54 protein-coding genes (2 of these 54 running past the window's edge) are annotated in these 56,988 nt (G+C 44.9%); 24 read left to right on the forward strand and 30 right to left on the reverse strand.

The window, feature by feature from the left end:
- Positions 1 to 865, forward strand: the 3' portion of a protein-coding gene (locus tag AC9UH7_RS06435) for an NAD-dependent epimerase/dehydratase family protein (RefSeq protein ID WP_509596357.1). 101 nt of this gene lie to the left of the window's left edge; 865 of the gene's 966 nt are visible here — the last part of the coding sequence; its start codon lies off the left edge, out of view; its stop codon occupies positions 863 to 865.
- Here AC9UH7_RS06435 and AC9UH7_RS06440 read toward each other — a convergent pair.
- Positions 862 to 2,103 carry a nucleotide sugar dehydrogenase gene (locus AC9UH7_RS06440; RefSeq protein ID WP_509596359.1) on the reverse strand — a complete coding sequence of 414 codons (1,242 nt, stop codon included), beginning with the start codon at positions 2,101 to 2,103 and terminating at the stop codon, positions 862 to 864. The two genes, AC9UH7_RS06435 and AC9UH7_RS06440, sit on opposite strands and share 4 nt — an antisense overlap.
- Before the next feature lie 85 nt (positions 2,104 to 2,188).
- Between AC9UH7_RS06440 and AC9UH7_RS06445 the strand changes: the two genes are divergently transcribed.
- Positions 2,189 to 3,352 carry a glycosyltransferase gene (locus AC9UH7_RS06445; protein ID WP_509596361.1) on the forward strand — a complete coding sequence of 388 codons (1,164 nt, stop codon included), beginning with the start codon at positions 2,189 to 2,191 and terminating at the stop codon, positions 3,350 to 3,352.
- On the opposite strand, the gene asnB is transcribed toward AC9UH7_RS06445, so the two are convergent.
- The 3 genes from asnB to AC9UH7_RS06460 are packed head-to-tail and all read right to left on the reverse strand — an operon-like array spanning position 3,333 to position 6,841.
- A complete protein-coding gene (gene asnB / locus AC9UH7_RS06450; RefSeq protein WP_509596363.1) occupies positions 3,333 to 5,174 on the reverse strand; it encodes an asparagine synthase (glutamine-hydrolyzing) in 1,842 nt (613 codons plus the stop codon). The two genes, AC9UH7_RS06445 and asnB, sit on opposite strands and share 20 nt — an antisense overlap.
- 11 nt (positions 5,175 to 5,185) lie before the next feature.
- On the reverse strand, positions 5,186 to 6,142 hold the full coding sequence (locus tag AC9UH7_RS06455; protein WP_509596365.1) for an NAD-dependent epimerase/dehydratase family protein: 957 nt from the start codon (positions 6,140 to 6,142) through the stop codon (positions 5,186 to 5,188).
- A 54-nt stretch (positions 6,143 to 6,196) separates the two neighbouring features.
- A complete protein-coding gene (locus AC9UH7_RS06460; protein ID WP_509596367.1) occupies positions 6,197 to 6,841 on the reverse strand; it encodes a VOC family protein in 645 nt (214 codons plus the stop codon).
- Between the two features lie 191 nt (positions 6,842 to 7,032).
- On the opposite strand from AC9UH7_RS06460, the gene AC9UH7_RS06465 reads away from it, so the two are divergent.
- Positions 7,033 to 7,287 (forward strand): hypothetical protein, encoded by a 255-nt coding sequence (locus AC9UH7_RS06465; RefSeq protein WP_509596369.1) that lies wholly within the window; start codon positions 7,033 to 7,035, stop codon positions 7,285 to 7,287.
- A complete protein-coding gene (locus AC9UH7_RS06470; RefSeq protein WP_509596371.1) occupies positions 7,277 to 7,612 on the forward strand; it encodes a ribbon-helix-helix protein, CopG family in 336 nt (111 codons plus the stop codon). Before AC9UH7_RS06465 ends, AC9UH7_RS06470 begins: the two co-directional genes overlap by 11 nt.
- A 9-nt stretch (positions 7,613 to 7,621) precedes the next feature.
- Here AC9UH7_RS06470 and AC9UH7_RS06475 read toward each other — a convergent pair whose 3' ends face one another.
- A complete protein-coding gene (locus AC9UH7_RS06475; RefSeq protein ID WP_509596373.1) occupies positions 7,622 to 8,773 on the reverse strand; it encodes a DNA polymerase III subunit delta' in 1,152 nt (383 codons plus the stop codon).
- Positions 8,770 to 10,881: a dTMP kinase gene (tmk, locus tag AC9UH7_RS06480; RefSeq protein ID WP_509596375.1), complete on the reverse strand. Its 2,112-nt coding sequence runs from the start codon at positions 10,879 to 10,881 to the stop codon at positions 8,770 to 8,772. Before tmk ends, AC9UH7_RS06475 begins: the two co-directional genes overlap by 4 nt.
- 96 nt (positions 10,882 to 10,977) lie before the next feature.
- Here tmk and AC9UH7_RS06485 point away from each other — a divergent pair, with 96 nt between their 5' ends.
- The 3 genes from AC9UH7_RS06485 to AC9UH7_RS06495 are packed head-to-tail and all read left to right on the forward strand — an operon-like array spanning position 10,978 to position 11,790.
- Complete coding sequence (locus tag AC9UH7_RS06485) at positions 10,978 to 11,325, forward strand: hypothetical protein (RefSeq protein ID WP_509596377.1); 348 nt, start codon at positions 10,978 to 10,980, stop codon at positions 11,323 to 11,325.
- The gene (locus AC9UH7_RS06490) at positions 11,255 to 11,560 is read left to right on the forward strand and encodes a type II toxin-antitoxin system RelE family toxin (protein ID WP_509596379.1); all 306 of its coding nucleotides are present in this window, start codon (positions 11,255 to 11,257) and stop codon (positions 11,558 to 11,560) included. Before AC9UH7_RS06485 ends, AC9UH7_RS06490 begins: the two co-directional genes overlap by 71 nt.
- A 41-nt stretch (positions 11,561 to 11,601) precedes the next feature.
- On the forward strand, positions 11,602 to 11,790 hold the full coding sequence (locus AC9UH7_RS06495; protein ID WP_509596381.1) for a hypothetical protein: 189 nt from the start codon (positions 11,602 to 11,604) through the stop codon (positions 11,788 to 11,790).
- Between the two features lie 9 nt (positions 11,791 to 11,799).
- Here AC9UH7_RS06495 and topA read toward each other — a convergent pair whose 3' ends face one another.
- The 3 genes from topA to AC9UH7_RS06510 form a co-directional block, all read right to left on the reverse strand.
- A complete protein-coding gene (topA, locus tag AC9UH7_RS06500) occupies positions 11,800 to 14,574 on the reverse strand; it encodes a type I DNA topoisomerase (RefSeq protein WP_509596383.1) in 2,775 nt (924 codons plus the stop codon).
- A 23-nt stretch (positions 14,575 to 14,597) separates the two neighbouring features.
- Entirely contained in the window at positions 14,598 to 16,880 is a 2,283-nt protein-coding gene (locus AC9UH7_RS06505) for a sodium-translocating pyrophosphatase (protein ID WP_509596385.1), read from the reverse strand.
- A 296-nt stretch (positions 16,881 to 17,176) separates the two neighbouring features.
- Entirely contained in the window at positions 17,177 to 18,382 is a 1,206-nt protein-coding gene (locus AC9UH7_RS06510) for a glycoside hydrolase family 32 protein (protein ID WP_509596387.1), read from the reverse strand.
- A gap of 28 nt (positions 18,383 to 18,410) precedes the next feature.
- Here AC9UH7_RS06510 and AC9UH7_RS06515 point away from each other — a divergent pair, with 28 nt between their 5' ends.
- Entirely contained in the window at positions 18,411 to 19,061 is a 651-nt protein-coding gene (locus AC9UH7_RS06515; protein ID WP_509596389.1) for a DedA family protein, read from the forward strand.
- Here the strand turns inward: AC9UH7_RS06515 and pyrE are convergent.
- Positions 19,037 to 19,570 carry an orotate phosphoribosyltransferase gene (pyrE, locus tag AC9UH7_RS06520; RefSeq protein ID WP_509596391.1) on the reverse strand — a complete coding sequence of 178 codons (534 nt, stop codon included), beginning with the start codon at positions 19,568 to 19,570 and terminating at the stop codon, positions 19,037 to 19,039. The genes AC9UH7_RS06515 and pyrE overlap by 25 nt on opposite strands.
- Positions 19,571 to 19,614: 44 nt before the next feature.
- Here pyrE and AC9UH7_RS06525 point away from each other — a divergent pair, with 44 nt between their 5' ends.
- Together AC9UH7_RS06525 and AC9UH7_RS06530 are read left to right on the forward strand one after the other, a co-directional pair.
- Entirely contained in the window at positions 19,615 to 20,913 is a 1,299-nt protein-coding gene (locus tag AC9UH7_RS06525) for a DUF1800 domain-containing protein (RefSeq protein ID WP_509596393.1), read from the forward strand.
- 9 nt (positions 20,914 to 20,922) lie between these two features.
- Positions 20,923 to 22,155 carry a DUF1501 domain-containing protein gene (locus tag AC9UH7_RS06530; protein ID WP_509596394.1) on the forward strand — a complete coding sequence of 411 codons (1,233 nt, stop codon included), beginning with the start codon at positions 20,923 to 20,925 and terminating at the stop codon, positions 22,153 to 22,155.
- Here AC9UH7_RS06530 and AC9UH7_RS06535 read toward each other — a convergent pair.
- Genes AC9UH7_RS06535 through dnaK form a run of 4 tightly spaced genes read right to left on the reverse strand, consistent with a single transcriptional unit; the run spans position 22,152 to position 25,761 of the window.
- Positions 22,152 to 22,538 carry a heat shock protein transcriptional repressor HspR gene (locus tag AC9UH7_RS06535; protein ID WP_509596396.1) on the reverse strand — a complete coding sequence of 129 codons (387 nt, stop codon included), beginning with the start codon at positions 22,536 to 22,538 and terminating at the stop codon, positions 22,152 to 22,154. The two genes, AC9UH7_RS06530 and AC9UH7_RS06535, sit on opposite strands and share 4 nt — an antisense overlap.
- Positions 22,535 to 23,452, reverse strand: a complete 918-nt coding sequence (locus tag AC9UH7_RS06540; protein ID WP_509596398.1) for a DnaJ C-terminal domain-containing protein — start codon at positions 23,450 to 23,452, stop codon at positions 22,535 to 22,537. The genes AC9UH7_RS06535 and AC9UH7_RS06540 overlap by 4 nt, the downstream gene beginning before the upstream one ends.
- A gap of 6 nt (positions 23,453 to 23,458) precedes the next feature.
- Positions 23,459 to 23,935: a nucleotide exchange factor GrpE gene (gene grpE, locus AC9UH7_RS06545; RefSeq protein WP_509596400.1), complete on the reverse strand. Its 477-nt coding sequence runs from the start codon at positions 23,933 to 23,935 to the stop codon at positions 23,459 to 23,461.
- Complete coding sequence (dnaK, locus tag AC9UH7_RS06550; RefSeq protein WP_509596402.1) at positions 23,935 to 25,761, reverse strand: molecular chaperone DnaK; 1,827 nt, start codon at positions 25,759 to 25,761, stop codon at positions 23,935 to 23,937. Before dnaK ends, grpE begins: the two co-directional genes overlap by 1 nt.
- Positions 25,762 to 25,926: 165 nt before the next feature.
- Between dnaK and AC9UH7_RS06555 the strand changes: the two genes are divergently transcribed.
- From AC9UH7_RS06555 to AC9UH7_RS06565, 3 genes are read left to right on the forward strand one after another with little or no spacing between them, the layout of a single operon-like run.
- On the forward strand, positions 25,927 to 27,972 hold the full coding sequence (locus tag AC9UH7_RS06555; protein WP_509596404.1) for a (Fe-S)-binding protein: 2,046 nt from the start codon (positions 25,927 to 25,929) through the stop codon (positions 27,970 to 27,972).
- A gap of 56 nt (positions 27,973 to 28,028) precedes the next feature.
- Positions 28,029 to 28,742, forward strand: a complete 714-nt coding sequence (locus AC9UH7_RS06560) for a response regulator transcription factor (RefSeq protein WP_509596406.1) — start codon at positions 28,029 to 28,031, stop codon at positions 28,740 to 28,742.
- Positions 28,743 to 28,745: 3 nt separating this feature from the next.
- Complete coding sequence (locus AC9UH7_RS06565) at positions 28,746 to 30,185, forward strand: sensor histidine kinase (protein ID WP_509596408.1); 1,440 nt, start codon at positions 28,746 to 28,748, stop codon at positions 30,183 to 30,185.
- On the opposite strand, the gene AC9UH7_RS06570 is transcribed toward AC9UH7_RS06565, so the two are convergent.
- The 4 genes from AC9UH7_RS06570 to dcd are packed head-to-tail and all read right to left on the reverse strand — an operon-like array spanning position 30,186 to position 33,516.
- On the reverse strand, positions 30,186 to 31,085 hold the full coding sequence (locus AC9UH7_RS06570; protein WP_509596410.1) for a M48 family metalloprotease: 900 nt from the start codon (positions 31,083 to 31,085) through the stop codon (positions 30,186 to 30,188).
- A complete protein-coding gene (locus tag AC9UH7_RS06575) occupies positions 31,085 to 31,636 on the reverse strand; it encodes a LemA family protein (protein ID WP_509596412.1) in 552 nt (183 codons plus the stop codon). Before AC9UH7_RS06575 ends, AC9UH7_RS06570 begins: the two co-directional genes overlap by 1 nt.
- A gap of 6 nt (positions 31,637 to 31,642) precedes the next feature.
- Positions 31,643 to 32,914: a hypothetical protein gene (locus tag AC9UH7_RS06580; protein WP_509596414.1), complete on the reverse strand. Its 1,272-nt coding sequence runs from the start codon at positions 32,912 to 32,914 to the stop codon at positions 31,643 to 31,645.
- Positions 32,915 to 32,937: 23 nt separating this feature from the next.
- Complete coding sequence (gene dcd / locus AC9UH7_RS06585) at positions 32,938 to 33,516, reverse strand: dCTP deaminase (protein ID WP_509596467.1); 579 nt, start codon at positions 33,514 to 33,516, stop codon at positions 32,938 to 32,940.
- Between the two features lie 94 nt (positions 33,517 to 33,610).
- Between dcd and AC9UH7_RS06590 the strand changes: the two genes are divergently transcribed.
- Together AC9UH7_RS06590 and AC9UH7_RS06595 are read left to right on the forward strand one after the other, a co-directional pair.
- Complete coding sequence (locus AC9UH7_RS06590; protein WP_509596416.1) at positions 33,611 to 35,434, forward strand: acyl-CoA dehydrogenase; 1,824 nt, start codon at positions 33,611 to 33,613, stop codon at positions 35,432 to 35,434.
- A 17-nt stretch (positions 35,435 to 35,451) separates the two neighbouring features.
- Positions 35,452 to 36,372 carry a DMT family transporter gene (locus AC9UH7_RS06595; protein ID WP_509596418.1) on the forward strand — a complete coding sequence of 307 codons (921 nt, stop codon included), beginning with the start codon at positions 35,452 to 35,454 and terminating at the stop codon, positions 36,370 to 36,372.
- On the opposite strand, the gene dnaB is transcribed toward AC9UH7_RS06595, so the two are convergent.
- The gene (gene dnaB / locus AC9UH7_RS06600; protein WP_509596420.1) at positions 36,369 to 37,820 is read right to left on the reverse strand and encodes a replicative DNA helicase; all 1,452 of its coding nucleotides are present in this window, start codon (positions 37,818 to 37,820) and stop codon (positions 36,369 to 36,371) included. The genes AC9UH7_RS06595 and dnaB overlap by 4 nt on opposite strands.
- Positions 37,821 to 38,365: 545 nt before the next feature.
- Between dnaB and AC9UH7_RS06605 the strand changes: the two genes are divergently transcribed.
- Entirely contained in the window at positions 38,366 to 39,106 is a 741-nt protein-coding gene (locus AC9UH7_RS06605) for a magnesium and cobalt transport protein CorA (protein WP_509596422.1), read from the forward strand.
- A gap of 3 nt (positions 39,107 to 39,109) precedes the next feature.
- Here the strand turns inward: AC9UH7_RS06605 and AC9UH7_RS06610 are convergent, their stop codons facing one another.
- The 8 genes from AC9UH7_RS06610 to AC9UH7_RS06645 form a co-directional block, all read right to left on the reverse strand.
- The gene (locus AC9UH7_RS06610) at positions 39,110 to 40,801 is read right to left on the reverse strand and encodes a metallopeptidase domain-containing protein (protein WP_509596424.1); all 1,692 of its coding nucleotides are present in this window, start codon (positions 40,799 to 40,801) and stop codon (positions 39,110 to 39,112) included.
- Positions 40,802 to 40,913: 112 nt separating this feature from the next.
- Positions 40,914 to 41,363 (reverse strand): 50S ribosomal protein L9, encoded by a 450-nt coding sequence (gene rplI / locus AC9UH7_RS06615; protein WP_509596425.1) that lies wholly within the window; start codon positions 41,361 to 41,363, stop codon positions 40,914 to 40,916.
- 13 nt (positions 41,364 to 41,376) lie between these two features.
- Positions 41,377 to 41,664 (reverse strand): 30S ribosomal protein S18, encoded by a 288-nt coding sequence (rpsR, locus tag AC9UH7_RS06620; RefSeq protein ID WP_445822043.1) that lies wholly within the window; start codon positions 41,662 to 41,664, stop codon positions 41,377 to 41,379.
- A gap of 81 nt (positions 41,665 to 41,745) precedes the next feature.
- Complete coding sequence (locus tag AC9UH7_RS06625) at positions 41,746 to 42,252, reverse strand: single-stranded DNA-binding protein (RefSeq protein WP_509596427.1); 507 nt, start codon at positions 42,250 to 42,252, stop codon at positions 41,746 to 41,748.
- A gap of 51 nt (positions 42,253 to 42,303) precedes the next feature.
- On the reverse strand, positions 42,304 to 42,591 hold the full coding sequence (gene rpsF / locus AC9UH7_RS06630; protein WP_445822045.1) for a 30S ribosomal protein S6: 288 nt from the start codon (positions 42,589 to 42,591) through the stop codon (positions 42,304 to 42,306).
- Positions 42,592 to 42,683: 92 nt separating this feature from the next.
- On the reverse strand, positions 42,684 to 43,871 hold the full coding sequence (locus tag AC9UH7_RS06635) for a glycosyltransferase family 87 protein (protein WP_509596428.1): 1,188 nt from the start codon (positions 43,869 to 43,871) through the stop codon (positions 42,684 to 42,686).
- Positions 43,871 to 45,772 carry a transglycosylase domain-containing protein gene (locus AC9UH7_RS06640; RefSeq protein ID WP_509596429.1) on the reverse strand — a complete coding sequence of 634 codons (1,902 nt, stop codon included), beginning with the start codon at positions 45,770 to 45,772 and terminating at the stop codon, positions 43,871 to 43,873. Before AC9UH7_RS06640 ends, AC9UH7_RS06635 begins: the two co-directional genes overlap by 1 nt.
- 9 nt (positions 45,773 to 45,781) lie before the next feature.
- The gene (locus AC9UH7_RS06645) at positions 45,782 to 46,195 is read right to left on the reverse strand and encodes a DUF5318 family protein (RefSeq protein ID WP_509596430.1); all 414 of its coding nucleotides are present in this window, start codon (positions 46,193 to 46,195) and stop codon (positions 45,782 to 45,784) included.
- A gap of 43 nt (positions 46,196 to 46,238) precedes the next feature.
- On the opposite strand from AC9UH7_RS06645, the gene AC9UH7_RS06650 reads away from it, so the two are divergent.
- Complete coding sequence (locus tag AC9UH7_RS06650) at positions 46,239 to 47,510, forward strand: MFS transporter (protein WP_509596431.1); 1,272 nt, start codon at positions 46,239 to 46,241, stop codon at positions 47,508 to 47,510.
- On the opposite strand, the gene AC9UH7_RS06655 is transcribed toward AC9UH7_RS06650, so the two are convergent.
- Entirely contained in the window at positions 47,500 to 48,930 is a 1,431-nt protein-coding gene (locus AC9UH7_RS06655) for a CCA tRNA nucleotidyltransferase (protein ID WP_509596433.1), read from the reverse strand. The genes AC9UH7_RS06650 and AC9UH7_RS06655 overlap by 11 nt on opposite strands.
- 32 nt (positions 48,931 to 48,962) lie before the next feature.
- Here AC9UH7_RS06655 and AC9UH7_RS06660 point away from each other — a divergent pair, with 32 nt between their 5' ends.
- From AC9UH7_RS06660 to AC9UH7_RS06690, 7 genes are read left to right on the forward strand one after another with little or no spacing between them, the layout of a single operon-like run.
- The gene (locus tag AC9UH7_RS06660) at positions 48,963 to 49,541 is read left to right on the forward strand and encodes an NUDIX hydrolase (RefSeq protein WP_509596435.1); all 579 of its coding nucleotides are present in this window, start codon (positions 48,963 to 48,965) and stop codon (positions 49,539 to 49,541) included.
- Positions 49,538 to 50,641: a DUF6049 family protein gene (locus AC9UH7_RS06665; protein ID WP_509596437.1), complete on the forward strand. Its 1,104-nt coding sequence runs from the start codon at positions 49,538 to 49,540 to the stop codon at positions 50,639 to 50,641. The genes AC9UH7_RS06660 and AC9UH7_RS06665 overlap by 4 nt, the downstream gene beginning before the upstream one ends.
- Complete coding sequence (murJ, locus tag AC9UH7_RS06670; RefSeq protein WP_509596439.1) at positions 50,638 to 52,284, forward strand: murein biosynthesis integral membrane protein MurJ; 1,647 nt, start codon at positions 50,638 to 50,640, stop codon at positions 52,282 to 52,284. Before AC9UH7_RS06665 ends, murJ begins: the two co-directional genes overlap by 4 nt.
- Before the next feature lie 22 nt (positions 52,285 to 52,306).
- Complete coding sequence (gene trxB / locus AC9UH7_RS06675) at positions 52,307 to 53,233, forward strand: thioredoxin-disulfide reductase (protein WP_509596441.1); 927 nt, start codon at positions 52,307 to 52,309, stop codon at positions 53,231 to 53,233.
- Between the two features lie 36 nt (positions 53,234 to 53,269).
- Positions 53,270 to 53,593 (forward strand): thioredoxin, encoded by a 324-nt coding sequence (trxA, locus tag AC9UH7_RS06680; RefSeq protein ID WP_509596443.1) that lies wholly within the window; start codon positions 53,270 to 53,272, stop codon positions 53,591 to 53,593.
- Between the two features lie 4 nt (positions 53,594 to 53,597).
- Positions 53,598 to 54,590 (forward strand): N-acetylmuramoyl-L-alanine amidase, encoded by a 993-nt coding sequence (locus AC9UH7_RS06685; protein WP_509596445.1) that lies wholly within the window; start codon positions 53,598 to 53,600, stop codon positions 54,588 to 54,590.
- A 41-nt stretch (positions 54,591 to 54,631) separates the two neighbouring features.
- Complete coding sequence (locus AC9UH7_RS06690) at positions 54,632 to 55,897, forward strand: aminotransferase-like domain-containing protein (RefSeq protein WP_509596447.1); 1,266 nt, start codon at positions 54,632 to 54,634, stop codon at positions 55,895 to 55,897.
- Here AC9UH7_RS06690 and AC9UH7_RS06695 read toward each other — a convergent pair.
- Positions 55,894 to 56,757, reverse strand: a complete 864-nt coding sequence (locus AC9UH7_RS06695; RefSeq protein ID WP_509596449.1) for a ParB/RepB/Spo0J family partition protein — start codon at positions 56,755 to 56,757, stop codon at positions 55,894 to 55,896. The two genes, AC9UH7_RS06690 and AC9UH7_RS06695, sit on opposite strands and share 4 nt — an antisense overlap.
- Positions 56,757 to 56,988, reverse strand: partial view of a ParA family protein gene (locus tag AC9UH7_RS06700; protein WP_509596451.1) — the end only. 677 nt of this gene lie beyond the right edge of the window; the window shows 232 of its 909 coding nt (coding positions 678–909); the start codon falls outside the window, past its right edge; the stop codon is at positions 56,757 to 56,759. The genes AC9UH7_RS06695 and AC9UH7_RS06700 overlap by 1 nt, the downstream gene beginning before the upstream one ends.

Below are 56,988 nucleotides of genomic sequence, written 5' to 3' on the forward strand. Positions count from 1 at the left end.
GACTGGTGTTTCTTCTAATCTCTCCGCACTATCGTCTTCACAGCATTTTAACTTTATAGAAGGTTCGATTCTCGATGTTGAACTATTGAACGAATTGATAGATCAAAGTGACTACATCTTCCATCTTGCTGCTGCTGTTGGTGTTTTTAATATTGTAAATAATCCCTTGACTAGTTTGCTCACAAACATTCGAGGAACTGAAAATGTTCTAGAAGCTGCAGCGCAGAGAAACATCCCAGTTTTTGTTACTAGTAGTAGTGAAGTTTACGGAAAGAATATCTCCGATTCATTGAGAGAAAGTGACGACAGAATTCTTGGTAGTCCAGTTACCCTGCGATGGTCTTACAGCGAAGCAAAGGCCATCGATGAGTCACTTGCTTATGCCTACTTTGTTGAGAAAAAGTTAGAAACTAGGATTGTTCGCTTCTTTAATACGGTTGGTCCTCGCCAGCTAGGTGCTTATGGAATGGTTGTTCCTAGATTTGTAAGGGGGGCACTAAATAATGAGCCGATTACAATTTATGGAACTGGCGAACAGACTCGTTGCTTCGGCCATGTTTATGACGCTGTTGAAGCAGTTATCAAGATTGCTTTTTCTCCGAATACGATCGGAAAAGTTGTCAATATTGGTAATGATTTTGAAATATCAATTAACGATCTTGCAAAAAAGGTAATTGCTGAAACAGGTTCAAGTAGTTCAGTTGTGCACATCCCATATGAAGAAGCGTATGGGGATGGTTTTGAAGATATGGAACGTCGTGTTCCAAATATTGACTTAATCAATCAATTAGTCGGATGGAAACCGCAGCGGGATCTTTCCACCATGATCAGCGATATTGCACGGGAAATGAACGCACAAAATTAAAGAGTAGTAACTCCTTCTAGATTTCCTAAGGTATTGGTGCAATCCAAAATCTTTACTCCTCGATCAGTCAGTTGAGTTAAATTCATCCCTGGCTGCATTGTTGCCAAAATTGCCACATCGCAGTCCCAATCCAGGCTAGTCGATGTTGATTCCTCCCATGTTGAAACCAATGGGTCGTGCCAAGCAACTGTAGCGCCTCTGCTTATAAGATAATTTCGCAACTCTGTCGCAGGAGTCTCACGAACATCTGCTACGCCAGGCTTGTAAGCAACTCCTAGGATAAGAACTCTTGGTGAATCAGTTTTTTTCTCCACCATGTTCAGTGCTCGTTCAGCTACAAATTTTGGCATCTGGCGGTTAATTAAATCTGCTGACTCGACAAAGTTTGCTTGAACGCCACTCTGTCTGGCCCACCATGTTAGGTATAGAGGATCGACAGGAATGCAGTGTCCGCCAACTCCAACACCGGGTCTGAATGGCATGAACCCGTAAGGTTTAGAAGAAGCCGCGTCAATTACTTCGTGGACATTTATGTTGTTCGTAGAACATAGTTGTGTGAACTCATTAATTAAAGCGATATTTACAAGCCTAAATGTGTTCTCCAATAATTTTGCTGCTTCTGCAATTTCAGGTGTTGAAACAGATACTGCTGCATCACAGATTGATTCATAAAATTCCAAAGCCTTTGTTTTTGAAGCTGCATCAATAGCGCCAACTAGACGTGGTGTGTTTTTCTGGTTCCAAACAGGGTCGCCTGGGTTGACTCGTTCAGGCGCGCTAGCAAAATATAGATTTTGTGATTCCTGTGGCTTTAACTCATTTACGATGGGAATAATTACATCTCGAAGCGTCCCTGGATATGAAGTTGATTCGCTCACAACTAGGGTTTCATTTGAAACGAAGGGCGCAATCCCTTGTGCTGCACTCCGTAGTAATGCAAGATCTGGTTCGCGATTTTCATCTAGCGGCGTTGGCACGCAAATTGTTATTACAGATGCTCCAGCTACAGCGCTAAAGTCAGTAGTTGCCTTATATACACCTTTTGCAATCGCGGCCTGTAATTGTTGATCTGAGATGTCCTCGACAGGGCTAGAGCCTGCGTTTATCTGCGAAACCTTGGCCTCAAAATTATCGATGCCAATAACGGTCCAGCCGGCATCAGCGGCAGCCATAGCTAGAGGCAAACCGACATAGCCTTGACCAATAATTGCTAGAACTTGGGAGTTGTGAGCGGACATATGCGTAATCCTAACTGTCCTAAGGTCTTTTCCTAGCATCCCCACTGTTTGAGTATTTTCATAGAAATTAAGAGAAGATTGGGTAATGACTCCAAAACCTGCAACCCCAATCCGGGTTATGCGCATTATTGCCCGCATGAATGTGGGTGGGCCAGCAGTTCAGGTCTCTGGGTTGATGCGAGGATTTAATGCAACTGAATTCGACCATCGCTTGTATACAGGTTATTGCGCTGCCGATGAAGCAGATTACTTAGACACAGTCGCAAAAGATGTTACATCTGTTCGTATTCAAGGTTTTGGGCGGCGAGTTAGTTTGGGTGGGGACATTAAGGCCTTTATTGCATTGGTCAGAGAAATTCGTACCTTTAAACCACATGTCATACATACCCACACTGCTAAAGCGGGTTTCTTGGGGCGCATTGCGTCCATCGTTTCACTGCAGCCTGCAATACGAGTGCACACTTTTCATGGACATTTACTGAATGGATATTTTGGGTCCTTTAAGCGATCACTAGTTGTAATTGCAGAAAAATTTTTAGCGCTCTTTACTCATCAACTGCTAGCCGTTGGCGACAAGGTCAGACAAGACCTTCTGAACGCAGGGATTGGCACTAAAGATAAATTTGGATTAATGCCACCTGGGTTAGCAATTGGAGTGCTGCCTGATCGCAAAGAATCACGCAACACTCTTAGCGTTCCTGCTAACAGCCTGCAGTGCGCTTTTATTGGACGAGTAACTCAAATCAAACGCCCTGATAGATTCCTGGATGTTGTTAATGAAATTAAGAAACGCGGCGTTAAATTGGATTTCTCTATCGCTGGCGATGGTGAACTTTTGGAAATGTGCCGAGAAAGAATCAAACAAGAAAATTTGCCCGTCACGATTCTTGGCTGGCAGAGTGATATCGAAAGAGTCTTGTCCTCTGCTGACATGGTTGTCCTAACTAGTGACAATGAAGGTACTCCCTTAAGTTTGATTCAAGCAGGTATGGCAGGGCTTCCTGTGGTGACAACTAACGTTGGATCTGTTCCCGAAGTCGTCCTAGATGGCGTGACTGGGCTTGTTACTGGGTTGGATGTGCAGGAAATTGCCGATGCCCTAGAAAAACTAGTAAATGACAAGGTTTTGCGCACCAAATTAGGCGTTGCAGCTCAAGAGTTCACACTGTCTAACTTTGGAGTAAAGCGCTTAGTGCACGACCATGAAGAGCTCTACAAGAAACTTTTATCTAGTCGAGCCAAGTCCTAGCCCACAGTTCTAGCATCAACATGGGCCAGATTAAGTTGTCCTTATCTTCACCAGCCATATGACTATCAATAACCTTTGAAACCTCTTTTGGATTAAACCAACTACGTTGCGTTGCTGTTGTGTCTGTAAGTGTGTCAATTACTAACTCTTTCATCCCGGTTCGTAGCCACTCTGCTCTAGGGATTCCAAAGCCCATCTTTGGTCGATCAATAAGCTCGGCAGGCACAAGAGAGCGAGCAACATCTTTAAGAATATGTTTTGTTTCAAATCCCTTTATCTTGTATTTACGAGGAAGAGACAGGCCCCACTCAACAACGTTGACATCTAACATCGGTGATCTGAGTTCGAGGCTGTTAGCCATTGTTGCAATATCAACTTTTACTAGTAAGTCCCCTGGCAAGTAGGCATCTAGATCTGAGCGAATCATCCGATCAAAAGAAGAATATTTCCCAGAATTAAACTGATCTTTTCGAGAATCCTCCGCCGCTCTACTTTGAAAACTTGAATTTAACAATGTTGTTAATTCATGAGGTTGAGTCAGAGATAAAATTGAGCTATATCTAGCTGCTAAGGAATCTTTAGGAGATAGTTGCGAGCCAACGCGATTAATTTTGCGGGAGTTGCCAAAGGATTGTTGTCCAGCAAACTTCAATCCAGAACGGGCTAGTCCCAACAACGGGTTGAGTCGTTGCATGACAGGCGCTGCTAAGTAGCGGTCATAGCCGCCAAATACCTCATCGCCACCATCCCCGCCAAGTGCAACAATCAAGTTTTCACGCGCAAATTTAGCCAATAAATATGTTGGCACAATTGAAGAATCAGCAAATGGTTGGTCTAGTACATGAGAGATCTTTTCAACGACTAAAGCTGGATCTGGGCTGAGAATCTCTTCACGGTGGTTAGTGCCAAGGTAGTTAGCCACCTGTTTTGCATGATGGGCTTCATTAAATTGAGCGCTATGAAAACCAATTGAATAGGTTTGTACTTTCTCTTTCATTAGCTTTGCCATATAGGCGGTAACGATGGTCGAGTCATACCCACCGCTCAAGAAGGATCCAAGGGGGCGCTCAGAGATCAATCGGCGTTCAACTGATTCTTCAATTAGTTTCTTTGTTACTTCTAGAGCTTCTTTATATGGGATTTGTACCTTTGTATCAAAATCTGGCGCCCAATACTTTTTTGTGCTTGTCTTTCCTTCGCACCAGGTCAGTACTGATGCTGGAGGAACTTGAAAAATTTCATTGAAGGCAGAATTAGGCGAATTGATGTAGCCATACTGCATGACTTCGGCGACCATATCGGTGCGCAGTGTGCGATCTGGACGCGCCAACATTAACGCTCGAACCTCTGAAGCAAAGAACATAGTTCCATCGCTTAGATGTGAGATCCATAGAGGTTTTTTCCCCATGCGATCCCGAATTAAATGAAGTGAATTATCACGAGCATCATGAATTGCAATTGCAAACATGCCGTTGAGTTTGTTGATGAAATCAAGACCAAACTCCAGATAAAGGTTAATTACAACTTCGGATTCGCTGGAATCTCGGCAGTGGACACCTCGTTGTTCAAGTTCTGAGCGCAGTTCACGGTAGTTATAGATTTCACCGTTCCAGACAATGTTTATCTTCTCAGCAGCATCAGATGCTGGTTGTTTTCCTGAGGCAATCTCAACAATTGCCAGGCGGCACATCCCCAAGCTAATGCCTTGGTTTAAGTAGCTTCCTATGTCATCTGGCCCGCGGTGCTCAATTGATTTGAGTTGAGCATCAAGAAGTAATTTGCTGGGGGCACTAACCCCTACGCCACCAGTTATTCCACACATATAAGCAGGTGCTAATCAGTGGTCGCAGGACCGTTGGCGACGCTCTGACCAAACTCTTTGAGCCACTCAATTGTCTCTGACAAAGCTGTTGCAAACTCTTTAGGTTGGACATTAGGAAAGAGTTTCTTTAGTAACTCTGGGTCATTTTGTGATTCTTTTACATCACCTAAACGCTCTGATTTGTAATTGACTTGTAAATCTGGAAAGTGTTTCTTTAACATTTCAATTGTCTCGTTAAGGAAAATTCGATTACCGTAGGCCAGATTCATTGCACCTTCCGTAACAACCTTTTCATTCATAGCAGTCATGGCAATATCTAAGACTGTGTCAACGTAGGTGAAATCTCTAGAGGCAGTGCCGTCACCATAAACATCGATTGGTTGACCTTGCATCGCAAGCCAGATCCATTTTGGTAAAACTGCTGCGTATTCATGGTCAGGGCGTTGACGGGGGCCAAAGACATTGAAAAATCTGAGCAAAGTTGTTGGCACTTTATAGGCTGCTGCATATGCCTGCACATATCCTTCTGCTGCTAGCTTGCTAGCTGCATAAGGAGTCATTGGACCAAGCCACATTGATTCATCTTTAGGCAATTGCATATTGCGGCCATAAACAGAAGATGATGAACTGAAGATCACATGCGCCCCTGAATTACGCGCGACCTCAAGAACATTGAGCGTGCCAGTTGCGTTGACATCATGTGTAGCAACTGGGTTCTTTATGGAGCGTGGCACAGAGCCACGAGCTGCTAAGTGAAAGATTGTTTGGCAATCCTTTAACGCCACATGAAGTGCCTTGGCGTCCGTGATTGATACTTGATGAAAAGTGGTCTCAGCTTGGTCCACATTGGAAATAAGCCCTGTGGAGAGGTCATCAACAACCACAACCTCGTGACCCTCAGAAATTAGTCGGCGAGTTAAGTTTGAACCTATAAATCCAGCACCGCCGGTGACTGCAACCTTGCTCATATGTATAATTCTATGGGCTTAATCGATTTAATAAAGTGAATGAAGCCAGATTAATTAATCAAGTCTCACAACACCACTTGGTGTCGTCAGATGCACCGCAACAATCCCATATTCACCATCATTTGTTGATGGGTCAATAAACTCGATATCTGCCCCGTTTAATCCATCAAGGATTTCTGTCTTAAACCATGAATCTGATAGGTGATCGGTGTCAGCAATCGTAATCTTCTCAATTGCAGCAACTGCTTTGCCATCTTGTGAGGGGTGATCAGCGGTTAGCCATTGGATGAAGAAAGGAAGTTCGCGAGAGTCGGTAATTTCATTAACTCCAATTTGCTTCCACTTCAGATCAGTTCCATCTGGGCGTGTGCGGTGACCTTCAGTTGCTGTGCGTCCAAACTTCTCTTCAATTGTTGAAATATCTTCAGTTGCAAAAACCCAGGTAAGCCAACCGCCACCTTCTTGTGCTTTTTTGCTCACAGCTTTACCCCATGGTGTTTGCTCTGTTGCTGGGTGATCTAGTGGGCAGACAACTTCGATGTATTGACCGTTTTGTAGAGCAAGAGTGAAGTTGCGTGTGCCAAAGCGTGGGTGGACTCCGCCATCAACAAAGGTGCTACCAAGGCGTGAGCCCAGGCGTTGAACGGTGTCGGCTAGTTGATCATGGGAAGTTACATATGAGACATGGTCTAAGCGCATGGGGAAATCTTGCCCTATGAAAGGGGGTGCTAATTACCAACTGCCCCGCCTGCGGCGGGGGTTTGCAGGCGTGGAAATGGGAGTTGGGGATAAGGAGGTGGGGGTGTCAGTTGGCAGTGGGATTGTGCCAATTAGCTAACTATCGGAGGAGAAATGCGATCATTGACAAATAATTGTGTGGCGCATAATCTATGACTAGAAAAATACGTTTCACAAGAGATGCACGAAAACACAAAATAGGTCACGCTCGCGCAAGGTTCGTTATTGAAAACAATGAACCGATGCAAAAGCCAGGTTTATTCACAAATGAAAAGAAATTAACTTGGATTGGTATCGATGATCGCGGGCTGGAGCTTGAAGTCATTGGTATTGATGATCAATATGAAATTTTTGTCATCCATGTAATGCCTACGGTTTTCATCAGGAGAGGACGAGATGAGTACTAAAACAAAGAGTGCCGTAAAAAAGAAGGTAGCAAAGCCAAAAACAAAGTATGTCTTTGGTCCTGATATAGATCTTGATGTAGAAGTTGTTCTAGATAAGCGTGGGCGAAGAATTACTGAAGCACGTGCTCAGCAGATTGCTCGTCAAATTCTTCGCGAAAATGCCGCCGGTCGACCATCGCTAACTGGTGCAAAGATTGTTTCACCAGAAATCAAAGCTCGCGTGCCACAAGGCATGAAGGACAAGTTAGATCGTGAGGCCAAAAAGCTTGGTGTAACACCTTCTGTATTAATTCGACAGGCGCTTGAGGAATATCTTTACGACTAAAAATTTCTACTAACGCGCCAACACACACATCAACGCTTCAACTGTCAGCAAAGGAGCTGCGTTGTGGCCCAGGTTGGTTCTGGCATCCATGATGGCGTTGATCTTTTTAATTGTTGCTTGTGGCTTTGCTTTCGCAGCCACGGCTCTAATCTCTGCTTCTAGCTCTGTGTTAATTAGGGCATCATTTGCACCTGCTTGCACCATCATGACATCTCTGTAGAAGGTTGCAATATCAAGCAGGGCTGCATCTAAACCATCACGGATCATTCGCGTTTGGCGGGTCTTTTGTTCTTTCTCTAAATCCTTGATTGCTTTGCTGCCACCAGTCGCCATGCCGCGTCCTGTGGCACCTTTGCCATAAGCCAACGAAAGATCATCTACTTCCTTTTCATTTCTTAACTCTGCAGCTGTTGTTGCTTGCTCTGTTGCAAGATCAACCAAGGTTTGTGCTGCTGCAAAGGCAGAAGAGATACCTTGCAGTGTTAAGGGGAGTTTCATGATTGTGTTTCTGGTGTTACGCACTGATTCATTGTTGGCAAGATAGCGAGCGCGACCGATGTGGCCTTGGCTCACCCTTGCTGCAAAATCTGCCATGACAGGTGAGATGCCATCTCGGGATTGCAGGACTTGTGCCACAGCTTGAGTTGATGGTGTGACAAGTTGCAGGTGGCGACAACGGCTACGAATAGTTGGCAACACATCATGCAGCGTTGGAGCACAGAGCAACCAGACTGTTCTGTTGCCTGGCTCTTCAATTGCTTTGAGTAGCGCGTTCGCTGCCGACTCTGTGAGTCTGTCTGCATCCTCCATGACAACAACGCGCCAGCCGCCCATAGATGGTGCCCAAGCAACACGTGTGAGTAGCTCTCTTACTTCATCAATCTTTATTGAAAGACCTTCAGTGACAATTACTTCCACATCTGGGTGGGCACCGTTTGCTGCAGATTTACATTCATTACAAACCCCACAGCCATCCTGTGAGCACACAAGTGCTTGGGCAAAAGCGATTGCAGCAGATGATCGTCCTGATCCTGGTGGGCCCGTAAAGACCCAGGCATGGGTCATCTCCTGTGATTCTTGGCCACTTCTAGTGGCAGCAACTGCCTTTTGCAGGATCTCAACGACATGTTCTTGGCCAACAAGATCTGAATACACGCTCACTTTTTAGTTGCAGGCTTCTTCTTTGGGGCTGCGTTTTTAACAGCTTTGCCGGCAGCACGTATTGGACGCAGCAATAAATTGCCTTTGTCCTCAACTGCGTTGCGCTTTAGCGCAGGGATTTCACTGACCCTTGAAATGATTGCAGTGTGGGTATCTTCAATAGATTGATTGCCATCGATAATCACATAACGCTCAGGATCAAGGGCAGCTAACTGCAAGAACTCTTGGCGCACACGCTCATGGAAATCTATTGGTTGTGATTCCAGGCGGTCCTTGCTCTTTAAGCGAGCAAGACCAAGCTGTGGTGGTAGATCAATAATGATTGTCAGTGTTGGGAAAAGAGATTCTGTTGCCCAGCGAGAAATACGTGCCACTTCTCCGGGCTCTAGCACCCGTCCTGCGCCTTGATAGGCAATGGATGAGTCAAAGTAGCGATCACTGATTACAACATCACCTTGGGCAAGTGCGGGGCGAATAACAGAGTAAACATGGTGAGCACGATCTGCTGCATAGAGAAGTGCTTCAGCGCGTGGACTGATCTCTCCTGTGGAGTGGGAAAGAAGAATTTTTCTAATTTCAATTCCTAAATCACTACCGCCAGGCTCACGAGAGAGAACAACAGTTTCTCCTTCTTGCTCTAGCCACTCTTTAAGAAGTTTTGATTGGGTTGATTTGCCAATACCTTCGCCGCCTTCAAATGCGATGAAGACTCCCTTTGCAGGTGCACCTGTAATGCTGCCTAGCTCTCCCTTTAAAGCGTTTGAAATATCTGACCACAAAGAAACATTGGGACGATCTTTCATTTGCCTATAGGAAGCAAATCCGATTAAAGATGCAATCACACCTGCAATTAAGATTGTTACCGCAGCCCCGTTGTAGCTAATTTCAGTGTTTTGAAACTTAAAAGTGTGTTGGCCGATAGAGGCAGCAATTAATGGTGCGATTGCAAGAACGCCAACCAAAACCACGCGGATCAGGCTTTGCACGAAGGCAAAGGTGCGGCCGCGAACATCATCGGCAACCTCCATGCCCAGCATGGTGAAGCCTGTTACCCAGGTAATACCGCTAAAAGCACCCAGAATAATGACGATAAAGACCGCTAGAACAAGGTTAGGGATTGCAGCCAGTCCGACTAAGAAGAATCCACTAATAACAAGGGAGGCGCCAAACAGGCGGCGCCTTGAAAACTGTGCAAATACTCTTGGACCAAAGGCAATTCCTGCTGCAAGACCTGTGAAGACTGCGCCGAAGAGAACACCGTATGCTGCTTCGCCACCACCAAGATCACCAACAAAAGTTCTAGCCAAACCAATAACCGCACCTGCTGCTGCAAATGCTCCAACCATTCCAACAACTAAGCCACGGATTAGTTTGGTGCCAGATACTGCTTTCCAGCCATCATGCAGGCTTTTTAAGATCCCGGTGTCAGCTGAATGTTTTTCTGCCGCGCCTTTAGGGATTTCTCGTAATCCCCAGACTGTGTATGCACCAAAAGCAAATGACAGTGCGTTTACATACAGTGCAAGATCAACTGCTGTTGAGTTAATCCCAAAAGTTACATTGATTGCTGACGTAAATAGAGAAAGGAAGGTAAAGATAAGAGCTGCAATAGGTGCTGTGCCATAGCCAGCTAAGAGAGAAACTTGATTTGCTGATTCTAATTTTTCACGTGGTACTAAGTTAGGAACAGATGCTTCCTTAGCTGGTGACCAAAACAAGGTAATACATTCAACCAAGATAGTTGCGGTATAGAGCCAGAAGTAGTTGTGAAAAATTGGAATAGAGATATAAAGCCCTGTGCGCAAGATGTCACAGTTGACCATTAACTTGCGGCGATCGAGTTTGTCTGCGATCACGCCTGCAAGTGGGCCAAGAAAGACTGCTGGTAGTAAGCGAGCGATGAAGACACCTGCGATTGCAAAGTTTGCAGTTGCATAGTCTCCACCAGAGAGCTGCTGCGCCATTGCAGTTGTTGCAAGTAGGCCTAGCCAGTCACCCAAGGATGAAAAGACCATGGAGTTCCAGAGTTTGCGAAATGGTCGGATTGCTAGAACGCCACGGGTTACATCCTGCGCAGGTGCGGCAGGGGTAGGCAGCGACTTAGACATGGTTGGAGTCTATCGGGGCGACTTTGAGCGTACACAGGTGTATACTTAGACCTAAATTTAGGGCTATATTACTTTCTGACTCGCAAGGAGGATGAAATGGACGAGATTCTTACAAGCACAGCAATGGGTATTTCTGAGTTTAAACAAAATCCCAATGCTGCTGTTAAGGCTGCAGATGATCTGCCTTTTGCAGTACTCACAAACAACCGACCATCTTTCTATGTCATGTCTCCAAGGATGTTTGATTACCTCACCGAGAAGCTCTGGGATGCCCAAATGACCCCAACAATCTTGGCAGAGATCAAAGCACATGAAGAAGGCAAAGAGCCTTCTATAGAAGTGTCACTTGAAGAGTTACGAAGGGAGTCACGCCTTGTACAACCTCGCGTTTCGGCCAAGCGCAAAAAGAGCGTGGCTCAAACTCGATCCAGGCGTTCGACATAAACTAGAAAAGACATTAGAACGACGACTACACAATCCCTTTATAGAAAGTGCTGCACTCTCCGGTGATTTAGCTGGTTGTTACAAAATCAAAAGTAAAAGTAGTGGGATACGTCTTGTTTATAAAGTCACCGAAAGTAATTTAATTCTTTTAGTAATTACTGTTGGTAAACGTGAAGGTGGAGAATCCTATAACGATGCAAGAGTTGAATTAGAAAATATTAAAGATGAGAGTTAATTACACCTCATCATGTCAGCACTAGTTGCTACATTAACTGTATGGATAAAGAAGCAGAAAAGGAGTTTGAACGAATTAGGAATTTGAGTTTCGACGAGATAGTTTCGGAAGGAGTTATTATTCTTCCACAAAATTCTGATTGGCGACCAATGAAGAATCCAATAAAAATAAGTGGTGGAAAAACTGCTACTGAAGTTCTACTAGAGATGCGCGCAGAAGAACGCTATTAATCAGAGGTTCTACTCAGCCTTCTTCTTTGCTTTACCTGATGCTGCCTTCTTAGCCGCCTTCTTGGCTCCTGCTTTTTTAACAACATTCTTTGTAAGAGTCGGTGCTGTCTCGCCCTTCTTTGGCTTTGCAGCAGACTTCTTACGTGCTTTCTTTGGTGATGGGCCGTTCTCTGCTTCCCAGGCACGCCGGCCCGCAAGTAGTTCTAGGCCGCGATCTAATGTCATTCCCTCTGCAGTGTCTCCACGACGTAGCGTTGCATTTGTTTCACCGTCAGTGACATACATACCAAAGCGACCATCTTTAATAATTAGCGCCTTTTGAGAAGTTGGATCAATACCAAGTTCTTTAACAGGAGGCTTTGCAACACCGCGGCGACGCTCCTTTGGACGTGAATAAATATCAAGTGCTTCTTCTAATGTCATTGTGAATAGATGGTCTTCACTTGGCAGGGTGCGTGAATCTGCGCCAGCCTTTAGATATGGACCATAGCGACCGTTTTGTACTGTTATTTCTTCACCTGCACTGTTGGTGCCTAGCGTTCTAGGGAAAGAAAGCAGCTGTAACGCATCTTCATATGTCACAGTATCCAGAGTCATTGTTGAAAGAAGTGAAGCAGTCTTTGCCTTTGGTGCATCTGCCTTTTTCTTTTTCTTCTTTCCAGATGCGGTGAGTTCAACTGGTTCTTCTGGCAATACTTCAGTGATGTAGGGACCAAAGCGACCACTCTTTGCAATGATCGGCAGGTTAGTTGCAGGATCAATTCCTAGTTCGCGCTCCCCAGATGGTGCTGCCAACAATTCAATTGCTTTAGCAAGTGTTAACTCATCTGGTGCTAAGTTTTCAGGAATATTAGCAAGCTTGCGTTCTTCACCCTCTTTGTTTTCTTGTAAGTATGCGCCATAGCGACCAACACGAATTTCAATTTCGGGGGACAAGTTCATGGTGTTTGTGGCACGTGCATCGATCACACCAAGATCTGCTGATAGTTCATTAAGTCCAGGTTGTCCGTCAACGCCATAGAAGAAGTCACGTAGCCAATCAACGCGGCCCGCTTCACCTGATGCGATCTTGTCTAGATCCTCTTCCATTGAGGCTGTGAACTCGTAATCAACAAGCTTTGTGAAGTGGGTTTCAAGCAAGCCTGTCACTGAAAAAGCAAGAAATGTTGGCACTAAAGCGCGGCCGCGCTTATAAACATATCCGCGGTCCTGGATTGTTTGAATGATTGATGCAAATGTAGATGGCCGACCAATACCAAGTTCCTCGAGTTTTTTAACAAGTGTTGGTTCTGTGTAACGGGCAGGTGGTTTTGTTTCATGACCTTCACAGGTGTATTCATTGACTTTAACTGCTTGGCCTAGAGTCATTGCAGGTAAGCGCTTGTCCTCTGTTTCTTCATCCTTGTTTTCTTCACTGACGATGTCATCGTATGCAGCCAAAAAGCCAGGAAAAGTAATTACAGATCCATTTGCACGGAAAATAGTTGCCTTGCCATCATTTGTTGTCGCGTCAAAATCAACACGCATCTGCATTTTCTTAGCATCTGCCATTTGTGAAGCAACTGTGCGCTTCCAGATTAAGTCATAGAGTGCAAACTCATCACGTGAGAGCTCTGGAGCTAATTCACCTGGAGTCTTGAAGGTGTCACCTGCTGGACGGATTGCTTCATGTGCTTCTTGTGCATTCTTAGTTTTGCCAGCATATGTGCGTGGTGCATCGGCAACATGGTCAGCCCCATATAAAGCTTTAGCTGCGTTACGCGCAGCTGTGACCGCTTGTTGTGACAAGTTAACGCTGTCAGTACGCATGTATGTGATGTAGCCGTTTTCATACAAACGTTGTGCAATACGCATCGTGATCTGCGCGCCCCAGCCAAGTCTGCTACCTGCGTCCTGTTGCATTGTTGAAGTTGTAAAAGGTGGCTTTGGTCGCTCTGTTCTAGGACTTTCTTCCATTGACTTAACGGTCAGATCACTGTTCTTGAGTGAATCAACTAAGCCTCGTGCACCTGCTTCATCTAACAACAAGATGTTTGCTAGTGACTTTTCTTTTACCGCCCCATCTGCGCCAAAGTCACTGGTTGAGGCTACTTTCTTGCCCTCTACCTCAAGTAAGCGTGCGTTAAAGCCGAGTGCGGTTACAGCAGCTAAATCCCACCAACCGCTTGAAATAAAGGCCATACGTTCGCGCTCTTTTTCAACAATTAACCGTGTGGCAACTGATTGCACGCGGCCTGCTGAAATACGTGGCATAACTTTCTTCCACAAAACAGGAGAGAGTCTGTATCCAAACAATCTATCGAGCACGCGCCGAGTTTCTTGCGCATCAATCAGGTGATAATCCAGATCCCGTGTGTCATTAACGGCTGCCTGGATTGCTTCCTTTGTAATTTCATTGAAAACCATGCGCTTAATAGGAATCTTTGGTTCAAGAACTTCTACTAAGTGCCAGGCAATAGCTTCGCCTTCGCGGTCCTCGTCCGTTGCCAGAATTAACTCTTCTGCGTTTTTCATCAACGCTTTTAGTTCAGCGACTTTCGCCTTTTTATCCGGGTTAATTACATAAAGTGGCGCGAAATCATTTTCAATATCGACGCCCTCTTTAGCCCAGGCAATCTTTTTATACTCTTTAGGAATATCTGCAGCACGCTGCGGAAGGTCTCTAATATGGCCGACGGAAGCCTCGACGACATATCCGTCGCCGAGGTATCCACCAATTTTTCTGGCCTTAGCTGGTGATTCAACAATCACCAGCTTAATCAGGTCAGCTTTTGCTTTCGCCATAAGAAAGGGGGAAGCCTTTCTACTTAAACAGTGATTGAGGTTGCTTGACGACGGTTACGAATTAAAGCACCGATGATCACTGCAACTGCTGCGAGTGAAATCATTGTGCTTGTTGTTTCGCCGTTGCCAAGTGCAAGAGAAACAATTGCTGGAGTAATTAACAAACCAACAAGGTTCATCACCTTGATCAGTGGGTTAATTGCAGGTCCTGCTGTGTCCTTGAATGGATCTCCAACAGTGTCTCCAACGATTGTTGCTGCGTGTGCATCAGAGTACTTTCCGCCGTGATGGCCATCTTCAACCATCTTCTTAGCGTTATCCCAAGCACCGCCTGAGTTTGAAAGAAATACTGCCATCAATGTTCCGGTGCCGATTGCGCCAGCAAGGTATGCACCAAGTGCACCCACGCCAAGACCGAAACCAACAGCGATTGGAGCCATAACAGCCAGTAACCCTGGAGTTACAAGTTCACGCAAGGAATCGCGAGTACAGATATCTACAACTCGACCATAGTCAGGCTTTTCAGTGCCCTTCATGATTCCTGGGTGCAAGCGGAACTGTTCACGTACTTCGACGACAACTGCGCCAGCTGCACGTGAAACCGCGTTAACTGCTAGACCTGAGAACAAGAACACAACTGCTGCTCCGATAATCAAACCAACCAAGTTACGAGGATCAGCAACATCTAGAACACCTTGGAACTGGTAAGCAAGATCTGCTCCAACTTTTCCTGCATCCGTTACAGCTGTCTTGATTGCATCTGTGAATGCACCAAAGAGTGCTGTAGCTGCAAGTACCGCAGTTGCAATTGCAATTCCCTTAGTGATCGCCTTAGTTGTGTTACCAACTGCGTCAAGGCTTGTAAGGATCTCTGCGCCTTCTCCATCAACATCGCCTGACATTTCTGCAATGCCTTGCGCGTTATCTGAGATAGGACCAAATGTGTCCATCGCAACGATTACGCCAACAGTTGTTAGCAAACCTGTTCCAGCTAGCGCGATTGCAAGAAGTGAAAGCACGATACTTCCGCCACCTAGCAAGAATGCGCCAAAGACCGCTGCTGCGATTAGAAGTGCTGAGTAAACAGCTGATTCAAAACCAACTGCGATACCAGCCAAAATTACTGTTGCCGCACCTGTTTCAGATGAAGCTGCAACATCATTTACTGGACGCTTGCCAGTTTCTGTGAAGAAGCCTGTTAATACCTGAATTGCTGCTGCTAGTGCGATGCCGATTAACACCGCACCGATAGCTAGAACACGTGGGTTTGTGTTACCTGCTGCTGCAACTGCTTCTGGTGAAAGACCTGTCATCAACTTGAAATCAGATGGTAGGTAAGTAAATGTCGCCAGCGCTGTTAGCCCGGCTGAAATAATCGCTGATAGGAAGAATGAGCGGTTAATAGCACTCATCGCTGACTTATCTGTGCTGCGCAAGCGGGTAAGGAAGATACCGATTACCGCTGTGACAGTTCCAATTGCCGGAACGATCAATGGGTAAATCAGACCAGCATCACCAAAGGCAGCCTTACCAAGAATCAATGCTGCAACAAGTGTTACTGCATATGACTCAAATAGGTCTGCAGCCATACCAGCACAGTCACCAACGTTGTCTCCTACGTTGTCAGCAATTGTTGCTGCGTTACGTGGGTCATCTTCTGGAATGTGCTTTTCAACTTTACCGACAAGGTCAGCACCAACATCTGCTGCCTTGGTAAAGATTCCGCCACCAACGCGCATGAACATGGCAAGCATCGCTGCGCCAAAACCAAAGCCCTCAAGAACAGCTGGTGCGTTCTCGCGATAGATGATCACAACAAGTGAGGCACCAATTAGTCCAAGACCAACTGTTGTCATACCAACAACGCCACCTGTGCGGAATGCGATCTGCACAGCCTTTGCGCCATCCTTATTACGAGCAGCATCTGCAACACGCACATTTGCGCGCACTGCAAGCCACATACCGTTGTATCCAACTAGCGCTGAAAATGCCGCACCTAGTAGGAAGAAGATGGAACGGCCGATGCGAATCTCAGCATCACCTGGGAGTGCGAATAAAAGAAAAAATACGATTGCTACGAAGTATGAAAGTGTGCGGAACTGGCGAGATAAAAACGCGGCGGCTCCTTCTTGCACAGCTTCTGCGATTTCGCGCATCTTGGGTGTTCCATCACTTGCCGCTAGTACCTGGGCACGTAGGCCGTAGGCGATAGCCAGCGCAGCTAGGGAAATTCCTAGAACGATGTAGGCATATGTCAGATTGGATCCGGTCACTTGGACCAGCGATACGGTGCCTGATGCACGCATAGGTTCTCCTCCGTTGGAGTTGTGGCGCCCTAAATCGAGGGTCAGGCGCGAGACTGGTGAAGTGTAGGTCAGAAGACCCCGTTTAAGGCAAATTTATACTTATCTATTACAACACTTTAGGCGTGAATGCCTACTTCACAGCCCCAGCGGTTAGACCCCGGATGAAGTATCGCTGGAGGGTAAAGAAGACCAATAACGGCACAGACAGGCTGATGAAGGATCCAGCAGCTACTGCTTGCCAGCCCTCTCCATATTGGCCCAGCATCGCTAGCAATGTGTAGGTCAATACCGGACGCTCATTGCCCACAAATACGAAATTGGCTAAAACTGACCAATTCCCGAGATGAACCAAGGGGCGGAAAAGTCGCCATCGTGATTGCTCTAACTCCATCGCCAGTGAACAGTTCAATGGATGATTGGTCCATAACAACTTTTAGATGCAGCACATCTGAATCAACTTCATACGGTGCTTCGAATTGATCAATGAAAACAACTTTTGCATCTGCGTTATAACCAACTTTAACAAATCCTTGCAAGCCAACAATTCCGGTTGCAGGCACCGGTACTTTAATTTCATATCTTAGTTCGCACATCGGTTGTTGAGTGAGAACAATTTCATTGGCGTATTTAGTTAATCCTAATTCTCGTGGAATAGTCATTGCATTTGTCCAAGAAGTTTGCGGATGTTCTTTTACAAATTCCCAATTTGCCATCCAGCCAATGAGGATTCTTTTGCCGTTTGGCTCATTGTTAAATGTTACGCCCGCGTAATTATCTCTTCCATAATCTAACCAACGAGGTTCATCTGTTGAATACATAGAGGTAAATGTTGTTCCATCAAAATCTCCAATGAAGTATTGAGTTCCTGATCCATACAAACCACCTGGGTTAAGTGAGACCAATAAAACCCAGTACTCACTTCCACCTAAAGTTAAAGGAAATAAATCAGGGCACTCCCACACACCGTTAATTGCAGCGGCCGGTCCAAAATTACTTAAGTGCTGCCAAGTAATTAAATCTAAAGATTTGTAAAATGAGACTTGGTGATCCCACGGCTGAACTGCGCACATGATCCAGTGATCTTGGTATTTAAATACTTTTGGATCTCTAAAATCTTTTTTGTTTTCATCAAGGACTGGATTCTTCTCAAACTTAACAAAGGTGCGGCCGTTGTCAGAGCTACGAGCTATACATTGTGATTGATTAGTTTCTGTGTGCCGGGTGTAGATCGCAACTATTTCATCACCAACACTTACAGCGCTTCCAGAAAATATTGCCCCGTCATCACTTTCGGCAATTGCTACAGGCAATTCTTCCCAATGTATTAAATCCTTGCTCACAGCATGGCCCCAGGACATATGTCCCCACTGAGTTCCAAAAGGATTGTGCTGAAAAAACAGGTGATATTCGCCTTTATGCCACACCAAACCATTTGGATCATTCATCCAATTTTTGGCAGGGGTGAAGTGCAAGCGTGGGCGATACTCGCGGTCTAGTGACACGGCGGAATCATAGGCTAGCCTCGGAGTTGTGAACCTTTTAGATGCCAATTCAGTGATCTCAACGCTCGGGCTTATCGGCGTTCTTGGCATCATTTTTATGGAAACAGGCTTACTTATTGGTTTGGTTTTCCCAGGGGGAGAAGTTGTTTTCTTAGCAGGTATCGCTGCATCTGGTTCTGGGGCCGCTGCGTTGGGTGAGGCAAAGCTTTCAACTCCGCTGTTATTTACTCTGGCACCCGTTGCAGCAATTGTTGGTGGCGAAGTTGGTTATTGGTTTGGCAGAACATACGGAAGAAAGTTCTTTGATCGACCAGAGAGCCGTTTCTTTAATCAAAAAATGGTTCAAAAGATTGAAAAGTGGCTCGTTAAGTACGGTCCAAGAAAAGCATTGGTATTTGGTCGCTTTATTCCATTTGCTAGAACCTTAATTAATCCTGTTTGTGGTGTTGTGCAATTAGATCGCAAGACATTTTCTACCTGGAATGCGATCGGTGCAATCATTTGGACGCAAGTTGCAATGGGAATCGGCTACTTTTTAGGTGATGTGTTTAAAGAAAATGGCAATTACTTCATAATCGGTATTGTTACTTTGATTGTTCTTGGTACTTCTATTCCATTGGCTCTAGAAGTATTTAAAGAGTGGCAATCAAAGCGCTATAGGCCTAAATCAGATAACTGATATGCAGCGCGGTATTCATAGCCTGCTTCTTTAATCTTTGGTTCTGCGCCGCGTTCAACAATTACTGCAACGCCAACCACAATTGCACCAGCTTCAATCAATGCTTCAACCGCCGTTAAAACTGATCCACCAGTTGTTGATGTGTCTTCAACAGCCAGCACTCGCTTGCCTTTAACATCAGGGCCTTCGATGCGACGTTGTAGTCCGTGTGCTTTTTCTGCTTTGCGCACTACAAATGAATCAATCTTTTTCCCTTGTGCTGCTGCCACATGCATCATCGCTGTTGCAACTGGGTCTGCGCCAAGTGTTAAGCCACCAACTGCTTCGTAATCAAGATCTTGTGTTAGATCCAGCATTACCTGACCTACTAGCGGTGCTGCCTGTGAATCTAATGTGACGCGGCGTAGATCTACGTAGTAATCCGCCTCCTTGCCGCTGGAAAGAATGACTTTTCCATGCACAACAGCCTTGGTAAGAATCTGTTCTCTGAGAGTTCCACGTGAATTCATGATTTAACCTTACCGCGCCGAGTATCTATCTCTACAGTTGCCACATGAATCAACAGAGGTTAGAGACCTCCAGACTGTTGCAGCGCTTTGGCTTTGGGCCACGCCCTGGTGAATATGCACAAGCTATCAAAGACGGTGTTGAAGCAACCCGTGCCAAAGTCTTAACTGTCCCAGCTGTAGATGCCGGTGCGGCAAAAGTCATGAAACCTGAGATAACTGATTTAGGAAAGCGCCCTGCTGCTAACTCCAAAGAGATTGTTCCGTTTTCAATCGCTTTGAGAAATCAAACTCAGCAAATGTCATTGTGGTGGTTAGACCTCATGGCGATGAGCGATCATGGTTTAACTGAACGAATGACCTGGTTCTGGCATGGCCACTGGGCAACTTCGATTCAAAAACTTAATTATGCGATGCCTATGTTTATTCAAAACAACACTTTGCGTGCTAATTGTTTAGGTAGTTTTAAAGCAATGTCACGAGCCATGATTAATGATGCTGCTTTACAGTTTTGGTTAGATGGACAAGAGAGCACAGCAAAATCACCTAATGAAAATTTAGGTCGCGAACTCATGGAGCTTTTTGTTTTGGGGGTTGGTCGCTATACAGAAGATGATGTTAAAGCCGCAGCACGTGCGTTGACTGGATATCAGGTTGACAAAAGCAGTGGTGTTGTAACTTTCAACGCAAAACGCTATGACGCAAATCCAGTTACTATTTTAGGAAAAACCCAAACATTTAATGGTGAGGCTTTGTCAGATTTCTTGGTTGCGCGTGATGATAATGCAACATTTATTTCAGAGCGTTTGTGGTATCGATTCATTTCTAGTAATCAAGCTATGCCAGCAAATTTTTCTGCCAAGAGTGCCTTTGCTGGTCGAGATATTTCTGCAGCGGTAAAGGCGATGGCAAATGATCCTGCGATTAGGGATTCGAAGAATGATTTAGTTAAAGCACCGGTTGAGTGGTTCATTGCTGCATGCCGTGCTCTTGAACTAACACCATCAAATCTAAAGACACCTGGACAGCTGTTTAACTACTTGGACAAGCTAGGCCAGGTGCCATTTAACCCACCAAGTGTGGGTGGTTGGCCAGCAGCTGAGGCGTGGTTGTCCTCTGCAACAGCGCAGTACCGAATCGCATTTGCGGCTTGGCTGATTAAGCAAAGCAACTTGCGAGGATTAAAAGAGATTCCGGTTGGTTCACGAGTAGTTAAAAGCGCTGATTGGTTAGGCGTGGCTGAGTGGAGTCCTCGAACACAAGCAACATTGCGTGCATCGCTAGCCGATCCAGCTCAGTTTGCTTTGCTTGCATTGTGTAGTCCTGAATTTATCGTGAGTGCATAGGAGACGACCATGGATACAGTAACCAGAAGAAAGTTTCTTAAGCTCACCACAGGTGCAGTTGCAGTTGGTGCTGCAGCGCCATTGTTAAGCCTGGAAGATATTGCCCAAGCTGCAATTGATCGTCCACTGCCAGCAAATACTCCAATTCTTGTTGTTGTTACTTTGTATGGTGGTAATGATGGATTAAATACCGTTGTTCCTTACACAGATCCTTTGTATTACTCGCTACGTCCAGAGCTTGCATATAAGCCAGAGGTTGTTCTCCCGCTTAACGCTGAACTTGCACTCAATCCTGCAATGAAAGGCTTGAAAGCTTTGTGGGATCAAAACAAGGTAGCGATTGTTCGTGGTGTTGGTTATCCCAACCCAGATCATTCACACTTTTCATCTATGGCTAAATGGCAGACAGCATCTCCAGCAAAAAATATTTCAACTGGTTGGCTTGGCCGTTGGGTTGATTCACAGCCAGAAGATTCAATGCTTGCAATTTCTCTAGGCTCAGTTCTGCCTCCACTACTTGCTGGTGCAAAGCGTTCAGGTTCAGCACTTCCTCTTGGCGGATTAGTTATTCCTAAAGGAGATTTAGCAACCCAGTGCCAAAAACTTTCCATGCCTGTCAAAAAGGATTCGAAGTTGATGGCTGCTGCTGCCACCTCAATGCGTAATCTCTTCAGTGTTTCGTCCAGTGTGCAGCCGGTGCTTAAGATGCCTGCTCCTGTGAACCCAGATTTGCCAACAGTTAATGGCGGAAACGCTGGCGGAGATAGCAATTTGGCTCAGCAATTAGATGTCGTTGCAAAGTTAATTGCTGCCGGATCTCCTACAAAGATCTGGTCTGTCTCCCTTGGTGGTTTTGATACTCACGCCAATGAAGCAAATGCGCAAGCATCGCTACTTGGCACTGTTTCAGATTCCTTGTCGCGTTTTATGGGACAGCTCAAGTCAACAACACGAAGCAATGATGTAACAATCATGGTTTATAGCGAATTTGGTCGTCGAGTTCTAGGTAATGGATCAGATGGAACAGATCACGGAACCGCAGGCCCAATGTTCATTATTGGTAATGGCGTTAAAGGTGGCTTCTATGGTGAGCAACCATCACTAAAGAATCTGTATAAGGGCGACCTAGCTGTTACAACAGATTTCCGTGATGTCTACGCCACAGTTATTGAAAAGGTTTTGAAATCACCGATTGGCCCAACACTTGGCACCTGGTCCGGTCGCGTTAATTGTATGAACTAATCCTCTTTATAAACAATAACTTCATTTTTACTTCGTGTAACTAAACCTTTAGGTGGGTTTTGCTCTAGTAGTGCGTTTACTTCAATACGAAGTTGCGCAACCTCAACAGCCATATTTGCAACAGCAGATTCTAACTCAATGATCCGCTTAATTCCGGCGTGGTTAATTCCTTCACCAACTAGTTTTTGTACTGCACGCAGCAATGCAATATCTCGCAGTGAGTAGCGACGATTGCGACCTTCTGTGCGAGACGGAGAAACTAAACCTAATTTGTCATATTGGCGCAAGGTTTGTGGGTGCATTCCAGAAATTTCAGCAGCAACTGAAATCACATAGACGCCAGCGTCATCATCTGGTTGTGTGTTCTTTACTTCATCGCTCATATCTTTGCCTTACTCGTAAAATCTGAGCGAACATCCTCTGATGCGGTTTCTTCAGCAAAAGTTTTCAATGCTTCTAAAGCTTTCCCATCAACACGTTGTGGGACCTGGACCTCAACAGTGACTAATAAGTCGCCTGTGGTGCTTCCTTTTGTGATGCCACGGCCCTTTACGCGAAGTGTGCGACCGTTAGGCGTGCCGGGTGCGATACGTACTGTTACATCATCCTCAGACATTGTAGGCACCTTAATGTCTGCGCCAAGTGCAGCTTCAGTGAATGTAACTGGCAAGGTGATCATTAAATTTTCACCTTTGCGAGAAAAGATTGGATGAGGCTTCACATGTAATTGAATGAAGAGATCACCAGGACCTGCTTCACCTGCAGCGCCTTTTCCTTTAACGCGGATCTTTGCTCCATCATTGACGCCTGTTGGAACGCGGGCAGAAATATTTTGTGCTTGTCCACGGTCCGTTGCTAACCGAAGATCAAGGGTTGTGCCAAAAACAGATTCGCGAAATGTAATTGTTGCTTCAGTTTGTAGATCTTGACCTTTGCGAGGCCCACGGCGTCCGCCACCAAAGAGATTGGCGAAAATATCTTGCGGATTTCCGCTTCCAAAAACATCACTGAAATCTCCACCTTGAAATCCACCACCTAGGGGTGAACGAAATCCACCTCTTTCAAACAAAGAACGAGCTTCATCGTATTCAGCGCGCTTTTTTGTATCTGACAGGATTTCATAGGCTTCTGATACAGCTTTGAACTTTTCTTCTTTTTCTGCATCACCTTTTGTTTTATCAGGGTGTAGATCGCGAGCAAGTGCGCGGTACTTCTTTTTGATTTCATCGGCGGCAGCCTTCTTATCTACGCCAAGAACTTTGTAGAAGTCCTTTTCATAGAGATCTTTAGCTGCCATGATTAATTACGCTCCCGCTGGATCTGTTACTGCAACTCTTGCAGGTCGCAGAATTCGTTCTTTGTATTTATATCCAGATTGCAAAATCTTTGAAGCTGTTGGTACTTCAACATCTGCAGATTCATCATGCATCAGTGCTTCATGTATCTGTGGATCAAAGGCTTCACCTTCTGTCCCATATTTTTCAAGGCCAATGCGTGAAACTATTGAATTTAGCTGGTCTGCCACCGCTTTAAAGCCACCAGATAACTCCCCATGTGCCTCAGCTCTGTCAACGTCATCAAGGAGTGCCAACAACTCTGTTAAGACAGCACCGACTGCGCTTTCATGTGCAACGGCGCGATCGCGTTCTACACGCTTTCGGTAGTTTGCATACTCTGCCTGTAGTCGTTGCAGGTCCGCGGTCAGTGTTGCAACCGGGTCAGTTTCCTGACCCGGCTCAACAACTTCTTCTACTACTTGTTCGGTAGTTTCCTCTGACATTACTTTTGTTCTTCTTCAATTACTTCAGCGTCTTCAACACCATCTTCTTGAGGTGTTGCATCGGCTTCAGCTGCTCCTGCTGCATATAACGCTGCACCAAGTGCCTGGCTAACTGTTGCTACCTTTTCAGTTGCTGACTTAATCATTTCGTAGTTTGAACCACCGAGTGCGGTCTTAAGTTCTGCTAAGGCTGCTTCTGTCTCTGTCTTCTTCTCAAGTGAATCACCCTGTGACAACTTCTCTTCGTTGTCCTTGATGAACTTTTCAGTTGAGTAAAGAAGTGAATCGCCTGCGTTGCGGATTTCTGCTTCTTCTTTGCGCTGACGATCTTCTTCAGCGTGTGATTCAGCATCGGCCATCATGCGCTCGATCTCTTCCTTAGACAATGCAGATCCGCCAGTGATAGTCATGCTCTGCTCTTTACCTGTTCCTAGATCTTTTGCAGATACATGAACAATTCCGTTTGCATCGATGTCGAATGTAACTTCGATTTGTGGCACTCCACGTGGTGCTGGTGGCAGACCTGTTAGTTCGAACATTCCTAGCTTCTTGTTGTAAGCAGCCATTTCACGTTCGCCCTGGTATGCCTGAATCTGCACAGCAGGCTGATTGTCATCTGCTGTTGTGAATACTTCACTGCGCTTTGTTGGGATTGTTGTGTTTCGCTCAATTAGACGTGTCATTACGCCACCCTTGGTTTCGATGCCAAGTGACAGCGGAGTAACGTCTAGGAGCAATACATCCTTTACTTCACCCTTTAAAACACCAGCTTGAAGAGATGCACCAACTGCAACAACCTCATCAGGGTTAACACCCTTGTTTGGTTCTTTTCCGCCGGTTAACTCTTTCACTAATTCGACAACTGCTGGCATACGAGTTGATCCACCAACAAGTACTACTGAATGAATCTTATCGATAGGAATTCCAGCATCCTTAAGAACTGCCAGGAATGGCTTCTTGCAACGCTCAAGTAATCCGGCGGTTAACTGCTGGAACTGTGCCCGAGTAATTGTTTCATCCATGAACAGTGGATTCTTTTCAGCATCAACTGTGATGTATGGAAGGTTGACTGATGCAGATTGTGAAGAAGAAAGTTCGATCTTTGCTTTTTCAGCAGCTTCACGAACACGTTGCATTGCCATCTTGTCTTTTGTTAAATCAATTCCATTTGCAGATCCAAATGTTTGTACTAGGTGATCAACAAGTGCTTGATCCCAGTCATCTCCACCTAGATTGTTATCGCCGTTAGTTGCCTTCACTTCAACAACACCATCGCCGATTTCCAATAGTGAAACGTCAAATGTTCCACCACCGAGGTCAAAGACAAGAATTGTTTGTTCTTTGTCTGCCTTATCAAGACCGTATGCGAGCGCTGCAGCAGTTGGCTCGTTGATGATGCGAAGAACGTTGAGACCGGCAATTTCACCAGCTTCTTTTGTTGCTTGACGTTGGGCATCATTAAAGTAAGCGGGCACGGTAATAACCGCATCAGTTACTGTCTCGCCCAAATATGCTTCTGCATCGCGCTTTAGTTTTTGTAGCACGCGTGCTGAAATTTCTTGTGATGTGTACTTCTTGCCATCAATATCGATAGTCCAGTTAGTACCCATGTGACGCTTCACGGAACGGATTGTGCGTTCGACGTTTGTCACTGATTGACGCTTTGCCACTTCACCAACAAGAACCTCGCCATTTTTGGCAAAGGCCACGATGGATGGGGTTGTGCGCGCACCTTCTGCGTTGGCGATAACTGTTGGCTCGCCACCTTCAAGGACGGATACGCAGCTGTTTGTTGTACCGAGGTCGATTCCGACTGCTCTAGCCATTATGTGTGCTCCTTTTGTCCCTCTCGAGCCTGATCTAGGGTCGAGGATTGTTGAACCTGAGTCGATTGTACTCAAAAGGTTGAGTCGCCGCGACTCAGGTTTCTATCTAGTTGAACACAGAACCCTTCCTCTTTATTCCAGCCTGGGCTGGCTAGCCTTACCCCCATGAACCTCGCACTCGCAGGCCTTTCCTATGGCATCACACTCATAGCTCTCATTCTTCTTGCCGTCCGGACAAAAGCACTGATCGGTATCTATAAGAAGGGTCAACCTGATTCAACGCGCAGTAACGACAAGTTGCAGCGGTTGCGTATGGCAGCGCGCGAGGTCTTTGGTCACACAAAGATGTTGAACTTTACAGTTGTTGGTTTTGCTCACTGGTTTGTGATGATTGGCTTCTTCGCACTCTTTGGAACTTTGATTACCGCATATGGACAATTAATTAATCCTAGATTTGCCTTGCCAATTATTGGGCACATGTGGGTATATGAATACATCACTGAGTTGGTTGCGTGGTCAACTGGAATTGGTATCGTCGCTTTGATTGGTATTCGCCAAGTAACCAGATTGCGCAATAAGCGTTCCCGTTTTGCTGGCTCTGGTATGGCCAAGGCTTACTACGTTGAATTCACCATCGTTTTAATTGTGGTGTGTGTAATCGCATTGCGTGGCCTTGAAGGTGCGCTCTCAAACGAAATGGCCTGGAATCGCCATTACATCACCACCTGGTTTATTGCCGACATGTTTAAAGCAATGACACTGTCAGAGATAACAATGTGGATCCAGATTGTGGCAACCATCAAAATCGTTGGCTCAATGACTTGGTTTATTGTTATTGCCACAAATTTGACGATGGGTATTGCCTGGCACCGATTCTTAGCTCCATTTAACATCTTCTACCGTCGTAACGCAGATGGAAAGTCATCATTAGGCGCACTACCTCCGATGTTGTCACACGGGGAAGAAATTAACTTTGAAGATCCAAAAGATGATGATGTCTTTGGTTTAGGCACACGGGCTGACATATCCTGGAAGGGATTGTTGGATATGACATCGTGTACTGAATGCGGTCGCTGCCAATCACAATGTCCTGCGTGGCACACAGAAAAACCATTGTCACCAAAGCTTTTGATCATGGCTATGCGCGATCATGCCTTTGCTAAAACCGTTGAAAATGAGGCACTTGTTGGTGAGAATTCACCAATCAGTTTAGATGTCCTTTGGTCCTGCACAACATGTGGTGCCTGCGTTAATGAATGCCCAGTTGATATTGAGCACATTGATCACATCGTTAACATGCGTCGCTTCCAAGTTTTAGTTGAATCAGAGTTTCCATCTGAACTTGGTGGAACATTTAGAAATCTTGAAAAGACCGGTAACCCATGGGGAGCTAATCGCACAGATCGTGAAGCTTGGATTGCAGAGTGTGATTTCCCGGTCAATGTCATTGAAGGTCAATTACCTGATGATGTTGAGTATTTATTCTGGGTGGGTTGTGCTGGTGCATATGAAGAACGGGCAAAGAAAACAACAAAAGCTGTTGCAGAACTTTTGTATATGGCGGGAGTTAACTTTGCTGTTCTAGGCAAGAAAGAGACTTGCACGGGAGATCCAGCACGTCGTGCTGGTAATGAGTTCTTGTATCAAATTCTGGCACGTGAGAATATTGAAACATTTAAAGAGACATTTGGAGATCGTCCAAAGGGCAAGAAGAAAGTTGTTGTTACCTGTCCTCATTGCTTTACAACAATCGGTCGCGATTATGGCCAGCAAGGCTTTGAACTTGAAATGGTTCACCACACACAACTTCTAAATCAATTACTTCGTGAGAAGCGTTTGATTCCAATCAAGATGTCACATACTGCAATGACCTATCACGATCCTTGCTACCTCGGTCGTCATAACGAGATCTACCAACCACCGCGCGAAATTCTGGAAGCAACAGGTGCTGATCTAACTGAAATGCCACGTAACAAGGAACGATCATTTTGTTGTGGCGCAGGTGGTGGACGTATGTGGATGGAAGAGAAAATTGGTACTCGTATCAATATCAACCGTGTTGAAGAGGCGATCAATACCGGTGCTACTGAGTTGGCTGTTGCCTGTCCCTTCTGCCGCGTCATGACCTCGGATGGTATGAACGCCAAAGAGTCAGCTGTGGAAGTCTTTGATGTTGCGCAGGTTTTGCTGCGTAGCGTCAAAGAGAATTAGGCGTAAATTCCACCCATTCTCAGTTAACTTTAAGGCTATGAGAGCATTCTCTAGCCATGACTACTACTTCAGAAAAGACCGCACAACGCATTCTTGTCGTTGATGATGAACCCAGCATCAGCGAGTTAATTTCTACCAGCCTTCGATTTGTTGGCTTTGATGTCCGCACCGCAGCTAACGGTGCCGAGGCTCTACGTGTAGCAGAAGATTTCAAGCCACATGCGATGGTTCTAGATGTCATGTTGCCTGATCTAGATGGCTTTGAAGTGTGTAAGAAGATTCGCAACGAAGGCGTCGATACCGGCGTTTTATTTCTAACAGCAAAAGATGGCATGGAAGACAAAGTTAAGGGTTTAACTCTTGGCGGCGATGATTACATGACTAAGCCATTTTCACTGGAAGAACTTGTTGCTCGTCTGCGCGCACTTCTCCGTCGCACAGGTGTAGATCAGATTGAAATCGACGATGAAAGAATGCGTTTTGCTGATCTTGAATTAGATGAGGCAACACATGAAGTTCGTCGTGCTGGTCAAATGCTAGATCTTTCACCAACAGAGTTTGCCTTACTTCGCTACTTAATCATTAACGCTGATCGCGTTGTTTCAAAAGCACAGATTCTTGATCATGTGTGGCAATACGATTTCCGTGGAGATATGGGAATTGTTGAAACCTATATTTCATATCTTCGCAAGAAAGTGGATTCCTTTGATCCACCATTGATCCACACAGTGCGCGGTGTTGGCTATCGTTTAAGAATGCCGCCTAAGTAAAGTATGAAGAGCCCGTATGCCAACTCAAGTCTGCGTAATCGATTAACGGTTGGCGTACTTGTTCTTTCGGCATTCGGTTTTTTAGGTGCAGGTTTTGGTGCACAAGCTTTATTGAAAGATTATTTAATTAATCAGGTTGATGAACAATTACTCAGCGTTGTGAGTGGCACTGCTGATCGTCTTGATCAAGCAGGTATTGCTCGTGATGAGGATGATGATGATCGTCCACGAACAGAGAGAGCGGCAACGCCACTCAATCGAGTTCCAACATCCATTTCTGTAACTGTCTTAGATCCTTTCGGCAATCTAATCGGTGGCATCGGTGGGGACCTAAACTCCAACCAGGTCACTGAATATGTGATGGGCTTACTGCCGGGAGAGGTTGCAGCCTTTGGTTCTGAGCCTTTTACTATTGAGGCTCCAGGATCTGATTTTCGTGTTGCAACCACAGTTCTACCATCATCTCTTGGTTCGGTAATCGTTGCGCAATCCTTAAGTGAATTTGATAAGACCACTCAGAGAATTGGTGTTGTCTTTCTCATTATTGGCGGTCTTGTGCTTTTGTTTATCGCATTTGCTTCCCGTCAAGTAATCAAAATCGGTATGAAACCACTGACAAAGATTGAAGCAACAGCTGAAAAGATTGCTGCTGGTGATCTGTCTGCCCGTCTTGAAAACTTTGAACCAGATACTGAAGTAGGACGATTGAGTACTTCGCTTAACCAGATGCTTTCGCGTATTGAAGAATCTTTTACAGCTCGCACGGAAACTGAAAACAAACTGCGTCGTTTTGTTGCAGACGCCAGTCATGAGCTGCGCACACCGTTGACCTCTATTCGTGGATTTGCAGAACTACATCGCCAAGGCGCGGTCCCAGAAGGTGAAAAGACAAAAGAATTAATCTCACGTATTGAAAAAGAATCAATACGAATGGGATCACTTGTTGAAGATCTTCTATTGCTCGCTCGGATGGATCAGTCTCGTGAGATAGTGATGGAAGATGTTGATCTTTCAACTCTTGTTAGAGAAGCGGTGTTATCTGCACAAGCTGCCGGACCGGAACATCCAATTACTTCAGATGTGGCCCATGATGTTCACACACAAGGGGATGCTGACAAGATCTATCAGGTTGTTACTAACTTGCTGGCAAATGCTCGTGCACATACTCCTGCAGGAACTGCGATACATGTTGCGACCTACTCAGATGACAATGGAACATATGTAACAGTTGCGGATAATGGTCCGGGGCTTACTGCACAAGATCAACAGCATATTTTTGAGCGCTTCTATCGCGTTGACACCTCTCGCCAGCGCAACAGCAGTGATGGCAGTGGTCTTGGGCTCTCAATTGTCGATGAGGTCATGAAGGCACATGGCGGGGAAGTCTCAGTAGCCTCAGAACCAGGTAATGGCGCTACTTTCACGCTGCATTTCAAAGCCTAGTTAGCCCAAAGACTCCATAGATTTAAGAACAGCGATTCGCTCTGCAATCGGTGGGTGGGTAGAGAATAGTTTTGAAACAGATTTTGCATCGAGCGGTGATTCAATCCAAATATGTGCAACAGCAGTTGAACGTTGTTGCACAACGGTCGAATCTGCAGCCAATACCTCTAGAGCAGAACGCAGTCCTGCAGGGTTTCTTGTGAAGGCAACAGCAGTTGCATCAGCTAAAGATTCACGCTTGCGTGAAATTGCAGATTTAAGCATCATCGCTGCTAACGGTGCCAAAATAAGAATGACAAGTGAGACAACTAAAAGTAGCGGATTGCCGCCGCCTTCACGGTTGCGATCTCTGCCTCCGCCAAACCACATCATGCGGGTCAACATGTCAGATAAAATCGCAATCGCACCTGCTGTTGTTGCCGCAACTGCGCTGACTAAAGTGTCGCGGTTTGCCACATGTGCCATCTCATGGGCAATGACACCTTGTAGTTGATCCCTATCCATTGCATCCAAGATGCCTGTTGTGAAGGCAATGAGTGCATGCTCGGGGTTTCGACCTGTTGCAAAGGCATTTGGCGCGCTGTCAATAACGATTGCAACCTTAGGCATAGGTAAGCCGGAAGCAATTACTACTTCATGGATTAAATCAAAAAGCTTTGGGTTGTCAGATTCTTGAATTAACTTTGCACCAGTCATTGTTAACACTAATTTGTCGGAACCGTAATAGGAACCCCACACAGAAACTAATGCAATACCAACAGCAATTGGAACTATTCCTGCTGTTGATGTTCCAAAGTATGTTAATGCGGCATAGACAACCAGCCACACCAAAACACCCATGCCAACAAGCAAACCAATTGTTTTGCGGCGGTTAGCCGCTTGCATCGTTCTAAAGTTCATTAGAACTTAACGTTTGGAACGTTACGATCTTGAGGGTTTTCAACCTCATAAAATTCGCGCTCTGTGACCTTTGCAAGACCAGCAAAAAGACTGCTTGGTATGGTCTTTACAGCGGTATTGAGCGAGCGCACGTTGTCGTTATAGAACTGACGTGCAAATGAAACTTTGTTTTCAGTGGTTGAGAGCTCTTCTTGAAGTGACAAAAAGTTTGCAGATGCTTTTAGATCTGGATATGCCTCAGCAACTGCAAGTAGTCCTCGTAGTGCTTGTGTCAGCATTCCATCTGCTGCTGCCGTATCTGCAACAGTAGAAGCTGTTGTTGCCTTTGCACGAGCGGTAACTACTGCATCAAATGTTGATTGTTCGTGGGTTGCATATCCCTTAACTGTTTCTACCAAGTTAGGAATTAGATCAGCACGACGCTTTAACTGAACCTCAATCTGTGACCATGCTTCATCTACTGTGATGTTTAACCGAATAAGACGGTTGTATTGAGAGACGATAAAGACAGCGATAAGAGCGATGACACCAACAACAATGATTATTTCCATGACTAATTAAACCGCGCTTTCTGCCGTTTTATTCCTAGCGTCCGGCGTTGGAGGCTGAGAGTTTCTCCAGAGCAGGCTCAGGAGCAGTGCCAGAACTACCCAGAGAATTAGTGATTTATGCCTAAAGGCTGTGCCCATATTTCCTTCATACGCCCCAGCACCTACTACATACAAGGAGAAGAAAATCAATGAGGGTGCTAGCTGATTAAATCTTGGAATCCCTCGGCGCTTAACTATCAAGAAAGCGATTAACCCAAAGGCTAGAAGCCAAATTAGATTTTCCGTCGCTGCAATTGCGCTGGAAGTACTGGTGACATCTCCAATAATGAATGGTCTTAAAAGGAAAGTAGAAGTCATATAGGGGGCTCTCCAGATAATGCAAGCGTAAGTATCAACACGACTTGGGGCTGTCGACACTAAAGAATTTTGAGACAGAGGGCAGTTGGGTGTTTCAATTACCGAAGCAGCAGCTACTTGGTTTCCGGTATGTCTAGTAGGAATCCCATCCACCATGGTGATTACCACTCCTGGGTCTTCCACAATTGAAACTCCAGAATTTCCACTGGTAGCAATGCTTCCGAGAAATACTCCCGATAGAACCGCGGCAATGGCAAGCAGGGACTTAGCTTGCTTAATCCGTGTAACGAGATAGATCAGTAAACCAACACCTAACACCAACCCCACTTGTGGTCTTGTACTGAAACACATAACTATTGAAGCAAAGAGCGCTAAATACACTAACGGTTGAAAACGTGTCTTCAAGTGGAAGATCACAAAAGCTGAAGTTAATGACAACAACACCCAAAACTCATTTGGGCCTTCGCGTAAACCTAAGGTCGACCAAACAAAATGACTTGGTAGAAAAGCGAAAACCGTAAAGAACAGAAGAAGTAAGCGAGAATTGAACTTACTTAAATCATCTCTCGTGTTAAGCAACTTTAGAGCGAAAAAAGTCAATAGAACTAGGCTTAAAAAGCCGTAAATTGAAGATATCAATCTGACAGCATCAAGTTCGTCCATGCCAATACGATATAAAGCACTTGAAGGAATAATGATTGATCGGCCTGAGAGATAAAGGCCTTCACCGAAGGCTGGAAAATCTGCAGCAGGTTTTGATTCTGCAATCCATTTGGTTAACGATGCATATGTTCCTTCATCTGGTGCAAGTGATGACGGTGTATTGGGTAAAACAAAAAACATAATGACACGTGCAACAAATGAAGCAGCAACGATTGCCCATAGTTTTTCTCTGAGCGTTCGAAGTTTCAATGCGCTCATTACAAATTCCTTTTTAAGCAAAACTAGTTAATTTTTGATCTATGAAAGTTAAGGAAGGAACGGCTTGGGGTTGGGCCGCGCTGACCTTGATACCTAGAACCATACTTCTCGCTGCCGTAAGGATGCTCAGCAGGAGATGAGAGTTTGATGAGACAGAGTTGACCAATTTTCATGCCTGCAAATAACTTCACTGGCAGATTGGCAACGTTTGAAAGCTCTAGTGTGATGTGACCGCTAAATCCTGGGTCAATAAAGCCTGCTGTTGAGTGTGTGAGTAAGCCAAGGCGACCAAGTGAAGACTTTCCTTCGAGTCGTCCTGCAATGTCATCAGGAAGTGTGATCACTTCATAGGTGCTTGCCAATACAAACTCACCTGGGTGCAAGATAAAGGGCTCATCGCCTTCTGCAACAACCTCACGAGTTAGCTCTGGCTGTTCAATAGATGGATCAATGACGCTGTATTTGTGGTTTTCAAAAACTCGGAAAAACTTGTCCAAGCGCACATCGACAGATGATGGCTGGATCATGGCTTCATGGAAAGGCTCGCAGCCGACTCGGCCTGCCTCTATCTCTGCGCGGATATCGCGATCGCTAAGTAACACAGCGGTGAGCCTATAGGTAGAAAGGTGAGGGATTGGGGAGCGAAATACGCTCATGCCCTTGATTAAGTTACTGGTGGGTAGCATTATTACCCCCATGAGCCATTACATCGCAAACCTCCGTGACATTGAATTCTGCCTCTTTGACCTTTTGGGTCGCGAAAAAGTTATGGGAACAAACCCATACGGTGAAGTTGATCGCGATACCACTATGGGAATGCTTGAAGAGGTAAAACGTTTATGTGAAAACGATCTAGCTGCATCTTTTGTGGAAGGCGATCGCGTTGGCGCAATACTTAACAAAGAGACCGGTAACGTTACTTTGCCTGAAAGTTTTAAGAAGTCATACAAGGCATATGTTGATGGTGAATGGTGGCGTGTTGATGCTCCAGTAGATCTTGGTGGAATGAAGATTCCTCCATCGGTGCGTTGGGCTATTGCTGAAATGGTTTTGGGTTCAAACCCTGCAATTCACATCTATGCATCAGGTTATGCATTCGCACAGGTTGCATATGTTCTTGGAACAGATGAGCAAAAGAAGATTGCAAAGCACATGGTTGAAAAGCACTGGGGTGCAACGATGCAGCTAACAGAACCTGATGCAGGTTCAGATGTTGGTGCAGGTCGCACAAAGGCTGTGCAGCAACCAGATGGAACATGGCACATCACTGGAACAAAGCGTTACATCACTTCAGGAGATGCTGACTTCTATGACAACATTGTTCACTTTGTACTTGCTCGTCGCGAAGGTGGCGGACCAGGAACAAAGGGTCTTTCACTATTTCTAATTCCTAAGTTCATGTTTGATTTTGAAACAGGAGAATTGGGTAAGCGCAATGGTGTTTATGTAACAGCACTTGAAGACAAAATGGGGCTAAATGTTTCTGCAACTTGCGAAGTTAACCTAGGAGAGCATGAACCTGCTGTTGGTTACTTGTTGGGTGAGGTGCACGAAGGTATCGCGCAGATGTTCAAAGTTATTGAATTTGCTCGCATGATGGTTGGAACTAAGGCGATCGCAACGCTTTCTACAGGCTATCTACAAGCCTTGTCATACGCCAAGGAACGTGTGCAGGGCGGTGACATGAAGGTAATGAATGACAAGGCTTCACCTCGCGTCACAATCATCAAGCACCCTGATGTGCGCCGTTCGTTGATGGTCCAAAAGTCCTATAGCGAAGGTATGCGCGCGTTAGTGCTTTACACAGCTTCTATTCAAGATGAAATTGAACTTGCTGAAATTTCAGGGGATAAAGATCGTGCTGCAGACATGATCGCACTTAATGATCTATTACTTCCTGTTGTTAAGGGTTACGGTTCAGAAAAGTCTTGGACGCTTCTGGGTACTGAATCACTTCAAACATTTGGTGGAGCCGGCTTTACGCGTGATTGGCCACTTGAGCAGTATGTTCGCGATGCAAAGATTGATACTTTGTATGAAGGGACAACTGCAATTCAGGGTCTTGACTTCTTCTTCCGTAAGGTTGTTAAAGATGGTGGACGTGCACTTGGTTTGTTAGGAAAAGAAATTCAGAAGTTTGCAGAAGCTGGCGGAACACACACTGCAGAAAAGCAAGCACTCCTTAAGGTACTTGGCGACCTCAATGCAATCGTTAGTGTGTTGGTAGGACATGCAATGGAATCTCAATCTGATCCAGTAAAGATTTACACAGTAGGTCTGAACACATCACGTTGCTTAATGGCTGTTGGTGACATCATCACTTCATGGCTATTGCTCCGCCAGGCAGATATTGCAGTAGAGAAACTACCTAGCGCTGGCAAGGACACTGATTTCTACACAGGAAAGATTGCAGCAGCAAAGTTCTTCGTTCACAACAATCTGCCACACATCACTGCAGATCGTAAGATCGTTGAGGCAACTGATGGGTCGATCATGGAGATCCCTGAAAGCGCCTTTTAATCAGTTACGCTTGCTAGATGCTTAAAGCTCGCCGCAGTGAACTGCTGCTGATTCTTTCTGCCTTGATGTTTGCCAGTAATGGCATTGCATCCAAGTTATTGCTCGATGGACACATCACTCCATGGCGTTTAGCCCAAATTCGAGCCATTTGTGCTTGCACAATACTGGCGTTGTATTTGTGGAGTAGAGCTCCAAAGACCTTTCGCATTAAGCGCTCGGAGATCCTGCCCTTAATTTCATATGGTGTTGTAGGCATTGCTTTGGTCCAGGCACTCTACTTTCTAGCCATATCAAGGATGCATGTGAGTATTGCCCTGCTTATCGAATTTACAGCTCCAGTGTGGATTGTCCTCTACTTAAAGGTTGTTAAGCGCAAGCATGTGCCCAACCAAATGTGGCTGGCTTTATTGCTGGCACTAACTGGCTTGGCATGTATTGCACAAGTTTGGGATGGGTTAACTCTTGATGGTATTGGTGTCATCGCAAGTTTCGGCGCATCTTTTGCACTTGCCTTTTACTTTCTCACAGGTGAGTCACTCTCTGGCTCTCGGGATAGTCAATCAATCACGATGTGGGGCTTTTTCTTTGCAGCTGTTGCATGGTGTTTAGTGCTACCAATCTGGGACTTTCCATTTGCAGTCTTTACGACATCAATTCCGCTTGAGGGAGCCCTTGAAGGCTCTAACGCTCCTGGTTGGGTGCTGATACTTTATGTTGTTCTTATCGGAACGATCCTGCCTTATTTACTCGTAATGAACGGTCTTAAGAATTTAAAGGCATCCACGACAAGTGCCTTTGGATTACTTGAACCAATTTTTGTTGGCATAATTGCTTGGATTTGGTTTACAGAAACCTGGACCATGATTCAACTTCTTGGTGGCGCAGTTGTGATTGCCGGTATCTATATGGCAGATCAGGCACGCAATAAAACTGCTTAAGCTCCGAAGTTATCTTCTGGTGAAGTATTTGAATCTTCGCGCTGTTGTGTCCAGTCTGTTCCGCTACCTGGATTTTGTGGCATGTCATAGAAGCGTGCATAGTGAAGCTGGGCAGAGACGGTGATAGTTTTAGTAGGACCGTTACGGTGCTTTGCCACAATTAAATCTGCTTCACCGGTTCGGTTTTGTGAGTCATACATATCATCACGATGGAGCAAGATAACTACGTCAGCATCTTGTTCGATTGAACCTGATTCACGAAGATCTGAAAGCATTGGCTTCTTATCTGTTCGTTGTTCTGGTCCACGGTTTAGCTGGGAGATTGCAATAACAGGAATGTTTAGCTCTTTAGCCATCAATTTTAATTGGCGAGAGAACTCAGATACTTCTTGCTGACGGTTCTCAACTTTCTTACCTGAAGACATCAGTTGTAAGTAGTCAATAACAATGAGTTTAAGGTCGTGACGCTGCTTTAAGCGGCGGGCCTTTGCGCGGATCTCCATCATTGAAAGGTTAGGTGAATCGTCGATAAACAATGGAGCTTCTGAAATTTCACCCATGCGACGAGCAAGACGAGACCACTCATCATCAGATAAAGAACCTGAACGAATATTGTTAAGACCAACACGTGCTTCGGCAGACAACATACGCATTGTGATTTCACTCTTTGACATTTCAAGCGAGAAAATAACTGAAGTTAATCCATCATGAATTGATGCATGACGTGCAATATCAAGACCGAGTGTTGACTTACCCATAGCAGGACGTGCTGCCAAAATAATCATGTTACCTGGATGTAGGCCATGGGTTAACACATCAAGATCTTTAAATCCTGTCTTAACACCTTCAACACCAATTCCTTTTGAAATCGCTTCGATCTCATCAAGTGCTTGTGGAAGTAGCGTTGAAAGTTGAACATAATCTTCTGATGAACGACGTTCAGTAACTGCATAAACCTCAGCTTGCGCGAGGTCAACCATGTCATCCACTTCACCTTCAGTGGTGTAGCCGTATTGAACAATCTTTGTGCCAGCTTCAACTAAACGGCGCATGATTGCATGTTCACGAACAATCTTTGCGTAGTAACCAGCATTAGCTGCTGTTGGAACGGAAGAGATCAGTGTGTGTAGATAAGGAGCGCCACCTGCGCGTGCAATATCGCCACGTTTAGAAAGTTCTGCAGAGACAGTCACAGCATCAGCTGGTTCACCGCGACCATACAAATCAATAATTGCGTCATAAATTAACTCATGTGCTGGGCGATAGAAATCGCGATCACGAATAATTTCAATTACATCTGCAATTGCATCCTTGGATAACAACATTCCACCAAGAACAGATTGCTCTGCAATCAGATCTTGTGGTGGTGTGCGTTCAAACTCAGCTCCAACAGAGTTGACGGTGGAGGCACGAACGGGACGGCTGTTAGGAAGTTCTGCGATGCTCACGCGTTAAACCTCCCATAGGACACTGACAAGTGTGTTACTTGCTGCGCGTAACTTAAGCCTTCATCCCCCTTGTGCGCGAAGAACGCCCTTTGCCCCTGGGGACAAACTGTGTGTAAGTGGGTGGATAAGGGCTAATTCCTGTGCATGTAGCGGTGGATCGAGTGTGGATAAGTGCAGGTGGTTGCCCTCATCTAGGCTAAAACCGCAGGTCAGAGGCGATATCTATACACACAGCCCTGTGGAGGAAAGTATTTCTGAGCATCCCACATTGCGAGATCGCACCAGTTGTTTACCTATCTAGGGCAGAGTTCAACCATGATCGTTGACTACGCACTTTATCGTGAGGCATTCGCTATACCGAACCTTCCAATCTCCCAGAGCTAATTACAAAAGCCAAAACAGAAGGTGGTTTTGTTTGGGTTGGTTTAGCGGAACCAACACAAGAAGAGTTTGAAAAGATCGTTGGAGATTTTCGTTTTCACACTTTATCTATTGAAGATGCAATTTAGGCAAAGCAGCGTCCAAAGCTTGAAGATTACCCAGGTTTGCAATTTTGTGTTCTAAAGACAGTTTTTTACGATGAAGCACGAAGTGAGGTTTCTACAGGTGAAATCTTTTGCTTCGTAGGAGATCACTACATTGTTGTTGTGCGACATGGCGATGGTGCACCGCTTGCCAATACCCGTGCTTATTTAGAAGCCAACCCAGATCACCTTGCCAAGGGACCCTACGCTGTACTGCACGCAATCATTGATCACTGCATTGATTGCTATATAGATGTTGCCGCAGAACTTGAACAAGATGTTATGCAGGTTGAACAGCGAGTATTCAACGGTAATCTAGAAACACAGTCTGAGGATATTTATTTCTTAAAGCGCGAGGTTATCGAGTTTCGTCACGCAATTGATCCTTTGCTATCACCCTTGCAAAAGTTAGCAAGCGAAGGTGCGCCCCACATGGAGCCTTCACTTACTCCATTCTTTCGCGACACATTAGATCATCTGTCGCGCGCCTCTGATGCTGCAGCTGGTTTAGACACTTTATTAACATCTGCTTTACAGGCAGATTTAGCGCATATCCAATTGCAACAAAACATTGACATGCGCAAAATTACTTCTTATGTCGCATTAGCTTCTGTGCCAACAATGGTCGCTGGAATTTATGGCATGAACTTTGATGTGATGCCTGAATTACGTTGGAAATTTGGATACCCAATGGTGCTGACGGGATTGTTAATTGTTACCGGTTTCCTCTATCGCAAGTTCAAGAAAGCTAAATGGCTTTAGTTATCAGCCAACTTTTTCAACTTTAACAACATCTCCAAAATCTCCCGACTCAACAACGGTGATCTTCCAACCGTTAGAGATAACTGATTCGCCTGCCTTTAAGGCGCTATCTGTGTACCACTCGCGATCTAGGCTGCGTAAGGGAGCAATAATCTGCATCGGTGAGCGTTTGTAAGGAACTCGAGTGTCTACTGTGTAGACCAAAACACCTTGATCCTTGGGGGATAGGAAGGAATCCCAGCCATAGCTTCGACGTGACTCAATAGCAATTGCTGTGAAAGTTCCCGTTGGAATGATTAATCCCTTTAATTCGCTATCTCTTTGTTCCAGAGGTCGAATCCAATGCGTACTTGTGCTTGGTTGAGAAATACAGAGAACTTGTTTAGGGGCTAGAACGTTTATGAGGAAGCGACTCCATAACAAAATCTCTGGGACTGTGCTTCCACTTCCCATAACATCGAAAACACCAAGTCCTTCAGGTCGCTGAATATTTGAATTAACTGGATCAACAAAACGCATATCTGTTAGTCCAAGTGCGTGACCGTATTCATGGACCCAGGCAGAGCTATCAGTCTTGGTTACTCCCTTACCTGCCAACATGTAGTTGTAGATTGCGCCTTCACTCGTTGTGAAGGTGTTTTGAGTATCAACAACCCATGTACCTATTTGCTCTTGAGTTGTTGCTAAAGGAAATACAACAACGACTGTTTCAACTTTTGTGAAATCGATTTCTGAGTCATATTGACTAACAACAAAGCGAACAAAATCTGAATATTTTCTACTCTCAAACCCATAGAGGCCGCTAGTAAGTTCATACTCCAACACTTTCTTGGGTAGCTGTTTGTATTGGGAAGGTGTTCTGACCTCAATTTCAGTGCCAACAAAGGATTGATTTTCCCAAAAAGTCTTCATCACTTCTATGGGTTTTTTGTAATCAATACCTGGATTTGTTTCACTTGTAACATCAGAGAAACTGACTGGCAAAATCTGAACTATCGTTTTCTTTGTAAAGTTCACTCTGCCTTGTGGTAACGGAAAACCAACAGTCATGTTTGTTAGGTTTGGGTCACCATCAGGTAAGCGACAGCTTGTTAAATCCTCAAAGGCGGTCGAGCTTGTGAGTTCGGTCAGTGGCTTACTGGTAACTACGGGTGGCTTTACGTAGGGGTTTATCTCTGCATTACCGCTCGGCACGGTTGGTTCGTTGCCCTTTGGCGGAACAGGCGGTGCAATTTCTCCAGTGTCTTGATCAACTGCTCTGCCACCAGGTCTTGGAAAATATCTATCATCGAATTGATTGCACATCAGAACAACCAAGATTTTTTGATCGTTATACCCGACAACATCCCCGGAGTTTCGAATGCATGCCTGACCTTGGACAGCTCTGGTGGGGTCAATCGTCCTGGTGGGGGTGGGGATAGGGGTAACTGTCGGAGTTGCAGTTGGTGTTGGGGTCACAGTTGGTGTCGGTGTTGCACTCGGTGTCGGTGTCACAGTTGGTGTTGGTTTAGGAATTAATACACCCTTATTCCACACAAGTTTCTTGCCGCTTTTAATACATGTGTACTTCTTGCCCATGTAGGTAGAAGTTTGTCCTGCTTTCTTACAGCTTGCACCCGCTTTAACCGCGGCTATTGCATTCATGGGAATCAGGAGCGCGAAGACCACCGTCAGTGCGAGCAGGCTCTTCTTCATGGGCTCAGTGTCGACTCAATTTGCTTGAATTACAACCATATGACTACACAAATCACTCAATAGAAATAAAAAGGCCCGCCACAGAGGTGGCGGGCCTTCTAATTATTGATACTTACTTGTCAGCTACAACGTTTACTGAAACCTTTGCAACCACGTTGTGACCCAAAGTGATCTTCACATCGTGTGTGCCAAGCTTCTTGATGTGGCCCTTAGTAGCGATCGTGTGACGATCGATATCTAGACCAGTTGCAGACTTGATTGCTGAAGCAACATCTTTGTCAGTTACTGAACCAAAGAGTGCGCCCTTTGCGCCAACCTTGACCTTAGTAACTACTGATGCGCCCTCAAGTTTTGCCTTGATTTCCTTTGCATGATCGATATCGCGAACTTCGCGTGCTGAACGCGCGCGACGAATGCTTTCGATCTGCTTTTCTCCACCAAGTGACCAAGCAATTGCGTTTCCGCGTGGCAACAAGAAGTTGCGAGCGAATCCGTCTTTAACAGTTACAACATCTCCTGCAGCGCCTAGGCCTGCAACTTCACGGGTAAGGATTAGTTTCATATCTCTAGTCCCCTTATCGTGCTGAAGATGTGTAAGGAAGTAGTGCTACTTCACGGCTGTTCTTTACCGCTGTTGCGATTGAACGCTGGTGCTGTGTGCAGGCACCTGTAACGCGGCGAGCGCGGATTTTGCCGCGATCAGAAATGTACTTGCGAAGTGTCGCAATATCTTTGTAATCAATAAATGTGACCTTCTGCTGGCAGAAGCTGCAAGGCTTCTTCTTAAACTTCTTGTTTAAGGCTGCAGCTTTTGCATTCTTATTCTTAGGCTCGCGTAGAGCCTTGTTATTTCTTGCTCCCATTATGGTGCTCCTTTTCGGGCCCTAGTTTTCTTTAAAAGCGTTTACTTTTAGAGTGAACTAGGAATGGATGGTTAGTTGGATTTAGAACGGTGGCTCGTCAGTTGTGGATGTTCCCCATCCACCACCTGCTGGCGCAGACGATGATGCTGCTGCCCATGGGTCTTCGTTAAATGAATCCGCTGCAGCTGGTGCAGAGTATCCGCCGCTCGCACCTGCAGAACGCTGGGCCTTAGTGACCTTCGCGGTTGCATTGCGTAGTGATGGACCGACTTCATCTACTTCTACCTCAAAGACGGTGCGCTTTTCGCCCTCTTTAGTTTCATATGAACGTTGCTTAAGACGACCAGAAAGGATGACGCGCATTCCTTTTGTCAGTGACTCTGCAACATTTTCAGCTGCTTGACGCCAGATCTGACACTGAAGGAAAAGGCTCTCGCCATCTTTCCATTCATTAGTTTGCTTATCTAAATAGCGTGGTGTTGATGCAACGCGAAACTTTGCAACGGCCGCACCTGATGGTGTGAAACGAAGCTCTGGATCGTCAACTAAGTTGCCGATCATTGTGATTGTTGTATCTCCTGCTGCCATTTTATTTCCTCATCTCTACTCGTGGAGTCCTAGCATCGTGTTAAAAAAAGATTATGCGTCTAGACGCATTGCCTTTGTGCGTAACACTGATTCGTTCAAATTAAGCTGGCGATCTAATTCCTTAATCGCTGCTGGTTCGCAGTTCATATCAATTACTGCGTAGATACCTTCGCCTTTTTTCTGAATTTCAAAAGACATACGGCGACGGCCCCACAAGTCGAGCTTGTTGACTGTTCCACCTGAGTCTTTGATGATCTTCAAGTATGTTTCTAGGCTTGGTGTGACTGTGCGTTCTTCTAGTTCTGGATCAAGAATGACCATAAGTTCATAATGACGCATGTGTTAACCCGACCTCCTCTGGACTAAGACGGCCACGGTATTTCCGTGACAGGAGGGTTAAATTCTCCGAGAAAGCAAGCTTTAGCGGAGTGCTAAGGGTAGACGGTGGAGGTCTCAAACAGTAAATCCATGAGCCTTCCACGCTTATTTCGCCCCTTCAGGGCCCTCCTGGCCAGGACCACCATGAGGTAGATCGTGCCTGCGATGCGGACCAGGGTCAGGATCGCATACGGGGTTGGTCCAAGACCAAATTTTGCATCAGTAATGGATGCGATGTGTTGCCAGATTGCAACATGATAAATAACTTCCGTTGCTTGCCACAACCAAAAAGCGTGAAGATCTTCTTTGTTTATCAACGCGATGACAGCTAATGGCGTCAACCACAAGACAAACTGTGGTGAATACACCTTGCTAGCCACCATCACAGCTGCCATCACAATAAATGCAACAGAGGCAAGTGTTGGTGTGTGCTTTAACTCAAAGAGAAAAACTGCAATTGAGGTTAGTCCGATAAGTAATAACAAAATTGATAGGTAGTTCAGATTTGTAAGATTGACTCCAAGTTGTTGCAGCGCTAACCAGAATGAACCCCAGTCTGCACCACGCTCAAGATTTAACTTGAAAAAGCGCCACCACCCAGTTGGGGTAGTAAGAGCAAATGGTGCATTAATCGCGAGCCATGTTGCTGCAACTACTCCAACATATTTCACAAGTTCCTTTAATTTTGTATCTCGCCACAAGATAAATGCAATTGGGATGAGTAAAAAGATTGGTAGAAACTTTGTTGAAATCGAAAGCGAAAGAATGAGTGCGCTATGGAGATATTGCTTGCGATCAAACCAATAGATTGCAAGCATCATCGTTGCAATTCCCCATAGGTCCCAGTTGATAAACAGGGATGCAATCATTGCAGGTGCTATTGCTGATAGGTATGCAAACTCAGGTCGAATTTTTCTAACAACGATCACTGTTGCAAGAAACAATAAAACTAAAAAGAAGATGTTTACATTAAAGTATGAAGCAGGGGATTTTGCTGCAAAACTTGTTGCATACATAACCATTGCTGTGATGACTGGGTACTCGACGCTATTCTCATCGCTTGCAAATGGCCAAGTATTTGTATCTAAACCACGGCTTACATACAGGGCAGATAAATCGCTATAACAAGCGTGAATGTATTGATCTGGCGTTGCCCAGCCAGTGTTTTCGCAATGGCTAAACTTTGCAAATGAAATCAGTGAGGCAAATAGTGCAAGAGCAACAAGTGTTCTAACTTTCATCAAGGTTTCGGCTTTTGCTTTCCACCAGATGTCATTACAACCGGATCAAGACCACCGATATTTGATGGTGCTGGGAAATCCATAATTGGTTCGCCCTTTAACGCGCCTTTCATGAATTGAGTCCAAATACGTGCCGGGAACGAACCACCGGTTACAGATGTCATTCCACCAATACCGTTGAGTGATTGAGTTGCATTGTCACGGAAGAGGGCAACAGATGCTGCAATTTGCGGGGTGTATGCACTAAACCAAGCAGATGCATTTGATTGAGATGTTCCAGTCTTACCAGCTACAGGGCGTCCGAGTGCAAGTGCAGCAGCACCGGTTCCACCAGTAATTGTTCCTTTGAGCGCATACGTTAAATCAGCCATTACATCTTTACTAAACACTTCTTGGGTTTGAGGTGTTGCTTCATACAAAACACCTTTATTACTTCCAAGCACTTGGCTCACAAGGAATGGTTTTGACTTAATGCCTTGCGCAGCAAAGGTTGCATATGCGTTTGCCACGTCGATGACATGGGGGCTCGAAGTTCCTAAAACAATCGAAGGTGTTGGCATCATTGCAACACTCTCTGGAATTCCTGCTCGCCGTGCTACATCTACTACAGCTGCTGGACCAACTTTGATTCCAAGTGGGACGAAAATTGTGTTGACAGAATGCTTTGTTGCATAGAGCAGATCTATTTGTCCCCAGCCTTCGTTTCCATAATTGGAAACTTCATATGGTTTTCCAGCATCATCAAATGTTTGTGGTGAATCACCATTCCACATTGAAGTCAGAGGGATTCCTTGTTCGAGCCCTGCAACGAGAGCAAAGGGTTTAAAGGTTGAACCAGCCTGGGTAATTGACTGAGTTCCATCATTTAGTTGGCGCTCTAAATAGTCTCGGCCGCCATACATAGCAAGGATTTCGCCAGTGCCAGGGCGGATAGCAACTAAACCAATTCGAAGATCATCGGGTGCTTTGGAAGGGTAAAACTTATTGACTGCATCGACAGCAGATTGCTGTGCTTTTTGATCAAGGGTTGTCTTAATTACTAACCCACCAACAAGTAATTGATCTTGGCTAAATCCAAGTTTTGCTAACTCTTTCTGAACCGCTTCAATGATGTGACCTTTAGGCCCACTCAGTTGACCAGATGTTGCACGCGGCAAAATCGTTGGTAACTTCATTTTTGCTGCTTCTTCTTTTGTTAGCCAGCCAGCTTCAATCATGTTGTTCTTTACATACTCAAAACGGTTAGCTAAGCGCTCAGCATTACCCTCTTTAAAGGCTGGGTCATACAAACCAGGCGAGCGCAAAATAGATGCGATAACAGCTGCTTGTGCATTTGTTAATTGATCAACATCGCGATTGAAGTACTGCTGTGAAGCTGTCATAACTCCATATGAACCGCGACCAAAGTAAATAGTGTTCAAGTAACTTTCAAAGATTTGATCTTTTGATAATTGGTTTTCTAGTTTGATTGCAATGACAAGTTCTTTGATCTTTCGCTGAATCGTTCGGCTAGGAGTTAAGAAGGCTGTCTTTGCATACTGCTGAGTGATTGTTGATCCACCCTGGAGCGCACCACCTCGTAAATTGTTTACGACTGCGCGCAAGATTCCTGTAATTGAAAAAGCTTTATTTGAGTAAAAACCACGATCCTCTGCTGCCAGTACTGCGTGACGAACATTGAGTGGAATCTTTGCAAGTGGAACGATTTGCCGGTTTTGTGTTCCAACGCGGCCTATCTCTTCGCCATTGGAGTATTGAATAATCGTTGCTTGGCTATTTACATACGCGTTGGCATCAGGGATATCAACGGTGAAATATGCCAGTGCGAACAAGACTGAGCCTGCTACAAATCCAAAGCCGCCTAGAAAGACAGCTCCTCGAATCAGTAATTTACGGGCCATTTGCCAATGCTATCCCTTGGCGTAATCCTCATCCTCCAAGGTGCGAACTTTGCGCGGGGCTTTTCGTTCAATACCGTCACCTAATATGTATGAGGCGCACAGGTGATTCCATGAACAGTTCTTGCAGACTTCAACGATGTATACGGTGAACTCTCCAAATTCTCGCTCCATCGCGATCAACTCTTTAGGAGTCTTAATGCGACCTGAGTATTGGCCTAGTTGCTCACCAAAGGTGTAGCGCAATTCAACAAGCTCTTCCTTTTTACAGACTGGACAGTTTCGCGAAACTTTGTCGCCATGCCATTTAGCAGCACGCATTAGGTATGGATCAGCGTCGCAGGCATCAACGACTCCACGAAATAGAGCCATCAGTGTGGCCCTCTTATCGAGTGAATAGTCGATGAACCCTCGTTGCGATTTCATTAAGAGGAAGAATAATCCCAATTAGACAGATACGCTCTTTCTCATGAGCTTTGTTGGGTTAATTAGGCACCCTCGACTTTCTCGTCTACTTGCAGTTAGGTGGACCAGCGGTGCAACTGATGGCGTTTTTCAAAGCGCTCTTGCATCTTTTGTTTTGTTCTCACCTGAACGCCAAGCAAATGCTTTAAGTGCGGCAATTGGTTTTGCAGTTGTCTTGTTGCCTTATTCCATAGTTGGTCCTTTTGTGGGGACAATTTTGGACCGTGTTTCCAGACAACGCGCGCTCTTTTTCTCAAACCTGGCACGTAGCGCAAACTTATTGTTGGTTGCATTCCTAATCTTTGGTGGAACTACCGGCGTTGAACTCACAATTGTCGTACTGATCGTCTTTGGTATTAACCGATTAATTCTTGCCGCATTATCTGCTGGGCTTCCATTGTTAGTAGATGCGAAATCACTCATTACTGCAAATGCGATCGCTGTTACTGGTGGTTCTGTTTTTGTTGTGATCGGCGGAGGTATTGGGGTTGGAATTCGCGCACTCATCGATGATGCTGCCATTGCTGATCATGCTGATGCACTACTTGTCCTGCTTGCCTCTGCAGGGTATCTCATCGCCGCAATGCTTACAGTTCGGTTGAAAAAGTATGAAATAGGTCCTCTTAAGCACGAAAAAGAAACAGCTTCTTTTGTGCAAGGTTTTAGGGACATGCAGGAAGGTTTCAATTATTTGCGGGGGCACCTTGATGCATCGCGCGGAATCATTGCTACCGCTGTTCAACGTGGTGGTTTAACCGCACTTACATTGACTGCATTGTTACTTGAGCGCAACACATTTAATGATCCTACAAAACCAGAAGATGGACTACAGGGTTTTGGTATTGCTCTCACGATTGCAGGGCTTGGTCTTTTCTTAGGTGCTTTCCTAGCACCATATGGTGTTGGGCGATTTGGAAGACATCGCTGGATTAAGTTCGCGATGCTAGCTTGCGCTGTTTCGCCACTTATTCTTGCGGTTTCGCAAAATGAAATTGGATTATGTGTAACAGCTTTTCTTACTGCGTTTTTTGGGCAGAACATCAAGGTCACTAATGATGCACTGGTGCAATCAAAGATTGATGATTACCATCGTGGTCGAGTATTTGCTGTTTATGATGTTGTTGTAAATGGCGCAATTGTTAGTGGTGGATTGTTGGCGGCCCTGTTGCTTCCTACTTCAGGTCTGTCGCGTGTTGTCCCATTAGCAGTATCAGCTGCCTACTTGTTTATTGCCTTTGTAGTGCTTCGACCAGCAAAGTTTTACGCTACCTCTTAGCCCACCATTCAAGAAGTGCTTTTGTTGCCGCTTCACTACCAATAGGTCCTTGCTCAAGTCTGAGTTCTAAAAGAAAGTCCATTGCTTGTCCAACTTCGCGTGAAGGTTTTAAGTTAAGCAACTCCATGACTTGCGCACCATCTAGATCTGGGCGAATTTTTGATAACTCTTCCTGCTCCATGAGAACTTCAATGCGAGCTTCTAAAGAATCATATGTTGCAGCTAGACGGGCTGCCTTTGTTTTGTTACGAGTAGTGCAATCGGCGCGAGTTAAAACGTGTAAATGGGTAATAAATTCACCGGCATCTCTTACATAACGGCGCACCGCAGAATCAGTCCATTCACCCTCTCCATAACCATGGAAACGAAGGTGCAAAGTTGTTAATAACTCCACTGCATCGATGGTGTCATTATCAAAGCGCAAAGCCTGTAACCGCTTTTTTGCTAGACGAGCTCCGACTACTTCATGATGATGGAAAGAAACCCCACCTCCTTCAATGAAGGCACGAGTTTTTGGTTTACCAATATCGTGTAATAGAGCGGCAAGTCTAATTACAAGGTTTGGTCCACCTAAGCGATCTTCATGTTCAATAGCTTGTTCTAAAACAGTAATTGAGTGCTCGTACACATCTTTATGGTGATGATGCTCATCAACTTCAAGGCGCAACTTTGGAATCTCAGGAAGTACTAGCTCTGCAAGACCTGTATCTACCAAGATAGTTATTCCGGTGCGTGGGTTGTTTGACATTAAAATCTTCGTAAATTCATCGCGAACTCTTTCGGCAGAGATAATGCTAATTCGATGAGCTAGATCTTTCATCGATTCAACAACCTCTGGTGCAACATCAAAACCTAGCTGAGAAGCAAATCGAGCAGCACGCATCATTCTTAAAGGATCATCATTAAATGAATCACTAGGTTTACCTGATGTGCGCAAAACTTTTGCAGCTAAATCTTGCAAGCCATTAAATGGATCAATGAACTCTGGTTTTTCTCCAGTGAGCTCTAGTGCCATTGAATTAACAGTGAAATCGCGGCGCGATAAATCACCTTCGATTGAATCACCGTATTCAACCTCTGGTTTACGTGAATCGTGATCATAACTTTCAGTTCGGTATGTAGTTACTTCTACTGTTGTGTCACCACGTTTTCCTGCAACTGTTCCAAAAGCAATTCCTGTATCCCAAATATTTTCAGCCCACTCTTGTAAAATCTTTTTTGTTTCTAATGGGTGTGCATTTGTTGTGAAATCTAAATCATTTCCAAGCCGACCTAAAATTGCATCACGCACAGGTCCGCCCACCAACGCCAAGGTAAACCCCTTGGCCTTAAAGGCTTGGGCTAAGGAGCTTGCAAGCGGTGCTCGTTCAATTAATGAACGGATCGCTAACTCTCCTGCGGCGCCTAATGCTGTACTCACAATAAGTAAGGTTAAAGCACTACCCTTACTCCATGATCCCGGCACCTGGTGCGGGCAGCGAAGATACGAAGAAAAAGCGGAAGCGCAAGCGCTCCGGTAATCGCGGCCCACAACCTCAGACTCAAAACTCTGCTCAAAAGAGCGCTCAATCGACGCGACCTGATTCAAAACGACCGTATGCAAAACGTGTTGATGAGGTCAGCGCTGGTGGCTTAGTTATTGATGCGACAGGCACCATGGGTTTACTCATTGGTCGTTACGACCATAAAGATGCCAGCGGTAAACGCGTTTTATGGTCTCTGCCTAAAGGACATATCGAAGAAGGTGAAACTCCAGAGCAAGCTGCTATTCGTGAGGTCGCAGAAGAAACTGGAATTACCTCCTCAATTACTAAATCTTTAGGTGTTATTGATTTTTGGTTTATGGCCGGTGGAAAGCGAATTCACAAAACTGTTCATCATTTTATGTTTACTGAAGTCGGTGGAGTTTTACTGGCTCAAGAAAGTGAAGTAGATGAGGTGTCTTGGTTTCCATTGTCCGAGATTGTTGAACGCTTGGCATATCCGGATGAAAAGAAGTTGATCGCAAGAAGTGCTGAGTTGCCAGAATGAAAAAGTTAATTGTGTTTTTCACATTTGTTTTGATCTTGCTGCCACTATCTCCTGCGCAATCGGCTGATTCGATTGTGCGAATTACATCAATGGCTCATCAGACCTATACAGGTGAATTTAGAAACGATGATCTGGCACAAGAGCTAACACCATCTGGAGCGTTAGGACTTCTTGTCTATACACCTCGGGTTGCTAACACAACATGGGTCATTGACGCAGCCCTCGTTGATGAAGTTATTGCGATGACTGGAGATTATGTTTTAGCAAATGATGCTGCACCAATTGGGAAGGAAATTGCTACTGCTTGGTTAGAGCAGTTACGACAAATTACTACCGGTCAACAAGTAGTTGCGTTGGCATATGGAAATCCAGATGTCTCACTGACAAAACGTCTAGCACCGAGTGAGTTAAAAAAGTATTACGCAATTGGCAAATCACAACTAGAGGCTGCACTTGGTAGGACCGTCCGCAGTGAACCCAATGGTGGGTGGAGCACAGGTAAAGCTGTTCTAACTAACGCACAAAGAACGGCCTACACCGAGAACCGGAAGGCTTTAACAAAACTTTCCAAAGCGGTGGAAGATCCTGAATTGAACTCTATGCGAGCTCAGCTTTCAAAGCTTTTATCCCCGGGGTTAGATAAAGACTCACGTGATTTTTTCTCTTATAGCGCTGATGCTGCCGTTGCTGAGATGCTTAACAAACTTCGCATTAATAGTGGCCGATATCAGATAACCACATCCAACGTTAAGTTACCTGTGACGGTCATAAATGAGTTTGATACTGACATCACAGTTAATGTTTTAATGATTCCAAATAACTCACGTGTGATCGTCAATAGTTTTGAAAATATAACTATCCCCGCTCAATCAAAGAGACAGCTAGAGGTCATTGTTGAGGTAGTAGCGCCAGGCCAAACAGCTGTGACCGCCTTGATAACAGATGCGGAAGGTAATGAGTTTGTACCTGCAGCAACACTCAATCTAAATTCAACGGTTATTGACCCTCGTGTCACTTGGTTTACTACTGGAGCGGCCATACTTCTACTACTAGCAGGTGCGGCACAAAGCATCCGTCGAGTGCGAAGGAGGGTCACATGAAATCGAATGAACTCTTCCGTGCCTCCGGGATTATGGCTTTAGGCACGATAATTTCTCGTGTCACAGGATTTATTCGCGGAATTTTAATTGTTGCTGTTTTAGGAACAGCATTGCTTGCTGATACTTACAACGTTGCCAACACAATGCCTAACATTTTGTATAACCTACTTGTTGGTGGCGCTCTAACTGCGATCTTTATCCCGCAACTAGTGCGATCCTTTGAACATGACGATGGTGGGGATGACTTTGCCTCGCGCTTAATTACAACTATTTCTCTTATTCTTCTGGTGCTTGTTTCACTTGGAATGTTTTTTGCGCCAGCGCTTGTGCGTTTGTATGCGCCTGAATTTTTCACAGTTGGTTTTGAAACTGAGCAAGAAATCGCAATAGCTTTCACTCGTTACTGTTTGCCGCAAATTTTCTTTCTTGGTTTGTTCACCATGCTGGGCCAGGTTGCTAATGCACGTGGTTCATTTGGACCCTTAATGTGGGCTCCGATCGCAAATAACCTCGTTGGAATCCTGTTATTTGGTGGGTTTTTACTCTTTTCACCTGGCATTGATATCTCAACCATTACCTCAAGCCAGGTTGCTCTGTTGGGATGGGGAACCACATTGAGTGTTGTTGTCCAAGCCTTGGTATTGGTTCCTGTAATTAGAAAGCTTGGTATCTCTATCAAACCCAAACTTGGTGTTTCCGGTTTAGGTAAGTCTTTTAATTTAGCTGGTTGGACATTGGTTTATGTCTTGATTTCACAACTTGGATATTTAGTAACAGTCAATGTTGCAACTTCAGCCGCTGTCCGTAGCGCGCAAGATGGTGTTGAGACCGGTGTTGGTTACACGCCTTATACATTCGCCTATTTTGTTATGTTGCTTCCTTATTCGATCATTACTATTTCAATTGTTACGGCAATTTTGCCTCACATCTCAAAACTGGCGTTAGATGGCAAGCGTGAAGAGGTAAAGGCTCAACTGGTAAGAGCGATCCGGTTAGTTGGTGTGATTACAGTTCCAAGTGCGGTTGCATTCTTACTCTTTGGCCCACTTATTACCGAAAGTATTTTTATTGGTATTTCTACTGAAGATTCTCGATACATTGGCTATGTTTTATCAGCTCTTAGTTTTGGTTTAGTTGCTTTTTCAATTAACTTAATTCTGATTCGTGGTTTCAATGCATTTGAAGACACCAGAACACAAGTTATTTCGATTTTAGTGATAAATGTTTTCTCTGTTGCTATGTCTTACTTCTTTTTGTATTTTATAAAGAATCAATGGGTAACTGTTGGTTTGGGTGTCGCATTTTCTGTTAGTTATTTAATTGGATTATTGGTCACACTTGCATTGTTGAAAAAGCATGTTGGAAAACTAGCTTTAACAGAGTTTTTAGGACAGCACACTCGCTTATTGATTGCCTCACTCCTTGCGATGGTGCCATTATTTATCTTGACTCAATACATTTCCTGGCTTGAGATAGATTTCTCCCGTGCTGGCCGTGCTGGTGAACTTCTTGTTGTGATGGTTGTCGCATTCTTTGGATACATACTGAGCGCTAAAGCCCTTGGCGTTGAAGAGATCTCAATGATTCGCCATTTAGGTAGTTCAATTAGCCGTCGTGCAGCAAAAACAGAAGAAAACGATTAGATTTCAGGGTCTAGGGGGCGCCATGAGTGAAGTTAGAAATGTTGTAATTGTTGGGTCAGGTCCAGCTGGATATACCGCAGCAATTTATGCCGCGCGTGCACAGTTAGATCCAGTTATTTATGAAGGCTCTGTCACTGCAGGTGGTGCGCTCATGAACACAACAGAAGTAGAGAATTTTCCTGGCTTCACAGATGGTGTGATGGGTCCAGATTTGATGGACAACATGCGCAAGCAAGCTAAGCGCTTCGGTGCTGAATTGATCACAGATGACATTGTCGAAATGGATCTGTCTGGTGACATTAAAGTTTTGAAAGATGGCTCAGGAAATACAGTTAAAGCAAAATCTGTCATTCTTGCGACAGGAAGTGCGTACCGCGAAATTGGTTTAGTTAATGAAAAGCGTTTATCTGGTCATGGAGTTTCTTGGTGCGCAACCTGTGATGGTTTCTTTTTCCGTGGACAAACAATTGCAGTTGTAGGTGGGGGAGATAGTGCAGTTGAAGAAGCTACCTTCCTTACCCGCTTTGCAGACAAAGTAGTTTTGATTCACCGCCGCGGCGAACTTCGGGCATCAAAAATTATGGCTGAGCGTGCAAAAAATAATCCAAAAATAGAATTCTTATGGAATACAGAAGTAATTGATGTCCTTGGTGCTGACAAGGTTGAAGCGCTAAAACTTCGCAACACCATTGATGGCACTGAATCAGAGCGCGCGTTTACTGGATTGTTTGTGGCAATCGGACATATTCCACGCAGTGAGTTAATTGCTGGTCAAATAACTTTAGACAATGAAGGTTATGTGGTGTGTGAGGGTCGCTCGACTCGAACAAATCTCAAAGGTGTCTTCGCGTGCGGTGATTTAGTCGATCACACATACAGACAAGCAATTACAGCAGCAGGTTCTGGATGTGCTGCTGCCCTGGATGCTGAAAAATTCTTAGCCCACTAGTAATCTTTAACTAACAAACAAATAAGGAGTAATACGATGGCTACAAGCAAGGTAACAACAGCAACCTTTGATGCAGAGGTTCTTAAGAGCACAACCCCTGTTTTAGTTGATTTTTGGGCTGAATGGTGTGGTCCATGCCGTGCTGTTGGACCAATCCTTGAAGAGATTTCAGATGAGTATGGTTCAAAGATTAAGATCGTAAAACTCAACACCGATGAAGAGTCAGCAATTGCTATTAAGTATGGAATTACCTCAATTCCTTCCATGTATGTTTTTGTTAACGGTGAAGTTGTGAAGCAAATTGTTGGTGCTAAGCCAAAGCCAGCACTATTGAAAGATCTAGAAAGCTTCCTCGTATAAATCGATGTCAGATTTAACCGAGTCGGAGATCCGCTCATTTCAACAAGCCCGTGGCCTTGATGTCACGGGTTTTGTTGATGCGGTGACCGCTCGCGCTCTAGAAGAAGCACGATGGAAACTCGGCGATCGTTCTTTGTATGTGCAAGAACATCCTTTAATGCACGGTGATGATGTTGCGGCATTGCAAGCTCGATTAACTGAGATGGGTTTTGATTGTGGTCGTGTTGATGGCATTTATGGGCCACGGACTGAAATGGCTGTTAAAGATTTCCAGAAATCTGTTGGTGTAACAATTGATGGTAAGTGTGGTCCTGCCACAATTATTGCTCTGATTCGTTTAACAAAGATTGTTTCCGGGGGAGTGCCTTCAACGCTGCGCCAAAACGCAATGCAGCAAAGTCGTGGTCCGGCTCTTGCCAATAAAGTTATTGTGTTAAACCCAGATGGTGATAATCAACTTGTTTACGATGTTGCAGTTCGCACAGAGGGTCGTCTGCTTGCATTAGGTGCATCTGTTTTCTTAACACGTGGTGCAACAAATAATCCAAGTGAACAAGAGCGAATTGCCTTTAGTAATAAAAGTAGCGCCGATTTAATGATTTCCTTAAATGTTGATTCATATGAGAATGAAAAAGCACATGGGGCAGCTACATATTTCTATGGTAGTGATGCCCATGGTGTTCACTCAATTGTTGGTGAACGATTTGCTTCCTTGGTGCAACGAGAAATTTGTGCTCGTACCGATTTAACAAATTGTCGCACCCATGCAAAAACATGGGATTTGCTGCGTATGACCATGGCACCAACTGTTCGAATTGATTTGGGGTATTTAAGTAACCCTGGCGATTTGGGCCGCCTTTCCCGCCCAGATTTTCGCGATGTGATTGCTGAAGCTTTAGTTATAGCGATTCAACGTCTTTATTTAGCCGCAGAAGATGATGCAAAAACTGGGACTTTGCGTATTTCCGATCTACGTAATGCTGGTATTCGTCGCTAAATAACACTCAAGCATTCCCTTGGGTATGACAGACTTAGACCATGTCGGAGATAACGCAACGCTACTCAACAGGTGCGCCTCAAAATCTTGAAGAAAGGTTTGCATCCAGAGCTGCACATATGAAACCAAGTGAGATCCGTTCTCTCTTTGCTGTTGCCTCCCGTCCAGAAATTGTTTCTCTTGCAGGTGGAATGCCAAATCTCTCAGCACTTCCTATGGGGATGATGGCTGATGTTGTAAACAATCTCATTCGAAATAATGGACAAGAGGCCTTGCAATACGGAAATGGTCAAGGACACCCAAAGCTTCGTGAACAGATCTGTGAGGTGATGGCACTAGAAGGTATTCGCGGTAATCCTGATGATGTTTTGATTACTACAGGATCACAACAAGCTTTAGACCTTATTTCACGCATCTTTTTAGATCCAAAGGATGTTGTGTTGGCTGAGGCGCCTTCTTATGTTGGAGCACTAGGAACTTTTCATCAGTACGAAGCATCTGTAGTTCATGTTGAAACAGATGACAACGGTTTGGTTCCATCTGCCTTACAAGAAGCCATTAAATCTGTGCGCGCAAGTGGCCGTAAGATTAAATTTTTATACACAATCCCTAATTATCAAAACCCAAGCGGTGTTTTATTGCCAGCAGCTCGTCGCACTGAAATTCTCAACATTTGTCGTGAAGCAGGTATTTTTGTTGTTGAAGACAATCCATATGGGTTATTGGGATTTGATAAGCCTTCACCGAATGCAATGCGTGCTGAAGATTCTGAAAATGTTATTTATTTGGGCTCGTTTTCAAAGACAATCGCACCTGGATTACGTGTGGGTTGGGCGCTATTGCCACCTTCACTGAAGGAAAAGTTGGTTATCGCCAGTGAATCTTCGATTTTGTGTCCTTCTAACTTCACTCAATTAACAATCTCGAGTTATTTAGCTGATCAACCATGGCGTGATCAGATCGCATCTTTTTGCGAGCTATATAAGGTCCGCCGTGATGCAATGCTGGAATCACTTGACGAACATTTCCCAGCAACTGCGCAATGGACAAAGCCTGGCGGTGGTTTTTACGTGTGGGTCACCCTGCCACCAGAAATCGATACAACAGCGATGATGCCAAAAGCGATTGTTGCAAAGGTTGCATATGTTCCAGGTACAGCCTTTTATGCAGATGGATTTGGTTCATGGTCTTTGCGTTTGTCTTATTGCTACCCAACACCTGAACGAATTCGTGAAGGCGTTAAAGCACTTGGTGGAGTTATTAAGCAAGAGATGGCAAGCCGAAAAGGATTTGAATTAAAGGGTTAGTTTTCTAGTGCTTTTGTAATTCGCTTCAAATCTTCTGCCCCAGCAAATTCAATAACAATAGTTCCTTTTTTCGCGCTGCCTTGAATTGAAACCCTCGTATCTAGCGCATCACCAATACGTTCTGCGATCTCCTGTAGTTCAGGAGTTGCTGACTTTGTCTGTTTAGGTTTTTTAGTCGATTGCCCTTTAGTTGCTCCAGCGGAAATGATTTCCTCTATTGCGCGGACAGATAAACCTTCACTCACTATTCGCGCCGCTAATTTTTCAATTGTTGCAGCATCGCTCAACCCCAACAAAGCACGGGCATGACCTGCAGATAAAACTCCTGATGCTAATTTTTGCTGCACAGATGTTGGCAAATTCATTAAACGTATTGTGTTTGAAATTAGTGGACGTGATCGTCCAAGTTTTTGCGCCAACTCTTCATGTGTGCAATTAAAATCTGTGAGAAGTTGTGAGTAGGCACCTGCTTCTTCAAGGGCATTTAGTTGGCTGCGATGAATATTTTCAATTAACGCTTCACGCAAAAGTTCATTATCTGGTGTTTGTCTAATAATCACCGGAATCGTCTTTAATCCAGCAGCTTTAGCCGCACGGAAGCGGCGCTCTCCCATGATTAACTCGTATTTACCTGGAGTTGTTTGGCGCACAACCGGTGGTTGCAATATTCCAATTTCTTTTATTGATGCAATTAACTCTTCAAGTGCAACAGGATCAAAATGTGTGCGAGGTTGACGTGGATTGGGAGAAATAGAATTGATAGCAACTTCGTTTTGTTGTCCAACTTCTTTATCGCCAACAGTCAATGAGGTTGGGATTAATGCATCAAGATTAGTTCCAAGTCCACCGCGACGTGCCATTAAGCGATCTCACCTTCACGTTTGTAGTTTATTGAAACAACATTTGAATCAAATGGTTTACCGCGCTCTGCTAATTCTCTAGCAACAGACATGTATGCAACTGCACCCGGTGAAACAGGATCATATGTCATTACTGTTTGTTTAAATCCAGGTGCTTCTGATACTCGCACAGTGCGTGGAATAGGAATATCAATAAGTTCGTTTGGATAATGTTTTCTAATTTCATTTGCA

Source organism: Candidatus Planktophila sp. (assembly GCF_044348745.1).
Taxonomy (GTDB): Bacteria; Actinomycetota; Actinomycetes; order Nanopelagicales; family Nanopelagicaceae; genus Planktophila.

What these genes read in the sequence shown, in the direction of transcription:
- AC9UH7_RS06440 (WP_509596359.1), bottom strand. Translation starts at nt 2,103, where the DNA reads ATGTCCGCTCACAACTCCCAAGTTCTAGCAATTATTGGTCAAGGCTAT.
- AC9UH7_RS06445 (WP_509596361.1), top strand. Translation starts at nt 2,189, where the DNA reads ATGACTCCAAAACCTGCAACCCCAATCCGGGTTATGCGCATTATTGCC.
- asnB (WP_509596363.1), bottom strand. Translation starts at nt 5,174, where the DNA reads ATGTGTGGAATAACTGGTGGCGTAGGGGTTAGTGCCCCCAGCAAATTA.
- AC9UH7_RS06455 (WP_509596365.1), bottom strand. Translation starts at nt 6,142, where the DNA reads ATGAGCAAGGTTGCAGTCACCGGCGGTGCTGGATTTATAGGTTCAAAC.
- AC9UH7_RS06460 (WP_509596367.1), bottom strand. Translation starts at nt 6,841, where the DNA reads ATGCGCTTAGACCATGTCTCATATGTAACTTCCCATGATCAACTAGCC.
- AC9UH7_RS06465 (WP_509596369.1), top strand. Translation starts at nt 7,033, where the DNA reads ATGACTAGAAAAATACGTTTCACAAGAGATGCACGAAAACACAAAATA.
- AC9UH7_RS06470 (WP_509596371.1), top strand. Translation starts at nt 7,277, where the DNA reads ATGAGTACTAAAACAAAGAGTGCCGTAAAAAAGAAGGTAGCAAAGCCA.
- tmk (WP_509596375.1), bottom strand. Translation starts at nt 10,881, where the DNA reads ATGTCTAAGTCGCTGCCTACCCCTGCCGCACCTGCGCAGGATGTAACC.
- AC9UH7_RS06485 (WP_509596377.1), top strand. Translation starts at nt 10,978, where the DNA reads ATGGACGAGATTCTTACAAGCACAGCAATGGGTATTTCTGAGTTTAAA.
- AC9UH7_RS06495 (WP_509596381.1), top strand. Translation starts at nt 11,602, where the DNA reads ATGGATAAAGAAGCAGAAAAGGAGTTTGAACGAATTAGGAATTTGAGT.
- topA (WP_509596383.1), bottom strand. Translation starts at nt 14,574, where the DNA reads ATGGCGAAAGCAAAAGCTGACCTGATTAAGCTGGTGATTGTTGAATCA.
- AC9UH7_RS06505 (WP_509596385.1), bottom strand. Translation starts at nt 16,880, where the DNA reads ATGCGTGCATCAGGCACCGTATCGCTGGTCCAAGTGACCGGATCCAAT.
- pyrE (WP_509596391.1), bottom strand. Translation starts at nt 19,570, where the DNA reads ATGAATTCACGTGGAACTCTCAGAGAACAGATTCTTACCAAGGCTGTT.
- AC9UH7_RS06525 (WP_509596393.1), top strand. Translation starts at nt 19,615, where the DNA reads ATGAATCAACAGAGGTTAGAGACCTCCAGACTGTTGCAGCGCTTTGGC.
- AC9UH7_RS06530 (WP_509596394.1), top strand. Translation starts at nt 20,923, where the DNA reads ATGGATACAGTAACCAGAAGAAAGTTTCTTAAGCTCACCACAGGTGCA.
- AC9UH7_RS06535 (WP_509596396.1), bottom strand. Translation starts at nt 22,538, where the DNA reads ATGAGCGATGAAGTAAAGAACACACAACCAGATGATGACGCTGGCGTC.
- AC9UH7_RS06540 (WP_509596398.1), bottom strand. Translation starts at nt 23,452, where the DNA reads ATGGCAGCTAAAGATCTCTATGAAAAGGACTTCTACAAAGTTCTTGGC.
- grpE (WP_509596400.1), bottom strand. Translation starts at nt 23,935, where the DNA reads ATGTCAGAGGAAACTACCGAACAAGTAGTAGAAGAAGTTGTTGAGCCG.
- dnaK (WP_509596402.1), bottom strand. Translation starts at nt 25,761, where the DNA reads ATGGCTAGAGCAGTCGGAATCGACCTCGGTACAACAAACAGCTGCGTA.
- AC9UH7_RS06555 (WP_509596404.1), top strand. Translation starts at nt 25,927, where the DNA reads ATGAACCTCGCACTCGCAGGCCTTTCCTATGGCATCACACTCATAGCT.
- AC9UH7_RS06560 (WP_509596406.1), top strand. Translation starts at nt 28,029, where the DNA reads ATGACTACTACTTCAGAAAAGACCGCACAACGCATTCTTGTCGTTGAT.
- AC9UH7_RS06565 (WP_509596408.1), top strand. Translation starts at nt 28,746, where the DNA reads ATGAAGAGCCCGTATGCCAACTCAAGTCTGCGTAATCGATTAACGGTT.
- AC9UH7_RS06570 (WP_509596410.1), bottom strand. Translation starts at nt 31,085, where the DNA reads ATGAACTTTAGAACGATGCAAGCGGCTAACCGCCGCAAAACAATTGGT.
- AC9UH7_RS06575 (WP_509596412.1), bottom strand. Translation starts at nt 31,636, where the DNA reads ATGGAAATAATCATTGTTGTTGGTGTCATCGCTCTTATCGCTGTCTTT.
- AC9UH7_RS06580 (WP_509596414.1), bottom strand. Translation starts at nt 32,914, where the DNA reads ATGAGCGCATTGAAACTTCGAACGCTCAGAGAAAAACTATGGGCAATC.
- AC9UH7_RS06590 (WP_509596416.1), top strand. Translation starts at nt 33,611, where the DNA reads ATGAGCCATTACATCGCAAACCTCCGTGACATTGAATTCTGCCTCTTT.
- AC9UH7_RS06595 (WP_509596418.1), top strand. Translation starts at nt 35,452, where the DNA reads ATGCTTAAAGCTCGCCGCAGTGAACTGCTGCTGATTCTTTCTGCCTTG.
- AC9UH7_RS06610 (WP_509596424.1), bottom strand. Translation starts at nt 40,801, where the DNA reads ATGAAGAAGAGCCTGCTCGCACTGACGGTGGTCTTCGCGCTCCTGATT.
- rplI (WP_509596425.1), bottom strand. Translation starts at nt 41,363, where the DNA reads ATGAAACTAATCCTTACCCGTGAAGTTGCAGGCCTAGGCGCTGCAGGA.
- rpsR (WP_445822043.1), bottom strand. Translation starts at nt 41,664, where the DNA reads ATGGGAGCAAGAAATAACAAGGCTCTACGCGAGCCTAAGAATAAGAAT.
- AC9UH7_RS06625 (WP_509596427.1), bottom strand. Translation starts at nt 42,252, where the DNA reads ATGGCAGCAGGAGATACAACAATCACAATGATCGGCAACTTAGTTGAC.
- rpsF (WP_445822045.1), bottom strand. Translation starts at nt 42,591, where the DNA reads ATGCGTCATTATGAACTTATGGTCATTCTTGATCCAGAACTAGAAGAA.
- AC9UH7_RS06635 (WP_509596428.1), bottom strand. Translation starts at nt 43,871, where the DNA reads ATGAAAGTTAGAACACTTGTTGCTCTTGCACTATTTGCCTCACTGATT.
- AC9UH7_RS06640 (WP_509596429.1), bottom strand. Translation starts at nt 45,772, where the DNA reads ATGGCCCGTAAATTACTGATTCGAGGAGCTGTCTTTCTAGGCGGCTTT.
- AC9UH7_RS06645 (WP_509596430.1), bottom strand. Translation starts at nt 46,195, where the DNA reads ATGAAATCGCAACGAGGGTTCATCGACTATTCACTCGATAAGAGGGCC.
- AC9UH7_RS06650 (WP_509596431.1), top strand. Translation starts at nt 46,239, where the DNA reads ATGAGCTTTGTTGGGTTAATTAGGCACCCTCGACTTTCTCGTCTACTT.
- AC9UH7_RS06660 (WP_509596435.1), top strand. Translation starts at nt 48,963, where the DNA reads ATGATCCCGGCACCTGGTGCGGGCAGCGAAGATACGAAGAAAAAGCGG.
- AC9UH7_RS06665 (WP_509596437.1), top strand. Translation starts at nt 49,538, where the DNA reads ATGAAAAAGTTAATTGTGTTTTTCACATTTGTTTTGATCTTGCTGCCA.
- murJ (WP_509596439.1), top strand. Translation starts at nt 50,638, where the DNA reads ATGAAATCGAATGAACTCTTCCGTGCCTCCGGGATTATGGCTTTAGGC.
- trxB (WP_509596441.1), top strand. Translation starts at nt 52,307, where the DNA reads ATGAGTGAAGTTAGAAATGTTGTAATTGTTGGGTCAGGTCCAGCTGGA.
- trxA (WP_509596443.1), top strand. Translation starts at nt 53,270, where the DNA reads ATGGCTACAAGCAAGGTAACAACAGCAACCTTTGATGCAGAGGTTCTT.
- AC9UH7_RS06685 (WP_509596445.1), top strand. Translation starts at nt 53,598, where the DNA reads ATGTCAGATTTAACCGAGTCGGAGATCCGCTCATTTCAACAAGCCCGT.
- AC9UH7_RS06690 (WP_509596447.1), top strand. Translation starts at nt 54,632, where the DNA reads ATGTCGGAGATAACGCAACGCTACTCAACAGGTGCGCCTCAAAATCTT.
- AC9UH7_RS06695 (WP_509596449.1), bottom strand. Translation starts at nt 56,757, where the DNA reads ATGGCACGTCGCGGTGGACTTGGAACTAATCTTGATGCATTAATCCCA.